This is a genomic window from Janthinobacterium paucivorans (assembly GCF_051380805.1).
GTDB classification, from domain to species: Bacteria; Pseudomonadota; Gammaproteobacteria; order Burkholderiales; family Burkholderiaceae_D; genus Janthinobacterium; species Janthinobacterium lividum_D.
Genome location: NZ_JBNYXR010000022.1, coordinates 1 through 56,598, shown reverse-complemented (window position 1 = coordinate 56,598; position 56,598 = coordinate 1). Strand labels below are relative to the sequence as shown.

Annotated in this window: 47 protein-coding genes, 2 tRNA genes and 1 rRNA gene (1 of these 50 only partly in view); 26 read left to right on the top strand and 24 right to left on the bottom strand. The window is 61.2% G+C overall.

Annotation, left to right across the window (positions count from 1 at the left end; translation table 11 throughout):
* Positions 1-898 carry the 5' portion of a GlxA family transcriptional regulator gene (locus ACQ4V8_RS20790; protein ID WP_436572114.1) on the bottom strand. Its footprint begins 107 nt before the window's first position, so 898 of the gene's 1,005 nt are visible here — the first part of the coding sequence; it begins with the start codon at positions 896-898; its stop codon lies beyond the left edge, outside the window.
* 345 nt (positions 899-1,243) lie between these two features.
* Here ACQ4V8_RS20790 and ACQ4V8_RS20785 point away from each other — a divergent pair, with 345 nt between their 5' ends.
* From ACQ4V8_RS20785 to ACQ4V8_RS20775, 3 genes are all read left to right on the top strand, one after another.
* On the top strand, positions 1,244-4,042 hold the full coding sequence (locus ACQ4V8_RS20785) for a DUF6701 domain-containing protein (protein WP_010393362.1): 2,799 nt from the start codon (positions 1,244-1,246) through the stop codon (positions 4,040-4,042).
* A 94-nt stretch (positions 4,043-4,136) separates the two neighbouring features.
* Entirely contained in the window at positions 4,137-4,835 is a 699-nt protein-coding gene (locus ACQ4V8_RS20780) for a dienelactone hydrolase family protein (protein ID WP_010393363.1), read from the top strand.
* A gap of 152 nt (positions 4,836-4,987) precedes the next feature.
* Positions 4,988-5,404, top strand: coding sequence for an SRPBCC family protein (locus ACQ4V8_RS20775; protein WP_029496051.1), 417 nt, complete (start codon positions 4,988-4,990; stop codon positions 5,402-5,404).
* Positions 5,405-5,652: 248 nt separating this feature from the next.
* Here the strand turns inward: ACQ4V8_RS20775 and ACQ4V8_RS20770 are convergent, their stop codons facing one another.
* Positions 5,653-7,269, bottom strand: a complete 1,617-nt coding sequence (locus ACQ4V8_RS20770) for a M28 family peptidase (protein WP_436572113.1) — start codon at positions 7,267-7,269, stop codon at positions 5,653-5,655.
* A gap of 416 nt (positions 7,270-7,685) precedes the next feature.
* Between ACQ4V8_RS20770 and ACQ4V8_RS20765 the strand changes: the two genes are divergently transcribed.
* Together ACQ4V8_RS20765 and ACQ4V8_RS20760 are read left to right on the top strand one after the other, a co-directional pair.
* Positions 7,686-9,836: a DEAD/DEAH box helicase gene (locus tag ACQ4V8_RS20765; protein WP_010393366.1), complete on the top strand. Its 2,151-nt coding sequence runs from the start codon at positions 7,686-7,688 to the stop codon at positions 9,834-9,836.
* 587 nt (positions 9,837-10,423) lie between these two features.
* Entirely contained in the window at positions 10,424-12,085 is a 1,662-nt protein-coding gene (locus tag ACQ4V8_RS20760; protein WP_436572112.1) for a methyl-accepting chemotaxis protein, read from the top strand.
* 116 nt (positions 12,086-12,201) lie between these two features.
* Here the strand turns inward: ACQ4V8_RS20760 and ACQ4V8_RS20755 are convergent, their stop codons facing one another.
* Genes ACQ4V8_RS20755 through ACQ4V8_RS20735 form a run of 5 tightly spaced genes read right to left on the bottom strand, consistent with a single transcriptional unit; the run spans position 12,202 to position 15,359 of the window.
* Complete coding sequence (locus ACQ4V8_RS20755) at positions 12,202-12,510, bottom strand: outer membrane protein assembly factor BamE domain-containing protein (protein WP_436572111.1); 309 nt, start codon at positions 12,508-12,510, stop codon at positions 12,202-12,204.
* Complete coding sequence (locus tag ACQ4V8_RS20750; protein WP_436572110.1) at positions 12,507-13,331, bottom strand: hypothetical protein; 825 nt, start codon at positions 13,329-13,331, stop codon at positions 12,507-12,509. Before ACQ4V8_RS20750 ends, ACQ4V8_RS20755 begins: the two co-directional genes overlap by 4 nt.
* Positions 13,332-13,380: 49 nt before the next feature.
* Complete coding sequence (locus tag ACQ4V8_RS20745; protein WP_010393372.1) at positions 13,381-13,740, bottom strand: nucleotide pyrophosphohydrolase; 360 nt, start codon at positions 13,738-13,740, stop codon at positions 13,381-13,383.
* Entirely contained in the window at positions 13,737-13,886 is a 150-nt protein-coding gene (locus ACQ4V8_RS20740; protein WP_208760701.1) for a hypothetical protein, read from the bottom strand. Before ACQ4V8_RS20740 ends, ACQ4V8_RS20745 begins: the two co-directional genes overlap by 4 nt.
* 36 nt (positions 13,887-13,922) lie before the next feature.
* Positions 13,923-15,359 (bottom strand): cytochrome P450, encoded by a 1,437-nt coding sequence (locus tag ACQ4V8_RS20735; protein ID WP_043460354.1) that lies wholly within the window; start codon positions 15,357-15,359, stop codon positions 13,923-13,925.
* 171 nt (positions 15,360-15,530) lie between these two features.
* Here ACQ4V8_RS20735 and ACQ4V8_RS20730 point away from each other — a divergent pair, with 171 nt between their 5' ends.
* On the top strand, positions 15,531-16,367 hold the full coding sequence (locus ACQ4V8_RS20730) for a helix-turn-helix domain-containing protein (RefSeq protein ID WP_010393378.1): 837 nt from the start codon (positions 15,531-15,533) through the stop codon (positions 16,365-16,367).
* A 149-nt stretch (positions 16,368-16,516) separates the two neighbouring features.
* Here ACQ4V8_RS20730 and ilvB read toward each other — a convergent pair whose 3' ends face one another.
* Positions 16,517-18,292, bottom strand: coding sequence for a biosynthetic-type acetolactate synthase large subunit (gene ilvB, locus ACQ4V8_RS20725; RefSeq protein ID WP_436572109.1), 1,776 nt, complete (start codon positions 18,290-18,292; stop codon positions 16,517-16,519).
* 99 nt (positions 18,293-18,391) lie between these two features.
* On the opposite strand from ilvB, the gene ACQ4V8_RS20720 reads away from it, so the two are divergent.
* Entirely contained in the window at positions 18,392-18,853 is a 462-nt protein-coding gene (locus ACQ4V8_RS20720; protein ID WP_010393383.1) for an Lrp/AsnC family transcriptional regulator, read from the top strand.
* A 215-nt stretch (positions 18,854-19,068) separates the two neighbouring features.
* Here ACQ4V8_RS20720 and ACQ4V8_RS20715 read toward each other — a convergent pair whose 3' ends face one another.
* From ACQ4V8_RS20715 to ACQ4V8_RS20700, 4 genes are all read right to left on the bottom strand, one after another.
* Complete coding sequence (locus ACQ4V8_RS20715) at positions 19,069-19,863, bottom strand: enoyl-CoA hydratase (RefSeq protein ID WP_070345844.1); 795 nt, start codon at positions 19,861-19,863, stop codon at positions 19,069-19,071.
* Positions 19,864-19,905: 42 nt separating this feature from the next.
* The gene (locus tag ACQ4V8_RS20710; RefSeq protein WP_010393391.1) at positions 19,906-20,535 is read right to left on the bottom strand and encodes a head GIN domain-containing protein; all 630 of its coding nucleotides are present in this window, start codon (positions 20,533-20,535) and stop codon (positions 19,906-19,908) included.
* 247 nt (positions 20,536-20,782) lie between these two features.
* Positions 20,783-22,144, bottom strand: coding sequence for a prephenate-dependent tRNA uridine(34) hydroxylase TrhP (gene trhP, locus ACQ4V8_RS20705; RefSeq protein ID WP_010393394.1), 1,362 nt, complete (start codon positions 22,142-22,144; stop codon positions 20,783-20,785).
* Between the two features lie 269 nt (positions 22,145-22,413).
* A tRNA-Phe gene (locus tag ACQ4V8_RS20700) sits at positions 22,414-22,489 on the bottom strand.
* Between the two features lie 118 nt (positions 22,490-22,607).
* On the opposite strand from ACQ4V8_RS20700, the gene ACQ4V8_RS20695 reads away from it, so the two are divergent.
* Positions 22,608-23,378, top strand: coding sequence for a hypothetical protein (locus tag ACQ4V8_RS20695; protein ID WP_436572108.1), 771 nt, complete (start codon positions 22,608-22,610; stop codon positions 23,376-23,378).
* A gap of 309 nt (positions 23,379-23,687) precedes the next feature.
* Here the strand turns inward: ACQ4V8_RS20695 and ACQ4V8_RS20690 are convergent, their stop codons facing one another.
* The 3 genes from ACQ4V8_RS20690 to ACQ4V8_RS20680 all read right to left on the bottom strand — a co-directional run bounded on the left by ACQ4V8_RS20690 (position 23,688) and on the right by ACQ4V8_RS20680 (position 29,062).
* Positions 23,688-26,069 (bottom strand): S9 family peptidase, encoded by a 2,382-nt coding sequence (locus ACQ4V8_RS20690; RefSeq protein ID WP_436572107.1) that lies wholly within the window; start codon positions 26,067-26,069, stop codon positions 23,688-23,690.
* A gap of 130 nt (positions 26,070-26,199) precedes the next feature.
* Positions 26,200-28,461 carry a putative bifunctional diguanylate cyclase/phosphodiesterase gene (locus ACQ4V8_RS20685; protein WP_010393402.1) on the bottom strand — a complete coding sequence of 754 codons (2,262 nt, stop codon included), beginning with the start codon at positions 28,459-28,461 and terminating at the stop codon, positions 26,200-26,202.
* Positions 28,462-28,756: 295 nt separating this feature from the next.
* The gene (locus tag ACQ4V8_RS20680) at positions 28,757-29,062 is read right to left on the bottom strand and encodes a PsiF family protein (protein WP_010393403.1); all 306 of its coding nucleotides are present in this window, start codon (positions 29,060-29,062) and stop codon (positions 28,757-28,759) included.
* Positions 29,063-29,328: 266 nt separating this feature from the next.
* Between ACQ4V8_RS20680 and ACQ4V8_RS20675 the strand changes: the two genes are divergently transcribed.
* The 6 genes from ACQ4V8_RS20675 (at position 29,329) to ACQ4V8_RS20650 (ending at position 33,941) form a co-directional block, all read left to right on the top strand.
* Positions 29,329-29,868 carry a DUF2058 domain-containing protein gene (locus ACQ4V8_RS20675; protein WP_010393404.1) on the top strand — a complete coding sequence of 180 codons (540 nt, stop codon included), beginning with the start codon at positions 29,329-29,331 and terminating at the stop codon, positions 29,866-29,868.
* A gap of 270 nt (positions 29,869-30,138) precedes the next feature.
* Entirely contained in the window at positions 30,139-30,288 is a 150-nt protein-coding gene (locus tag ACQ4V8_RS20670) for a DUF2256 domain-containing protein (RefSeq protein WP_010393406.1), read from the top strand.
* Positions 30,285-31,619, top strand: a complete 1,335-nt coding sequence (locus tag ACQ4V8_RS20665) for a DASH family cryptochrome (RefSeq protein WP_436572106.1) — start codon at positions 30,285-30,287, stop codon at positions 31,617-31,619. The genes ACQ4V8_RS20670 and ACQ4V8_RS20665 overlap by 4 nt, the downstream gene beginning before the upstream one ends.
* A 662-nt stretch (positions 31,620-32,281) precedes the next feature.
* Positions 32,282-32,779 carry a PAAR domain-containing protein gene (locus ACQ4V8_RS20660; protein WP_436572105.1) on the top strand — a complete coding sequence of 166 codons (498 nt, stop codon included), beginning with the start codon at positions 32,282-32,284 and terminating at the stop codon, positions 32,777-32,779.
* Between the two features lie 20 nt (positions 32,780-32,799).
* Complete coding sequence (locus tag ACQ4V8_RS20655) at positions 32,800-33,390, top strand: lysozyme family protein (protein ID WP_436572104.1); 591 nt, start codon at positions 32,800-32,802, stop codon at positions 33,388-33,390.
* Complete coding sequence (locus tag ACQ4V8_RS20650) at positions 33,387-33,941, top strand: hypothetical protein (protein WP_010393417.1); 555 nt, start codon at positions 33,387-33,389, stop codon at positions 33,939-33,941. The genes ACQ4V8_RS20655 and ACQ4V8_RS20650 overlap by 4 nt, the downstream gene beginning before the upstream one ends.
* 926 nt (positions 33,942-34,867) lie before the next feature.
* Here ACQ4V8_RS20650 and ACQ4V8_RS20645 read toward each other — a convergent pair.
* Positions 34,868-34,943 (bottom strand) — tRNA-Phe (locus ACQ4V8_RS20645).
* Between the two features lie 465 nt (positions 34,944-35,408).
* Between ACQ4V8_RS20645 and ACQ4V8_RS20640 the strand changes: the two genes are divergently transcribed.
* The 8 genes from ACQ4V8_RS20640 to ACQ4V8_RS20605 all read left to right on the top strand — a co-directional run bounded on the left by ACQ4V8_RS20640 (position 35,409) and on the right by ACQ4V8_RS20605 (position 46,654).
* On the top strand, positions 35,409-37,688 hold the full coding sequence (locus tag ACQ4V8_RS20640) for a S41 family peptidase (protein WP_436572103.1): 2,280 nt from the start codon (positions 35,409-35,411) through the stop codon (positions 37,686-37,688).
* 79 nt (positions 37,689-37,767) lie between these two features.
* Positions 37,768-39,000, top strand: a complete 1,233-nt coding sequence (locus tag ACQ4V8_RS20635) for an FAD-dependent monooxygenase (RefSeq protein WP_029496056.1) — start codon at positions 37,768-37,770, stop codon at positions 38,998-39,000.
* A gap of 159 nt (positions 39,001-39,159) precedes the next feature.
* On the top strand, positions 39,160-39,876 hold the full coding sequence (locus ACQ4V8_RS20630) for a DsbC family protein (protein ID WP_043460312.1): 717 nt from the start codon (positions 39,160-39,162) through the stop codon (positions 39,874-39,876).
* A 131-nt stretch (positions 39,877-40,007) separates the two neighbouring features.
* Positions 40,008-40,466: a (2Fe-2S)-binding protein gene (locus tag ACQ4V8_RS20625; RefSeq protein ID WP_010393421.1), complete on the top strand. Its 459-nt coding sequence runs from the start codon at positions 40,008-40,010 to the stop codon at positions 40,464-40,466.
* A 10-nt stretch (positions 40,467-40,476) separates the two neighbouring features.
* Positions 40,477-42,741 (top strand): xanthine dehydrogenase family protein molybdopterin-binding subunit, encoded by a 2,265-nt coding sequence (locus tag ACQ4V8_RS20620; protein ID WP_436572102.1) that lies wholly within the window; start codon positions 40,477-40,479, stop codon positions 42,739-42,741.
* Positions 42,742-42,754: 13 nt separating this feature from the next.
* On the top strand, positions 42,755-43,363 hold the full coding sequence (locus ACQ4V8_RS20615) for a nucleotidyltransferase family protein (RefSeq protein WP_436572101.1): 609 nt from the start codon (positions 42,755-42,757) through the stop codon (positions 43,361-43,363).
* Positions 43,364-43,390: 27 nt separating this feature from the next.
* Entirely contained in the window at positions 43,391-45,226 is a 1,836-nt protein-coding gene (locus ACQ4V8_RS20610) for a M61 family metallopeptidase (RefSeq protein ID WP_436572100.1), read from the top strand.
* A gap of 252 nt (positions 45,227-45,478) precedes the next feature.
* A complete protein-coding gene (locus ACQ4V8_RS20605) occupies positions 45,479-46,654 on the top strand; it encodes a GGDEF domain-containing protein (RefSeq protein WP_070345837.1) in 1,176 nt (391 codons plus the stop codon).
* A gap of 167 nt (positions 46,655-46,821) precedes the next feature.
* On the opposite strand, the gene trpC is transcribed toward ACQ4V8_RS20605, so the two are convergent.
* From trpC to rpe, 6 genes are all read right to left on the bottom strand, one after another.
* Positions 46,822-47,622 (bottom strand): indole-3-glycerol phosphate synthase TrpC, encoded by an 801-nt coding sequence (gene trpC, locus ACQ4V8_RS20600; protein ID WP_436572099.1) that lies wholly within the window; start codon positions 47,620-47,622, stop codon positions 46,822-46,824.
* Between the two features lie 33 nt (positions 47,623-47,655).
* Entirely contained in the window at positions 47,656-48,699 is a 1,044-nt protein-coding gene (gene trpD, locus ACQ4V8_RS20595) for an anthranilate phosphoribosyltransferase (protein WP_010393433.1), read from the bottom strand.
* 65 nt (positions 48,700-48,764) lie between these two features.
* The gene (locus ACQ4V8_RS20590) at positions 48,765-49,328 is read right to left on the bottom strand and encodes an aminodeoxychorismate/anthranilate synthase component II (RefSeq protein ID WP_043460313.1); all 564 of its coding nucleotides are present in this window, start codon (positions 49,326-49,328) and stop codon (positions 48,765-48,767) included.
* Between the two features lies 1 nt (position 49,329).
* Entirely contained in the window at positions 49,330-50,826 is a 1,497-nt protein-coding gene (gene trpE / locus ACQ4V8_RS20585) for an anthranilate synthase component I (RefSeq protein WP_436572098.1), read from the bottom strand.
* Positions 50,827-51,075: 249 nt separating this feature from the next.
* Entirely contained in the window at positions 51,076-51,792 is a 717-nt protein-coding gene (locus ACQ4V8_RS20580) for a phosphoglycolate phosphatase (RefSeq protein ID WP_010393434.1), read from the bottom strand.
* Positions 51,792-52,472 (bottom strand): ribulose-phosphate 3-epimerase, encoded by a 681-nt coding sequence (gene rpe / locus ACQ4V8_RS20575; protein WP_010393435.1) that lies wholly within the window; start codon positions 52,470-52,472, stop codon positions 51,792-51,794. The genes ACQ4V8_RS20580 and rpe overlap by 1 nt, the downstream gene beginning before the upstream one ends.
* A 166-nt stretch (positions 52,473-52,638) precedes the next feature.
* Here rpe and apaG point away from each other — a divergent pair, with 166 nt between their 5' ends.
* A complete protein-coding gene (gene apaG, locus ACQ4V8_RS20570; RefSeq protein ID WP_010393436.1) occupies positions 52,639-53,013 on the top strand; it encodes a Co2+/Mg2+ efflux facilitator ApaG/CorD in 375 nt (124 codons plus the stop codon).
* Positions 53,014-53,037: 24 nt separating this feature from the next.
* On the opposite strand, the gene ACQ4V8_RS20565 is transcribed toward apaG, so the two are convergent.
* Positions 53,038-53,184, bottom strand: a complete 147-nt coding sequence (locus tag ACQ4V8_RS20565; RefSeq protein WP_193365511.1) for a hypothetical protein — start codon at positions 53,182-53,184, stop codon at positions 53,038-53,040.
* A gap of 277 nt (positions 53,185-53,461) precedes the next feature.
* Here ACQ4V8_RS20565 and mltA point away from each other — a divergent pair, with 277 nt between their 5' ends.
* Positions 53,462-54,502 carry a murein transglycosylase A gene (gene mltA / locus ACQ4V8_RS20560; protein WP_070346566.1) on the top strand — a complete coding sequence of 347 codons (1,041 nt, stop codon included), beginning with the start codon at positions 53,462-53,464 and terminating at the stop codon, positions 54,500-54,502.
* A gap of 39 nt (positions 54,503-54,541) precedes the next feature.
* Here the strand turns inward: mltA and ACQ4V8_RS20555 are convergent, their stop codons facing one another.
* Positions 54,542-54,979, bottom strand: a complete 438-nt coding sequence (locus tag ACQ4V8_RS20555; protein ID WP_436572097.1) for a universal stress protein — start codon at positions 54,977-54,979, stop codon at positions 54,542-54,544.
* Positions 54,980-55,290: 311 nt separating this feature from the next.
* On the opposite strand from ACQ4V8_RS20555, the gene ACQ4V8_RS20550 reads away from it, so the two are divergent.
* On the top strand, positions 55,291-56,067 hold the full coding sequence (locus tag ACQ4V8_RS20550; RefSeq protein ID WP_070345835.1) for an enoyl-CoA hydratase: 777 nt from the start codon (positions 55,291-55,293) through the stop codon (positions 56,065-56,067).
* A gap of 432 nt (positions 56,068-56,499) precedes the next feature.
* Positions 56,500-56,598: ribosomal RNA gene (locus ACQ4V8_RS20545) — 16S ribosomal RNA — on the top strand; the annotation flags it as partial.

The following is a 56,598-nucleotide window of genomic DNA, read 5'->3' as shown; positions in this document are numbered from 1 at the left end:
CGGCGACTTGTTTCAATGACGACACATTGTCTTCCAGCAAGCGGCGGGCCACTTCAAAGCGCGCCGTTTCGATGAATTCCGTGGGGCTGCTGCCCGTTTCGCGCTGGAACACGCGCGTAAAATTGCGCTCGCTCATGGACAGCCTGGCCGCCAGTAGCGGTATGCCAAGCTCTTCGCCCAGGTGTTCCATGATCCAGCCCTGTAGCTGGCGGATGCTCGGATGCGTCGTCATCTGACTCGACAGATGCACGGAAAACTGCGACTGGCCGCCGGGCCGCTTCAGGTACACCACCAGATCGCGCGCCACCTCCAGCGCGATATCGCGGCTGAAATCGTCTTCCACCAGGGCCAGGGCCAGATCAATGCCGGCCGTCACCCCGGCCGATGTCCAGAATTTCCCTTCGCGTACGAAAATAGCATCGGCGTTGACCTGTATTAATGGATAGCGTTGGCGCAAGCTGTCCACGGCGCTCCAGTGCGTGGCCGCACTCTTGCCGTCGAGCACGCCCGCCTCGGCCAGGAAGAAGCAGCCCGTACACAGGGCCGCCAGGGTATCGATGCGCGGTGCCGCCTCTGCCACCCAGGCGGCGAGGGCGGGGATGTCTTGCAAGACTTGCTCGACATGGTGGCAGCCGACGATGACGGCCAGGTCGGGCAAGCGGTTCACATCGAGCGCCTTGCTGGCGTGCAGCGACATCAGGGTGTCCGACTCGACAGGACCGATGGCGGTCGACACAATGCGCACGTCATAACCGCCGGGCAGATTGCGCAGGCGCAAATGGGTGTTGGCGTAATCAAATACTTTCATGGCACCGATGGCTTCCAGCGCCTTGAAGCCTTGATAGACGATGATGTCGACGCTGCGCAGGGGGAATTTGGGGGAGCTTTGCTTGAGCATGCAATGAATGAGATAAATGAAACAGTGCCATAATGCAACAATGGCGATGGCCTAGGTTAGCATGAAATTGGCTACCAACCGATTGCCCTCTCATTCATCAGATTGCTTCAAGCCGTGCGCATATACATTTTCATTGCCGCTTTACTATGTTCGCTGGGGACTGGCCTAGCCCGCGCCGGAACGCTCAGTTTTAACGGCGCTGCTGTCACGGACTGCAGCAATAGCGGCGTCGAATATACCTGCCCCTCTTTGGCGATGCAATGGAATGACGATGTTGTCATTGATAGCGGCTACCGTGTGACTGTCAACAGCCCTGTAACAATTACATTTAATCAGGGCTTGACGATGACAGGCACGGCTAGCCTGACGGCCAAGGGAGATATCAATGTCAGCGACAACCCGCCATCGAAGTTAAAAATAAGTGGCGCGACCATTGTTGCCAATGGCGGCACTTTTATCGCAGGCGGGCAAAATGGACAAAACATCGTTGCCAATATCAAAGCCGCGTCGATCAAGCTGGGTGGCAGTCCGATCAGCGTGACAGGCAATCTCATGGCAACGGGTGCGGTGACTATCGCTGCCAGTTCGACCGTGAATGGCGCTATCGAGGGCGGCTCCGTGACCGTCGAGGCTGATGCCAAGGTCACAAACGGTATTAGCTCGACAGGGCCAATAAATCTCGCATCGAGAGTGCGTGTCACGGGGGCTATTACCGGTACCACCATCGTTACCGCTTCCGCCGTCGTTATTGATGGCAGCATCACGGCCAGCACCTCGCTCTTGATTGAGTCTGCAAGCAAGGTTACGGGCAACCTGACTGCCCCTGCCATCGAACTGAAGTCGACGGACCTGCTGGTGACGGGCGATGTCAAGGCATCCCGGACGCTGGTCATTGAGAACAAAGCGACCGTCAAGGGCGATGTGGAAGGTGGAAGCGTGACCCTTGGGGATTCCGACGCGACCATCACCGGCAAGGCCTTGGTCGATCACATTACCCTGGGATATCGCGGCCGGGTGCAGCAGACCATTACCTGCAAGGCATACACGCCATCGTACCCCTGCAGCTGCGTGACGAACAACAGTGGCTGGCCCTACACCGATCCCATGGGGCCAAAATGCGGCCCGGGTACCGCGGCCGGTCCGCACCATTTCCAGATCGACCACCCGGGCACGGCCCTGACATGCGCGCCGCAGACCGTGACGCTGACGGCGTGCGCGGATGCCGCCTGCAGCGCCCGGTACACGGGCGGCGCGAGTGTTACCGTCAGCCCTGGCGGCACGGCGACGCAGATAGGCAGCAGCGGCGTGGCAACGGCCAGCGCGCGCCAGTACACCGCCGGCACGACTACCTTGAGCCTGAGCAGCGTACCGGGCAGCACGGGCGCGCTGGTGTGCAAGCGCAGCTCGGACAATAGCAATAGCTGCAACATGACGTTCGCGGCGACGGGCTTGACGGTCACTCCCGTGCATCATGTTTCTGGCAGGCAGCAGGCGTTCGGCATCAGCGCCGTGCAGGCTGCCCCCAACGCGCAAGCTTGCGTGCCACTGTTTCAAAATACCAGCAAGGACTTGAACCTTGTTTGCAGCTACGGCAATCCTGCCAGCGGCACCTTGCCCGTCTTCGTGCAGGGTAGCGGGGCTTTCGTGCCACTGGCCCAGAACGCTGGTAGCGCCTGCAGCACGACGGGCGCGAACGTCAAGCTGGCGTTCAACGACAAGGGTGTCGCCACGGCCATCATGGTGTATGCGGACGTGGGCAAGCTGGATTTGAAGGCCACTTATACGGGGTCGGCCACTACCGGCGATGCCGGCTTGAACATGACGGGCCTGGGCAGTGTCATCGTCGTGCCAGCCGCGTTTAGCGCCGTTGCCATCGCCAGCCCCCAGCGCGCGGGCGCACCGGTGACGGTCAGCATGAGCGCACTCAGTAGTACAGGCGCCGTGACGCCGAACTTCGGCAATGAAACGCCGGCACAGACGGTGCTGCCTGCGCTGGCCAGCCTGCTCAAGCCGACGACGAGCGAGATTGCCGCGCCAGCCAAGCCGGCCGTGCAGGGCGCCGTGGTCTTCAAGAATGGTCGCGTTGCCAGCAGCGACATGTATTGGCCGGAAGTGGGAACGATCACCATTGCTTTTAACTTGGCCAATCCCAATGGCTATCTGGATGCCAACCTTGTCGTGCAGGACTTGCCCAAGCCCTCAAACGTGAGCGAGGCGGTGCAATTCATCGCGCACCATTTCATCACGCAGCTGATCAAGAGCAAGGATGCTGACCAGCCCAAGGCGAGCAACGGCATTGCCACGCCATGTGCCGCGCCGCTCATCTGCGCCGACGATGGGGAAAAAGGCCGCTACGCGTATTCGGGGCAAGCCATAGGCGTGCGCGTGACGGCGCGTGCCCTGGGGGGAGAAACGACGCTCAATTATGATGAGCGCAATCCGAGCGTCCTGGCACCCGTGTTGCTCGAAGGCCTGGACGCGGCCACGGGCAAGATTTCCTTTCCGCCGATGACGTCCGATGGCCGCAGCCGGCTCACCGATGGCAGCAAGGCGCAAACGACCATCACCGGCGTGGCACCCGTGCAATTTACCTTTGGCGTTGCCTCGCCCATGCTCGCCTATCATTTTCCGGGCAAGGCCGGCGCGCCGGTGGCGCCCACCGACGTGCTGCTGCGCGCCAGCAGCACGTATCCGGGCGGCGCCGTCGTCAGTTCAAGTTCGGCATCGATACAGAACGAAGCACGGATGACTGTGCTGTCGGGGCAATGGCGGGTAGCCCACGGCTATGGCTCCGAGTTGCTGCCCATCAAACTGTCCGTGCAAGTGCAGTACTGGAATGGGACGAAATGGACGACGAATCTGCTCGACAGCATCAGTGCATTCAACAAGTCGGACGTGCTGCTGGCTAATTGCAAGAAAACACTGGACTGCAGCGAGTTGGCCGCTGATGACCAGACCTATACCGTCGTGCAAGGCGCATTGCCACAAGCGAGCCGCCTTACCTTGCTGGCGCCCGGCGCAGGCAAGGCCGGTAGGGTCGACGTTGCCGTGGGCAAGCATGCCTACCTGGGCAGCACGGTCGGCAGCGTCGTCTTTGGTATCCTCAAGTCGGGTCCCGTGATTTACTTGCGCGAGCTGTATTGAGCCTGAATAAAGGGGGCCGACGCAGGCAGCGCGAAAAACCAGTACCATGCTTGGCGGTGGCATTTCCCCACCCCAACCTCAGACTGGAGTTTTTATGAGCACAACATCGCAGTGGATCGATATCGCCGGCCCGGACGGCAGCTTCCAGGCCTATCTGGCCGTGCCGCATGTGGGCAAGGGCCCCGGCATCATCCTGTTGCAGGAAATTTTCGGCGTCAATGCGCATATCCGCGCCGTGGCCGACCAGTACGCGGCCGATGGCTACGTGGTGCTGGTGCCGGACTTGTTCTGGCGCGCCGGCGCGCACATCGAGTTGGGTTATGACGGGGACGGCTGGACGCGCGCCGTGGAACTGCTGCAGGCTACCGACAATGCCCACGCCGATGCCGATATCGCCGCCAGCGTCGCCGCCCTGCGCGCGCGCCCGGAATTGAGTGGCAAACTCGCTTCGGTCGGCTACTGCTTCGGTGGCCGCTTGTCGTTTCAAGCCGCTGCTGCAGGCCTGGTCGACGCCGCCATCGCCTATTACGGTGGCGGCATCCAGGATAAGCTGGATCTGGCCGACCAGATCAAGGTGCCGCTGCTCATGCATTTCGGCGGCCAGGACAGCCACATTCCGTCGCAAGCCGTGCAAAGCATCGCCGAGCGCTTCGACGACCGGCAAGACGTGGAAATCCATATTTATCCGGACGCCGAGCATGGTTTTAACTGCACCCACCGCGACAGTTACCAGCAGCGTGCCGCAGCCCTGGCACACGGTAATTCCTTGATTTTCTTGGCGGAAAATCTGTAAGGTATCCCCGCTAGCCAGGCCAGCCGCTATTGTCCAGGCCCTTACGCGACCAGCAGCAAAGCCGCATGGGCGCTAAAATAGAGGCTGTGCCGGGCAACTCCGGCCGGCCGGGCGCGATGCCCGGCAAACCTGGATGAGGAACCGAATTAAAGATGGCCCAAGTAATTGTTTCAGTAACATTGGCGGCTAGTGCCGAACGCGTGTGGGATTTTATCGGCGGCTTCCAGTCGCTGGCTGAATGGTCGAGTGCCATCAAGACTAGCCTGTCCGAACATGGCGGCCGCGTGCGCCGCCTGAAAACCACGGACGGCGCCATCATCGCCGAACGCCTGCAAAGCTACAGCGAAGCGGACAAGAGCTACAGCTACACCATCGTCTCCGGCCCGATCCCCGTCAAGAATTACCGTTCCACCCTGCGCGTCACGGGCGAACCAGGTGGCGCTTCCTGCTGCGCGGAATGGTCGAGCGAGTTCGACGCGGCCGAAGGCGTGGAAGAGGTCATGGTGGGCGCGTTCCAACATCTGTACGAAACAGCGTTCATCGACCTGAAACGCATCATGGCGATTTAAATGCAAACACCGGCCAAGGCCTAATGCCGTTCAGTTAAGGATTTTGGCGTGATTGATGAGCGCCAGTAAATTCGCTAACCCCAGAGGCAAAGAGCTGGGGTCGGTCACTTCGTGATCGGAATGTGCTCCATTGAAGCACATTCCCCCTCAGGGTCCGACCCCTGTCCTGGTTCTTGGGCTAAAAATAGCATCACTAACACACTAACTGAACGGCATTACCGGCCAAGGCCGGTGTTTTTCATGGGTGCTTAGCGTTTTACCTTGCCAAACGCCTCGCCCTTGTTCCAAGTAGGCAAATTCTTGTCGTTCGCCACCTCATAGCCGAGGTTCAGGGTGAACTGCGCCTGCTGCAGCATGCCCGACAAGTCCCACGACGGGTGGTATTCATCCGTGACCTGATGGTAATCGTTTTTGAAGGCCACCAGGCGCTCGCTTGAGGCTTTGGGGTGCTTGACGAAGTCGAACGAGCCGTCGCCGGAAAACACGGCCGAGCCGACGTTGAAGGCCGGCACGCCCGCCTTGGCAAAGGCAAAATGATCGGCCCGGTAAAACGCGCCGGACAGGTCGGGAATGGTGGGTGCCAGGCGCAGGCCCATGCGTTTGGCGACCTTGGCGGCGCTCGCGTAGAGGCTGCTGCGCTCGGCGCCGGCGACGCCGATGTCGTGTGTCTTGCCGACAAAGTTCATGCTGTCGAGGTTCAGGTCGGCAGCGGTTTTTGCCAGCGGCCACAGCGGTGCGCGCGTATAGGCCGTGCTGCCCAGCATGCCCGTTTCCTCGCCGGCCGGCCACAGGAAGATCTGCGTGCGGCGCGCCGGTTGTTTTACGGCCACCTGCGCCATGGCCAGCAGGGCCGCTGCGCCCGAGGCGTTGTCGATGGCGCCGTTGTAGATATGGTCGCTCTGGCCAGCGCGCTGCTTGCCTTCGTCATCCTTGCCCAGGTGGTCCCAATGGGCCGAGTAAATCACGGCTTCATCCTTCAGTTTCGGGTCCGTGCCCGGCACGATGCCGGCCACGTTAAATTGCTCGATGCTGCGGATCTGGCTATCGAGTTGCACCTTGACCGTGGCATCCAGGGCCACGGGGCGGAACTGGCGCGTTTCGGCCTGCGCGCGCAAGGCGTCCAGGTCTTGTCCTGCTTGCTGGAACAGCGTGCGCGCCATGTCTTCCTGCAGCCAGCCTTCCATGGCGTTACCCGCGCCAGCGAGGCTGAAGCGCTCGTGGCCGAAACCGTTGGCCGGCACCGACCACGGATACGAGGCCGATGCGGTCGTGTGTATCAGCAAGACGCCGGCGGCGCCCTGACGCAGCGCTTCCTCGTATTTGTAGACCCAGCGGCCGTAATACGTGAGGGACTTGCCGGCAAAGCGCTGCGGTTCGGCGACGGTCGGCTGCGGATCATTGACCAGCATGATCAGCAGCTTGCCCTTCAGGTCGACGCCCTTGAAATCGTCCCAGTTTTCTTCGGCGGCGCCGATGCCGTAGCCGACAAACACGATGGGCGCGTCGAACGCCACTTTCTGCTGGCCGTTGGAAGCGCCAAAGACGATGTCTTTGCCGAAGGCTGGAGCGAGCGTCTTGCCGCCCACGCTGAAGGTGACCGTGCTCGATGGCAAGGCCTTGCTGCCGACGATGGTCAGCGCCTGGCGGTATGTGCCATCCTTCAAGGGCTGCAAGCCAGCCACGGCCGCCTGGGTTTCCAGGTAGCGCACGGCCAGGTCGCCGCCGCGCTGGCCGGTGCCGCGTCCTTCGAGCAAATCGTCGGCCAGGAAGGACAGATGGGCGCGCAGGGGCGCTTCGGCAACGAGCGCTTGGGCGAGAGCAGCCGTGCTGAACAGGCTGGCGGCGAGGACAAAGGGAAATCGCATGACAACTCCAAAAGTGAATACGGGAAAGCAAAGCAGCGGCAATCTTACTCTATCGTCATGCTCCAGCGTAGTGCGCCGCACGACTGGGCGAGGCCGCACAAGGCGCGCCGGAATAGGGACTTGCTGGCGTTCTTGCGCTGCTGAAACGGGGCGGGCGGCGCCGTGCCTGCGCCTTAGCCGTTGCGCTTGCCGTGCAGAAGCGGTGCAGGTGGCATATTGTTGTGTATCGTTTAATGTTGGCTAAATCGCGCGCCAATTGCGTGCGGATCACCGATTTTTCTACCTTTGTTGAGTAGATATGGCGCAAAAAAACGGCGTTCTGCGGCATGCAGCCACCCGGTAAGGTCCAGTAAAGAGTAAACTAGCAGATACACTCTTTCGCATTGGGCGATTCGAGCGAACTTGTGAGTGATTTCATGTCTGATACACCAATTTCCTTATTTTCCGACCTTAACCTGAGCGAGCCGCTGATTCGCGCGCTCAAGGATGTCGGTTACGAAACACCGTCGCCTATCCAGGCGGCCACGATTCCACTATTGCTGGCTAACCGCGACGTGCTGGGTCAGGCGCAAACAGGCACGGGTAAGACCGCCGCCTTCGCCTTGCCCATCCTGTCGCGCATTGATCTGAAACAAAGCTCACCGCAAGCCCTGGTCCTGGCACCGACGCGCGAACTGGCGATCCAGGTCGCCGAAGCGTTCCAGGTCTACGCTGCCCATATCCCTGGCTTCCACGTGCTGCCGATCTACGGCGGCCAAAGCTATGGCCCGCAGCTGTCGGCCTTGCGCCGCGGCGTGCACGTCATCGTCGGCACGCCTGGCCGCGTCATCGATCACCTGGACAAGGGTTCGCTCGACCTGTCCAAGCTCAAAACGCTGGTACTCGACGAAGCCGATGAAATGCTGCGCATGGGCTTTATCGACGACGTTGAACGCATTTTGCAAGAAACACCGGAAGGCCATCAGACGGCCCTGTTCTCGGCCACCATGCCTTCCGTTATCAAGCGCATCGCCACTACCTACCTGATCAATCCAGCCGAAGTGACGGTCGCCGCCAAGACGGGCACGGCCGACAACATCCGCCAGCGCTACTGGCTGGTGTCGGGCATGCACAAGCTCGACGCGCTGACACGCATCCTGGAAGCGGAAGCGTTTGACGGCATGATCATCTTTGCCCGCACCAAGCTGGGTACGGAAGAGCTGGCCGGCAAGTTGCAAGCGCGCGGCTTCTCGGCTGCCGCCATCAATGGCGACATCCAGCAAGCGCAGCGCGAGCGCACGATCCAGCAGTTGAAAGACGGCAAGATCGACATCCTCGTGGCAACCGACGTGGCCGCCCGCGGCCTGGACGTCGAGCGCATCAGCCACGTCGTCAACTACGACGTGCCGCACGATCCGGAAAGCTATACCCACCGTATTGGCCGCACGGGCCGCGCCGGTCGCAGCGGCGAAGCGATTCTGTTCATCACCCCGCGTGAAAAGAACTTGCTGAAAGCCATCGAACGTTCGACCCGCCAGCCGATCAGCATGCTGGAACTGCCAACCATCCAGGCTGTCAACGACGTGCGTATCGCCAAGTTCAAGGAACAGATCAGCGAAACCCTGGCCCTGGGCGAACTGGAACAGTTCCAGTCGCTGATCGAAGATTTCGAACGCGAACAGAATATTCCCGCCATCGAAATCGCTGCTGCCCTGGCGAAGATGGCGCGTGGCAACGTGCCTTTGTTGCTGGACAAGAACAAGGCGCGCGAGCAAGCCACGTGGCAAGACGACCGTCCTGCGCGCCAAGACCGCTTCGAACGCAATGACCGTCCAGAACGCGGCGAGCGCTTCGAGCGCAGCGAGCGTGGCGAACGTCCGGCCTTCGCGAAAAAGGAACGCATCTCGCGTCCAGCCGACGCCGGCATGCAAACCTTCCGCATTGAGGTAGGTCATCAGCATGGCGTGAAACCGGGCAATATCGTGGGCGCTATCGCCAACGAAGCGGGTATCGATTCGAAAAACATCGGCCGCATCGAAATCTATGACGATTACAGCGTCTTGGACTTGCCAGACAGCATGCCGAAAGAATTGCTGGACCAGCTGAAAACCGTGTGGGTGGCGGGCCAGCAGTTGCGCATCAGCCGCGACGGCGACGCGCCGGACCTGGCGCCAGCAGCCGCGCCGCGCAAGCCGTTCGCATCCAAGACCGCAGCCGCGTTCAAGGATGCGCCAGCGGACGCGGGCGATGCAGCAGCACCGCGCGCGCCGAAGAAGGAACGTCCACGCCCAGGCGTGACGGCCTACCGCATCGAAGTGGGCCGTGAGCACGCCGTGACGCCAAGCAATATCGTCGGCGCCATCGCCAACGAAGCGAACCTGGAAGCCAAGCATATCGGCCGTATCGATATCTTTGACAACTACAGCGTGCTGGACCTGCCGGAAGGCATGCCACCGGAAATTCTCGACCATCTGAAATCGGTCGTGGTCTCGGGCCAGAAACTGCGCATCAGCCTCGACGACGGTACGACCGAGCGCAAGCCTGCGCCACCGCGCCCGAAGTCGCCACCGCGCAAAACGTATAAGTAATACCTGAGCAAGCCTGCTGCGCGTCGCACTTTGCGGCCGGCGATGCTCATGGGCACTGCACCTCCGTACAGAGTACGGCGGTGCTTCCCGGCTAAAAATCACTGCCGCTCGCTACGGTTTTGCCTGGCGTAGTGACTGGCAGGGTAGCGATTGACTTCACCGGCGCTACGGCGCCCGTGTTGCGAATTAGAGACATATTGCTCACTGGCGCGTTCGCGCCAGTTTTTTATTTCCCCCCATATATATTCATTATTGCAGCGTCATGCTTGCCGGCAAGGCTTCGGCACGTGCCGCGAATTATCGCAATGCCGCAGCGCCTTTTTTATCTGAGCAAACACCATGTTTATTGCCTACCGCACAGATACATAATTTTTTATTAATCATTTTGCGTGCGTACAATTTAAATTTTGAATTTAAATAAAATCAATTAAGTTGATTAAAAGTAAATTTTAAAACACAAATAAATTGATTTTTATTAAATTGTTTGACCTGTGTGAGAGTCGCCGTGGCGATATCTCGCCGCTGCTTGATGTGATATATTGTTTTTATGTTTTTGTTATGCTAGCCGAAAAAATAAAGGAGCGACGATGCGGGTTAATATGCCTATCACGCAAAATGAATACGTATTAAATGAAGGCATGACGATTGTTTCCACCACGGATTTACAGGGAAATATCAATTACGCCAATCAGTATTTTATTGAAGTCAGCGGTTTTTCAGAAATGGAACTGCTGGGTGCTCCACAGAACATACTGCGCCATCCCGATATGCCGGCCGAAGCGTTTGCCGACCTGTGGGATACCGTCAAGACGGGCACGCCATGGACCGGCATGGTCAAGAACCGCTGCAGGAATGGCGATTTCTATTGGGTCTTCGCCAACGTTACGCCCGTCATTGAAAACGGCCGTCCGATCGGCTACATGTCGGTGCGGACCAAGCCCACGCGTGAGCAAGTCAATGAGGCGGCAGCCCTGTACAAGAGTTTTAAAGATGGCAATGCCGCCAGGCTGGCGATGCGCAATGGCCGCGTCGTGCGCCAGGGCTGGGTCGCCAAGCTGGCCGAGTGGCGCAAGCTGAGCCTGTCGCAAGACCTGGCCGTGCATTTCCTCATCTTTGGCGTGGTGCTGGCCATCCTCGGCGGCGCCGTGTGGAATATCGATGGCGACACGAGCACGGCCACGCGCAGCTGGCTCAGCGTCGCGGCCGTCGCGGCCGTCGCGTTGCTGCTGTATTTCTGGGCGCATTTGCACAATTCGCTGGTCGCGCCCATGGGCGACGCCATCATGGTAGCGCGCAAGATGGCCGGTGGCGACTTGACGGGCGTGATCGACAAGGTGCGTGATGATGATATGGGGCAATTGATGGCGGCCTTGCGCCAGACCAACATCAACTTGCATAGCATCATCGGTGACGTGCGCGCCAACTTCGAGGATATCCGTGTCACCACGGCGGAAATTGCCACGGGAAACATGGACTTGTCGAGCCGCACGGAATCGCAGGCGTCCAGCCTGGAGCAGACGGCGGCCAGTATGGAAGAATTGACTTCCACCGTGCAAAACAGTGCCGACCACGTTGCCACGGCCCACGACCTGGCGCTGAAGGCATCCACCGTCGCGGCCAAGGGCGGCACCATCGTCAGCGACGTGGTCACCACGATGAATGAAATCAGTACTTCGTCGCGCAAGATTCTCGATATCATCGGCCTCATCGACGGCATCGCTTTCCAGACGAATATTCTTGCCTTGAACGCGGCCGTGGAAGCGGCCCGCGCGGGCGAGCATGGCCGCGGCTTTGCCGTCGTCGCTGGTGAAGTACGCAACCTGGCGCAGCGTTCGGCTACTGCGGCAAAAGAAGTGAAAGACCTGATCGACCATTCGATCGCCACCGTGAATGCGGGCAGCGTGCTGACCAGCAATGCGGGCGCCACTATGACGGAAGTGATTGCCTCGGTGGCCCGCGTGACGGAAGTGATGGACGAGATTTCCTCCACCACGCGCGAGCAGAACCAAGGCATCGGGCAAGTCAACCAGGCCGTCATCCACATGGATGGCATCACGCAGCAGAATGCGGCGCTGGTGGAGCAAGCGGCTGCGGCAGCTACCAGCCTGGCGCAGCGCACGGACAGCGTGGCCCAGTCGATCAGCATTTTTAAACTGAAGGCGTCGCCCAGGCGCAAGCCTGCCGGCGTGGGCCGCAGCCCTGGCGCGGGCAAGGGCATGGCACCACGTGCCTTGCTCAAGGCACGCTAGTCAAGCTGCAAAACGTCGGGGTCAGTCACTGCGTGATCAGAATGCTCCCCATTGGGGCGCACTCCTCCGTCGGGTCTGCCCCCCATTTACCTGCCGTCAGCTAGGCGCTACAGCCACTACTTTTTCAGCCGGTACACTTCCCCGCTGCGCACCTTCCGTACCACCCCATCTGCACCAAACAAAATCACAAACTCGCCGTGCGCGCCTGCGGCGGTCGGATAGTTGTAGCTCCACACTTCATTGCCGCTGTCGAAACGGATGGCCGTGCTGTCTCCCAGCGCCGCGCGCACTTGCTCGCGCGTGCTGCTGCCCGGCTGCACCGTTTGCTCCAGCGTAGCGTAAGGCACGGTCTTGCTTGCCTGCAAGGCGCGTGTGCCGGAACAGGCGGCCAGCAGCGCCAGCGCGAAGACAGCAAGCCACTTCATGGTGCTACCTCGTCCATGTAAGTAAATTCCAGCACGGTATCGTCGGGCCAGCTGTTATCCCACAGGGGGGCGTAATACGTGTGCTCAAGCAAGACTTGGCAATCGCAATAGGGCAGCGATGCGGGAGTTTGCTCGCCACCCGCGTATAGCATGGTGAACGGTAGCGACACCCTGCGTTCGCCATGCACGAGGGTCACGCCAAACAGGGGGCGCTGCGTGAAAAACAAATAATTGCCATCGGCCTCGGAACACACTTTGTCCGTGCTGTAGAGCATGCTGGAGAGCCAGGCGATGATTTGCGGGTCGTTCGAGATCAGGCCCGAATCCATGCCGACGCGGCATTCCAGGCGCAAGTCGCCCAGACGCCGTGTGCCGGGCGGCAAGCCGGGCGTGATGACTTGCGCGCGCCAGCTCATGCTCGTGGCCTTGCGGTTGGCGATCAGCACGGCGTCCTCGCGCGCAGCTTGCGCATTGCGCACGGGGGCAAAGCTGTTGTCCTCTGCCAAGGGTAAAGCGATACTGATGCTGTCGCCGGCGATGCGCAGCTGCACACCTGTCATGTCCACGCCAGGCTGGCGCGGCAGCAAGCGAAAGCGCAGCAGCGCCTGTGGCGCCAGCGCATGGTCACGCTCGAAGCGGTCTAGGCCCTGCAGCAGCTTGCGGTAGGATTTGTCGACGGGGTCGCGCGTGGCACCCACTGTGACTTGCTGCACCTGCACCTGCACCGGCATCGGCACCGGCGTGGTGTGCGCCAGCGCAACAAGGCTGTACAGTGGACCGGCGAGCAAGCCGGCGAGCCGCAGTGAGAGATGGATACGCATGGCGTGATGCTACGCTTTTTTGCGCGGCAGCCACGCACGGGTGGGGCTATCAGTAGTCGCTATATTTGCGCGCATCGCCGCGCACTTGCTGCGCCGGGTATTTCTGCGCATTGAGCGCCATCTTTTCCAGCACGGCCGCATGCAGGTCGACGCCGCTCTTGTCGGCCAGGCGCACCAGATACATCAGCACGTCGGCCAGTTCGTGACGGATGCCCAAGCGCTTCGCTTCGTCCAGCTCGGCGTGCGCGCCCGTGGGTAGCCACTGGTAGTGTTCCATCAGTTCTGCCACTTCCACGGACAGGGCCATGGCCAGATTCTTGGGCGTGTGGAACTGGTCCCAGTCGCGCTCCTCGGCAAAGGCGCGCAGGCGCGCGCGGATGTCCGTCAAGCTGTCGGCGGGCGCATTCATGGCGCCACCTGCAGCGGTTTTTCCATGCGGACACTGAAGCGAGCGTCGCGATGGTCGCCGCAGGGGCCGCGCTGTTGATCGGCATCGAGCTCGGCGAGCAGGGTTTGTACATCGGCTTGCTGCGGCGATTCCAGGCAGATTGTCATGGTTAAATTCAAGGTGATGAGCGGTCTTGCATGGTATCACTGCGGCCGCGCCAGGCGCAGCGTCAGGCCGATGGGCGACATCACAAAACCCATCAGTTCCTGCGCCTCGCCGCCATCGGGCGTGTCGACGCTGGCGATGTCGAAGCTGCCCAGCAGCATGGCCATGGCGATCTTAATTTCCAGCAAGGCCAGGTAGCGCCCCGGACACGTGCGCACGCCGGCGCCGAAAGGCATGGCGGCGCGCTTGTCGATGGCTTTGCCGGCCAGCCAGCGTTCGGGCTGGAACGCTTGCGCGTCGGGAAAGTGCGTATCGGAAACGCTGTCATGGCGCATTACGCACCACAGCATGCTGCCGGCGGGCACGGCCACGTCGCCCACTACCGTGTCGCGCAGCGCTTCGAGCGGAATGTAGGGCGCCACCGGTTTCAAGCGCATGGCTTCGCTGGCGCAGGCGCCCAGATAGTCGAGGCTATCCATCTGCTCGATGCTGAAACCGCTCACGTCGGGCGCCAGGCGGCGCACCTCTTCGCGCGCCTTCGCCAGGCAGTGCGGATGGCGTTGCAGCAAGTAAATCATCCAGGAGATCGTGTTGGCTGTCGTATCTTCGCCGGCCAGCAGCATGGTCAGCACATTGCCGGCCACGGCGCGGTCGTCCACGCCGCTGTCGGCTTCGTCGGCGGCGGCGATCATCGCTTCGAGCAGGTTGGGTGGGCGCACGCGCCGCGCCGGGTCTTGCTCCAGGCGGGCGCGCGCTTGCCGTACCAGGTCGGCCACGGCCACGTCCAGCGCCGCCACGTCGCGGTCCAGGCGGCGGTCGACGGGCAGTTTGAAATAGCGCCAGTAGGGCAGTATCGACAGGCTGCGCCGCGCTACGGCGGGCAGGATCGCGTCCAGATGGCGCTGGATCACGTCCTCGCCCGATTCGAGCGTGTTGACTGCCGTGCCGAAGGCCAGGCCGGCGATGATATCGACCGTATAGCGTTTCAGGTCGCCGTCGAGGTTGATCGCCTGGTTTTGCGTGGCGGCCAGATGCCAGCGCCGCTGCAAGCGCTGCGCCACCGTCACCAGCGCGGGGAAATAGGCCTTGATGGCGCCCGGAGCCATGCCGGCCATGACCATGCGGCGCTGGTTGCGCCACTGCGTGCCCTCGGCCAGGAACAGACCGGGATTGCCGCCCATTTCCTCAGAGACGATATAGGTCGACAGCGGACGCCGGAAGCCGTCGGGCCGGTCGCGCAGCACGGCTGCCACCGCCTCGCTGTCGGCCACCACCAGCACCAGCGTGCGGCCGAACCAGGCGCGCAGGTAGGGGCCATAGCGCTGCACCCAGCCTTCCACGTCGCGGTGGATGCGCGGCAGTCGCACTTGCAGCGCGTTGCCGATGATGGGCAGGGCGAAAGGCCCCGGCAGGCGGCGGATCTGGCGCAAGCGCGTGGTCACGGCGGGCGCGGCGATGTGGTCGAGTGGCGGCATGACTGGCTCCTGTTTCAGTGGCAACGATGGCATGACTGTAGCGCGCTTGCGCGCCCGCGTCTTGAACGAATACGACATCGCGCGCAGCCAGAATTTCCCGGTACAATCGTCGCCATGCCTGCCGCTCCTACGCCCCCTACGCCCGCTAAGCCCCCTAGGCCCGCTAAGCCTATGACCCGTTTGATCGCGCCGCGCACTGCGCTCGCTTCCTGCGTGCGCGCCTTCCTCGTGCGCGACACCACGCGCTGCGCGCCGTTGCCGCCGGCGCAGCGCCTGAACCGCTTTCCGGCCACGCCCATGTGCTGCCTGCTGTGGACCGTCGAGGGCGAGGTCGAGGCGGCCGCGCCCGGCCCCGACCTGCAGCATGTGCGCATGCCGCCCGCCCTGTTCAGCGGCCCGCGCGGCTATCCGCTGGTCAGCTACAATCCCGGCCCCGTGCACTCATTCATGGTGATGCTGTATCCGGCCGCCCTGCACGCGCTGACCGGTATCGACATGGCAGTCCTGTTCGACCAGGTACGCCCGCTCGCCCCCCTGTTCGATGCCGACTGGCTGGCACTGTCCGATGCCGTGCTGGCTGCACCCGACGACGCTGCGCGCATCGCGCTGGTGGAGCAGTTCCTGGCGCCGCGCTGGGAGGTGGCGCGCAAAAGCGGCGACCATCCGGCTGGCGCCATACAGGACTGGGTGCGCCGCCTGGGCGTGCAGGCGGCATCGACGGGTCTTGCCAGCAGCGTGCGCCATATCGAGCGCCGCATCAAGTCCTGGGCCGGCCAGCCCATGCGCACCCTGCGCCGCATGCGCCGCGCGGAACAGTCGTTTCTCGATGCGCGCGAGGCCATGTTGCAAGGCAATGCCTCATGGAGCGATATTGCCGCCGCCGGTGGTTACGCCGACCAGGCCCACCTGTGCCGCGAGGTGCGCGCCATTACGGGCTTGAGCCCCACCGAACTGGCGCGCGCCAGCCGTGATGACGAGAGTTACTGGGTCTACCGGGTGTGGACGTAGTCAATACCTGAGCAAACCTCGCGCGTCGGTATAGACGGAGGCGGCCTGCGATACTCACCGTACTGAAGTACGCTTGCGCTCCTTCGCCACCGCTCCTTTGCACTCGCCACGGTTTTGTCAGGCATCGGGACGCCACGGGATGACAGGTTTTACGCAGCGGGTTCCTGGAATACCACGCCTTTCGCCAATGTGACTTCATTGTGCCCCGCGCCGGGGGCCATCATGGGGAAGCAGTTTTCTGCGCCGTGCACGCGCACGTCGAGGAAGTAGGGCCCGTCCGCTGCCAGGCAGGCGGCCAGCGCCGTGTCGAGCTCGTCGCGCCGGCTCACCGTATGCGCCTGCCAGCCGAAGGCCCGCGCCAGGGCGACGAAATCGGGCAGCGCCTGTGTATAGCTGTGGCTGTAGCGCTCGCCGTGGTGCAGTTCTTGCCACTGGCGCACCATGCCCATGGCGCCATTGTTCGACAACACCACTTTCACGGGCAGGCGGTGCTGCGTGGCGGTGGCCAGTTCCTGGATATTCATCAAAATCGAGGCGTCGCCGCTGACGCACACCACGCGCTTGCCCGGATGGGCGATCTGCGCGCCGATGGCGGCCGGCAGGCCGTAACCCATGGTGCCGGCGCCACCCGAGGTCAGCCAGCGGCGCGGCTGCTCGAAGCGCAAATGCTGTGCGGCCCACATCTGGTGCTGGCCCACGTCGGTCGACACGATGGCGTCCTGTCCGGCCAGCGCCGCCTGCAGCCGCTGCATCAGCGCCTGCGGCGCGATGACCTGCGGCGTATCGTTGAAGCCCAGGCTATCGTGCGCGCGCCAGCCATCGATGCGCTGCCACCACGGCTGGCGGTCCGCCAGCGAGCGCCTGCGCAGTTGCGCCTGCAGCGTCGTCAGCAATGCGGCCAGCACGGGCGCGCAGTCGCCGCGCAAGCTGACGTCGGCGCGCACCACCTTGCCGATCGACGTTGGGTCGATATCGACGTGGATGATTTTTGCGCCGGGACAGAAGGCGTCCAGGCGGCCCGTGACCCGGTCATCGAAGCGGGCGCCGACGCAGACGATCAGGTCCGCATGGTGCATGGCCAGGTTCGCTTCCAGCGTGCCGTGCATGCCCAGCATGCCCAGGAAGGCTGGGTGCGAGGCGGGAAACGCACCCAGGCCCAGCAAGGTCAAGGTACAGGGCGCCGCTGCCAGCGTGACCAGTTGGCCGAACGCGGCGCAGGCATCGGGGCCGGAATTGATGAGGCCGCCGCCGCCATAGAACACGGGCTGGCGCGCGCTGGCGATCAGGCTGGCGGCCTGTTCGAGGGCGGCGCTGGCGGGCAGGGGCGCGGCCGCTGCGGTGGCGGTGAGGGGCGGCAGCGGTGTGTGCGCCGTGACTTGCGCCAGTTGCATATCCTTGGGGAAATCGATCAGCACGGGACCGGGCCGCCCTTGCGTGGCTTGTGCGTAGGCCTCGTGCACGACGGCTGCCGTTTCATCGGCCGTGCGGATTTGCCGGTTCCATTTGGTGACGGGGCGCGAGATGCCCAGCGCATCGCATTCCTGGAAAGCGTTGCTGCCGATGCTGGTGGTGGCCACCTGGCCGCTGATGCAGATGACGGGAATCGAATCGCACAGGGCGTCGAGCAAACCCGTGGTGGTGTTGCTCATGCCGGGACCGGAGGTGACGAAGACGACGCCAGGCCTGCCCGTGCTGCGCGCATACCCTTCGGCCGCGTGCACGGCGGCCTGTTCGTGGCGCACCAGCACATGGCGCAAGCGGGGCTGCGCGTGCAGCGCGTCGTACAGGGGTAGCACGGCGCCGCCCGGGTAGCCGAAGACGGTGTCGATGCCCAGCGCCAGCAAGGTGTCGATGAGGGTGCTGGCGCCGTTGCGCGGTGCAAGATCGTGGGTGGCGGCAAGGAGGGGCGCGGTATCAGTTTTCATGGCCTTATTTTCTGCCTGATACGGCAGAAAAGGCTGCTGGTTTTCTCGTGTAGAATAAAAAATTGAGCAAAATTTGCTGTGAAATTAAGGTATGACAGAATGAAACTGGACAAATTCGACCTCGCCATCCTGACGGCCCTGCAACAGGATGCCCGCATCAGCCTGCACGAGTTGAGCACCAAGGTGGGCCTGACCTCGTCGCCGTGCTGGGCGCGCATCAAGCGCATGGAAGACGATGGCGTCATCGAGGGTTATACGGTGAACGTCAACGCGGCCAAGGTGGGGCTGGCCGATACCGTCATCGTGCAAGTGACCCTGGACGACCATTCCGACCAGGCCCTGTTTGAATTCGGCCACGCGCTGGCCATGATCCCGGAAGTGCTGGAAGCGTTTCTTGTCTCGGGCGACTACGATTACTATCTGCGCATCGCAGTCAGCGACACGCGCGACTACGAACGCCTGCTGCGCGAGCGCCTGTACAAAATTCCCGGCATCCGCCATAGCAAATCGAGCTTTGTGTTGCGCCAGCTTAAACAGAGCTATCTGCCGCTGCAGCGCTAAACGCGCGCACGGCGGGAATTTTGCCCTGGCTCAGCGCGGGTGGCTGTCCGATACCGGGCGTAATAAAAACCGCAATAAAAACCACAAATCGGGCTGCGCATGACACTGACTGTAGCGCCCGCCCCAGCCATGGCTTGTTTCCCTCTACCTTGCCAGGAAGGCCTGGGCGTTTTGAGGCGTGCAGCAGCAGAGAAAGCAAGCGCGTGCGCTTACATTCAGGCTGTCCAGCGGGGCGGCCGTTTTTCAAGGAAGGCGCTGATGCCTTCGTCGGCATCGTCTTCCATCATGTTGCGCGCCATCACGTCGCCCGCATACGCATACGCGTCGTCCAGCGGCAGCTGGCGCTGCCGGTAGAACATGGCTTTGCCATAGCGGATGGCGGTCGGGCTTTTTGCCATGATGTGCTGCGCCAGGCGCGCCACAGCCGCGTCGAGCGCCGTGTCGGCCACCGTTTCATTGACCAAGCCCCAGTCGGCGGCCGTGTCGGCATCGATGAAGCGGCCCGTCACCAGCATGTCGAAGGCCCGCTTGGGCGAGACATTGCGCGACAGGGCGACCGATGGCGTGGCGCAGAACAGGCCCACATTGATGCCGGACACGGCAAAGCGGGCCGAGGCGCCCGCCACGGCCAGGTCGCAGCTGGCCACCAACTGGCAGCCGGCCGCCGTGGCGATGCCGTGCACGCGGGCAATCACGGGCACGGGCAAGGCTTGGATCGCTTGCATCACGCGCGAGCATTGCGCGAACAGGGTTTGATAATAGTCAAGCTGGCGCGTGGCCTGCATCTGGCGCAAATCGTGGCCCGCGCAAAAAGCCTTGCCTTCGGCCGCCAGCACCACGCAGCGTACGTGCGCTTGCTGCGCGATGCGATCGAACGCCTCTTGCAGCGCCGTCAGCATGGCTGCCGACAGGGCGTTCAATTGCAGCGGGCGGTTCAAGCGCAAGGTGACCAGGCCACCTTCATCCTCGCGCAGCACCAGCGCTGCGTCGGTATCGTGTAAAACGCTCATGCGCTCTCCAGTGGCTTGATGGCCTTGTTATTTGAGGAAGTCTTATTTGGCGGCGTTGACGCTGCCGATGCCGGAGATCGACTTGTGCACGATCTTCGGCTTGCCATAATAGGTCAGCTCGCCCATGCCGCGCACCACGGCGTTCAGTTCCCCCGAGGAATATACCCTGACGTAGCCGATGCCTTCAAAATTCACATCGACGTTTTTCGCCAGCAAGGCTTTCGTATCGACTTCGCCCACGCCTTGCGCCTTCAGGCGCAGCCAGTCGACCTGGCCATCGGCGGCCAGGCGGCCTGCCCCTTTGTAGCTGATGTCGACTCGTGGACCATTGAGCCGGGTCAAGATTTTTTCGCCCGCGCCCTCCGCGATCAGCTTGCGCAAGGTGGGCATGCTGATGATGACCCGCGAGTCGCCCTCCGTCTTCTTGATATCTTTATCCTTCATGGAAATTTTCAGCTCGCCATCGACCACTTCCGTGATCACGCCGCTGAGAAATTTCTGGTCGCCGCGCAGCAGCAGGCTTTGCTCCTTGCCCGCTTCGACTTCGATGCTGATGGGGCCGCGGATGTCGATGGCATTGAAGGCATCAACCGTGCGCGTTTGCTCGTCGGCATGCGCGAGAGGGGCGAGGCAAGCGAGGGACAGGACGGACAACAGGAACAGAGGGCGCATGGCGGTTTCCTTGAGTAGTTGATCCGTGTATTCTAGGGCGCAAGTGCTGCGGGAGGTAAAACTTTGCGATGAACGGCACTCATTGCGGTGCGAATGACACGCTCAGACACGCACAAATCCGCGGCCTTCGACCTGACGCCACCGCCGGCAGAGCAGGTGCGAGCGCCCCTGCCCATCGACATAGCCGAGCGCAGCGTCGGCGCACAGCATCGATAGGCAATGCGTTCAATTGCGCAAGCGCGCGAGCTTACAAATAGCGCGCCAGCAAGGCTTTGTCCAGAGCACCGTCGAGTTCGATGCGCACGAAGTGGCCGCTGCCGGGCGCAACTTGGATCTCGTGGCCGTCGTCGCTGAGCATGCGTGTTATGGTGAAATCGCGGTTGCCGCCCGGATGCAGGGCTTCGATGCGATCGCCCACGGCGAAGCGGTTTTTCACCTCCACCCTGGCCCAGCCGTCCGTCACGCCCAGCACGTCGCCCACGTACTGGCTGCGGTCTGCTTCCGATGCGCCACGCATATAGTTCTGATGCGTTTGCGTGTGGTGGCGCTGGTAAAAACCGTCCGTGTAGCCACGATTGGCCAGGCCTTGCAGCTGGCCCAGCAGGCTGATATCGAAAGGCCGGCCAGCCACGGCGTCATCGATGGCCTGGCGGTAGACTTGCGCCGTGCGCGCCGCGTAGTACAGCGACTTGGTGCGGCCCTCGACCTTCAGCGAGTTGACGCCGATCTTGACCAGGCGTTCGATATGTTCGACGGCGCGCAAGTCCTTCGAATTCATGATGTAGGTGCCGTGCTCGTCTTCGAGTATCGGCATCAGCTGGCCCGGACGCTGGGCTTCTTCAATGAAATAGGGCTGGTCGGCCAGCGGGTGGCGCGGCTGCTGGTGCAGGGCAGAAAAGGCATTATTGTCGGCCTCGGCCAGCGCCTGGTGAAATTCCAGCGGCACCACTTGCATGCCGCCCAAGTCGCCGCTGGCGTCTTCCGCCGCATTTTTCACCTTGTAATCCCAGCGGCAGGAATTCGTGCACGTGCCCTGGTTAGGGTCGCGGTGGTTGAAGTAGCCGGACAGCAAACAGCGGCCCGAATAGGCGATGCACAGGGCGCCATGGACGAACACTTCCAGTTCCATTTCCGGGCAGCGCTGGCGGATTTCTTCGATCTCGTCGAGCGACAGTTCGCGCGACAAAATCACGCGCGTCAGGCCCATGCGGTGCCAGAATTTCACGTCGGCCCAGTTGACGGCATTCGCCTGCACCGACAAGTGGACCGGGACGTCCGGCCATTTGTCGCGCACCATCATGATCAAGCCCGGGTCGGCCATGATCAGGGCGTCGGGGCGCATGGCGATCACCGGCTCCATGTCGCGCAAATAGGTTTTCAGCTTGGCATTGTGGGCGAAGATATTGCTGGCGACAAAGAATTGCTTGCCGCGTGCATGCGCGCCATCGATTCCCTCCTGCAAGGCTTGCAAGGTCGAAAAATCGTTATTGCGCACGCGCAAACTGTAGCGTGGCTGACCCGCGTAGACGGCGTCGGCGCCATAGTCGAAGGCGGCATGCATCTTGGCCAGCGAGCCGGCAGGCAGGAGTAATTCGGGAGCGTGGCGCATGGAGGATGGGCAAAACCGGCAATTTTATGCCGACAGGCGCGGCAGCGCCTTGCCCTGTATCAAGGAATCCCGGATTCCTGGCCAGTGCCAGGCAACGCCAGAACTGGCGCGCGTGGCTTGGGCCTGGGCCGAACGATTTTGTCGCCTCACTTGGGGTGCCTTCCCGGCCTCGGCCCCGGTCCCGTAGATAGGCCGGGCGCGAGGATTTCTTGCGCTGAAAACAAAAACGCCAAGCTGCATGGCTTGGCGTTTTGTTTTGACACTGTTCTTGGTGGCCCGGGGCGGAATCGAACCACCGACACAAGGATTTTCAATCCTCTGCTCTACCGACTGAGCTACCAGGCCAAGGCGGAAATTATAGCAGAAAGACTTTCCACCTGACCAGAGGAAGCTGTGTTTAAATGCAACAGATGGCCAAAACATAGTGTTTTGGCATCCTTGTGTGACCTGAAGGGATGTGGCGATGCAACGACGTAGCGGAGTGCAAGGCTTGGCGGTGGCGGGGCTGTTCGGTTTGTTGTGCGGTACGGCACAGGCCGATGGGCTGGCCGATTTGCATGCGGCGCTGGCGCGCTTGCAGGGGCAGGTGCCGATCAAGGCGCAGATCGAATCGAAAACCTGGCGCCGCGAGGGCGAGGGCAAGGCGGCGGAAGAAGATAGCGGCCAGGTGACGGTGGCGATCGAGGGCGGGTCGGCGGGCTTGCAGGTGCTCTACGGCAAGGATTTACTGGCGAAAGTGGAAGCGGAGCAGCGCGCCAAGGTGAAGGACCCAAAAACCAAGACGCCGCTCGGCTTTGCGCTGGGGGAACTGAAGGCGACGGAATTGCGCTCCATGGTGTCGGCGGCGGGCGCCCTCTCGCGCGAGATCGACGAGGCCGTGTTCAGCGGCGAAAAGGTCGATAGTTACAAGGGCAAGCCGGCGCGCTTGCTGAGTTTCACCCTGTCGCTGGACAAAGTGCCAGAGAAAGACCGCAAGTATGTGAAGAAGTTTGACGGCGGCATCGACGTATGGATCGCGGCCGATGGCACGCCACTGGCCAGCGAGTTCCACGTCGACCTGAGCGGGCGCGCCTTTGTCGTCGTCAGCTTTACGCAAAAATCGGACGAAACGCGCCAGTATGGCGTTAATGGCGACCGCTTATTGTTGCTGCGCAAGGAAAGCAAGAATGCCACCTCAGGCGCGGGCGAGAAGGTGGAAAGCAAAATCATCAAGACCTTGCAGCTGCAATCCTGACGCCTTGCCAAGCCCCCCCCAAAAAAGCCGCTGATCCAGCGGTAATGCCGTTCAGTTAAGGGTTTTGGCGTGATTGATGAGCGCCAGTAAATTCGCTAACCCCAGAGGCAAAGAGCTGGGGTCGGTCACTTCGTGATCGGAATGTGCTCCATTGAAGCATATTCCCCCGCCGGGTCCGACCCCTGTCCTTGTTCTTGGGCTAAAAATAGCATCACCAACACTAACTGAACGGCATTAGCTGATCCAGCGGCTTTTTTTATATCGCCATGCCGCTTGCAAGGCGCGACGCGCAGCAGCTTTGCCCGGGCGCTATTTCAGCGTGCGCTGGAACAGCTGGTAGATGCGGCGGTACTCGTCATACCACGCTTCCGGCTGCACGAAGCCGTGGCGCTCCATCGGGTAGCTGGCCATTTCCCAGTTATCCTTTTTGAGCTCGATCAAGCGCTGCGACAGGCGCACGGAATCCTGGTAAAACACGTTGTCGTCGATCATGCCATGGGCGATCAAGAGGTGGCCCGTCAGCTTGTCGGCGTATTCGATCGGTGACGATATTTTGTACGCTTGCGGATCGACGTCCGGCGTGTTCAGGATGTTGGCCGTGTACTCGTGGTTGTAGGTGGTCCAGTCCGTCACGGGGCGCAGGGCGGCGCCAGACTTGAATACCTTCGGCGCGCGCATCAAGGCCATCAAGCTCATGAAGCCGCCATAGCTGCCGCCATAGATGCCCACATTCTTGATGTCGCCCTGGTGCTGCTGCGCCAGCCAGTTAGCGCCATCGATGAAATCTTCCAGTTCCGGGTGACCCATCTGGCGGTAAATGGCCGTGCGCCAGGCGCTACCGTAGCCGAGCGAGGCGCGGTAATCGACGTCGAGCACGATGTAGCCTTGCTCTACCAGCAGGTTGTGGAACATCTGTTCGCGGAAATATACGGGGTAGCGCTCGGTGACGTTTTGCAGGTAGCCGGCGCCGTGCGCGAACATGACGATGGGATACTGTTTGCCCGCTTGCAGCTGCTTTGGCCTGTACAGCTTGGCCCAGATGGGCGCCGCGCCATGCGTGGACGGCACTTGTACCAGTTCCGGCATGATCCATGTGCGCGCCTTGAAGGCTGCGCTGCGCGTATCGGTCAGGATATTGGCCTTGCCGCCCGCTACGGAAATGCTCGCCAACTGGGCCGGCATATAGCTGCTCGAATAGCGCAGCAACAACTTGTCGCCATCGGGCGACAGGCCGAAGTTTTCCACGCCTTTTAAATTTGTCACTTCGCGCGCGCCGCCTTCCTTGGCCGTGCTGGCGCACACTTCATAGGTGCCTGGCGCCTGCTGGTTGCACATAAAGTAGGCAGTCTTGCCGTCGCGGCTCCATTCGACGGCGCTTACTTCCCATTTGCCTTGCGTCAGTGCGCGCGCGGGGGCCGCCCCCGTTTTCGTGTACAGGTGGGCGTAGCCGCTTTCCTCTGACAAATACCACAGGGTGGCGTTGTCGGGCAGCCAGCCGAATTCTTCGGCGCGGCGGTTGACCCAGGCCGTGTCGCTGATGCGGTGTACGGGCAGCAGGGTGCCATTGGCCAGGTCGACGTTGGCCAGCCAGCCGTCCTTGTTGTCGATGGCGCGGATGCGCACGGCCACCTTGGAGCCGTCATCGGTCCAGGCGATGCCGTCGCGCTGGGCGTCGATGCGCACGCCGCGATTGCCCTTCAATGGCGGCAACTGCTGTTCGGCGCGCAGCGCGGCCAGCGGGTCGGTGGCGATGCCGGGCAGACTGTCGAAGCCGATGTCGCGCACCTTGCCCGTGCGCAGGTCGGCCAGTTTCAGGCTTTGCGCGATGGGCATGTTGCGGCCCACGCGCGTGCGCTCGTCGTCCGCTTCCGGGTAGCCCGTTTCCGTGACGTAACGGGCCAGTTTGCCCAGCTTGCCCTTTTCGGCGGCCTTGTCTTGCGTGACGAACAGCAGCCAGCGGCCGTCCGGCGACAGGGCGCTGCCTGAAATGCTGACTTTATCGCCCAGATAGATCGGCTCCGGCGCGCGCGTGGCGTCCAGGCGGCGTTCTTCTTGGCGACGTTCGCGGCTGGCGTCGCGGTCTTCCTTCTGGCGCGCCAGGTTGACGATCAGGCGCAGCTGCAGTTCGCGCAGGGAATCCGCTTCCGGCTTGGCGTCCGGGTCCTTGGCCGCGCGCAACAGGGCCACGGGCGCACTCAGGCGCTCCAGGCGGTTCCAGCTGAACCAGTCGTTGCCGCTACGGTATTGCACCGCGCTGCCGTCGTTTGCATATTGCGGGTCGCTGATGGCCGAAACGCCTCGCGTGATCTGGATCAGGGCGCCGTTTTTCAGGTCGCGCTCGAACAAGTCGCCGTTGCGCAGCAGGATGGCGCGCGTGCCGGCCCGGTTGACGATCATCTGCTGGCCATCAAGGTTGGCCAGTTGCGCGTCATCGACCTGCTTGCCGCTATTGAGCCTGGCGTTGGCGCCTGCTAATTGATAGGTGTCGCGCAGGGGCGAGCCGAGGCGCTTTTGCTGGTAATAGAGCTGGCCATTCCAGCCCCACCACGCCGCTTCGACGGGCGTGCCTATCCAGTCGGGGTCGGCCATGGCCTGGTCCAGCGTGATGGGCGTGGGGGTGGTGGTGGAAGGGGCCGCATGGGCGGTGGCCAGCAGAGTCAGTAGCAAAGGCAGCAGGGGACGGGCCAACATGGGAAGAACCAGACGCATCGGGGATCACTTTATTTGACAAGATTGCAAGAGGGGGATGCTGAAGGTACAGGCTGCGAGGCCGGTATTCTAGCGGAGGAGTTTGGCGGGGGAAAGGCCAGCTAACGTACAGCTAACGCCGTTCGGCCAGCCAGGTCAGGAAATCGGGCAATGGCATGGGCCGCGCATACAGATAGCCCTGCAAGCTATCGCAATCGTGGGCGACCAGGAAGTCGGCCTGTTCCTGCGTTTCCACGCCTTCGGCCACCACGCGCAAGCCAAGGTGGCGCGCCATGGCCAATATCGCTTGCACGATGGCCGTGTCACGCGCATCGCGCGGCGTGTCGTCGATGAAGCGCTTGTCGATTTTGAGTTCGTACAGCGGCATTGAGGTCAGGTAGGCGAGGCTGGAATAGCCGGTGCCGAAATCGTCGATGGAAAAGCGGATGCCCAGGGCCGCCAGTTCGCGCATGCGCGCCAGGGAGGCTTCGCGCTGGTCGATCAGCAAGCCTTCCGTCAATTCCAGGATCAGGGCGTCGGCCGGCGTGTCGTGTTCGGCCAGCGCAGCCTGCACGCGGGTGGCGAAATCGGGCTGGCGGAATTGGGCCGGACTGACGTTCACCGACAAGGGGACGAACTGGCCAGCTTGTGCCAGCAGCTTCGAGGCGCGGCACGCTTCGCGCATTGCCCAATGGCCCAGCCTGACGATCAGCCCCGATTCTTCGGCGATGGGGATGAAGACGCTCGGTGCGATGTGCGTGCCATCGGGCTGCGGCCAGCGCATCAGCATTTCTGCGCCCGTGATCCGGCCATTGCGGTCGACCTGGGGCTGCACGTGCATGCACAGTGCGCCCATTTCGAGTGCGCGCGCGAGCGCCCGCTCCAAGGTCAGGCGGCGCTCCACGCCCGCTTGCATGGCCGCTTCAAAAAAGGCGATGCCGTTGCGCCCTTGCGCCTTGGCGCGATACATGGCGATATCGGCTTCGCGCAGCAGGTCGTGCGCCTGGCATCGCGCTTTCGGCAGCAAGGTCACGCCGATGCTGGCGCTGCAATGATAGGACTGCGCGTCAATCTCGAAGTCGCGTGCGATGGCGACGCGGATTTTCTCGGCCACCTGGCTCGCCGCATGGGCGGCGCCGTGCAGGTCGTCGGCCAGGTGCGCCAGCAGCACGACGAATTCGTCACCGCCCAGGCGCGCCACGGTGTCAGCCTTGCGCATCAGTTGCGCCAGCCGTTCGCCCGCCAGGCGCAGCAGCGCGTCGCCCGTGGCATGGCCGCGTGCGTCGTTGATATGCTTGAAATGGTCGAGGTCGATGAACATCAGCGCGCTGATGTTATTCTCGCGTGGCGCGGCGGCCAGCAAGTGGGCGATGCGATCCATCAGCAGGCGCCGGTTGGGCAAGCCGGTCAGCACGTCGTAGAAGGCCAGGCGGTGGATGTCCGCTTCCGATTTCTTGCGCTCGTCGATTTCGCGCTCGACGGCTACCCAGTGCGTCTGCCGGCCGTCCGCATCCGTAAACGGCACCAGTTCGGCCTCGACCCAGTACGCCTTGCCGGCCTTGTTGTAGTTCAGCAACTCCGCCCTGGCTGGCAGGGCCTGGGCCATGGCGGCGGCGACGCGCTCCAGTTCGCCTGCATCGGTGGCGGGGCCCTGCTGGAACAGCAGGCTGCGGCCCAGCACCTCGGCGTGCGCATAGCCGCTGCTGCGCTCGAAGGCATCGTTGACGAAGATGATGCGCGTGGCCGGCACCGTGCCGTGGCCGGGCGTGCCGTCCAGCACTTCGGCGATCATCACCATGTCGTTCAGGCGGGCCAGCGCCGTGGCCGTCAAGCGTAGCTCGGCGTTACGTTGCGACAGGGACTGGCTGCTGCGTTCAATATGACGCAGCAGGAAGGCGCAGGACAGGGTCAGCACGGCGGCGATAAACAGGAAGTTCAGGGCCACGATCAGCGCGCGCAGCACGGGAGCATCGTGTGTGCCCGGCAGGTGCAGGGCGACGTCGGGATGCAGGCCCAGGAAAAAGATGGTCAGCGAGGTCAGGGCCAGCGTCGACAAGGCTGGCCGCATGCCCAGCAGCAGCGCTGCCAGCACGGGCATGAGCATCATATAGATTTGGCTGACGGGGCCGATTTTCAGCAGCAGGCCCACGCCCAGCAGATAGGCGATGACCAGGAATTGCCACACGCGCCAGCGGTAGGGCAGGGTGCGCACATGCCAGATAACGCCGACCCAGCCGATGGCCAGCAAGTCGAGCACGACAATGGACCAGATGGCTTCGCTCGCGGCCAGCAGCACGCTGGGAATGGCCGTCACGAAGCCCAGCAGCAGTACCACCTGCAGCAAGCGGTGAAAGACTTGGCCGCGCCAGTGCTCGAGATCGTTCGACGCCCTCACGCTGCCGTCCTTTCTCCAAAATGCCGTGTCAACGCAGAGTGCAGTACCTTGATTAAATACTACGCGCTATCATTCTCCATGTCATCTTAATCATTGAGCAAGGTTGCTCGCGTTGAGCGGCATGGCTGTGTGGCAGCACGCCACGAGGATGGCGCAGCCGGTTGGCCCACTGGCTGCTGGCACAGCTGGGCGCAGGCGATAGGGCAGGAGCTGACTTCCTGCGGGGAACAAAAAAAAGCCAGCCTTTCGGCTGGCGTTGTGGCGTGAAGCGCACACTGTCGCCTCGAAGCGGCACTTATTTTTTGGGTGCGCTCAGGCACTCTTTCATGAACGCCTTGCGCGCATCGCCCTTCATGTCCTTGGCGTCGGCATTGCACGTCTTCATCTTGTTTTGCTGCGTCGCGGCCGGGACCGGCTTGGCACTCAGGCATTCTTTCATAAAATCCTTGCGTTCATCACCTTTCTTGCCGGCAGCATCGGCATTGCAGGTGGTCATTTTTGACTGTTGTGCCGTCTTGGCGGCGGGGGCCGCTTCCGGTGCGGCGGCAAAGGCGGTGCTGGCAAGCGCGGTAGCGATGCAGAGGGCGATTAATTGTTTCATGGCAAATCCTTGTAGACGCAGGCGATGGAAGGAGGGATGCAATCAGCAGCGCACTGCCGATATGCAGAACCTAACTAACTATATGACAATTATCAACAAAATTTCTCATCGAAGGTGTCTTTTTGTGACTGCCGGCTGCCCGGCGTCCATCGGCTGGCCCGCGCCCGCATTCTGCGGCAGCGAAGGCGCTGTTTTTTGCTATGCTAGCGTCTTTCCACCGGCCGATCCCGCTGTCTTGGCCGGCGCACCCTCAATACGGAGTAGTTATGGTCTCGTTGCAAGAGCAGTTTTTAAAGGCCGGTCTGGTCGACAAGAAAAAGGTCAAGCTGGCCAACCAGGACAAGAGCAAGCAAAAAAAGGACGAGCGCAAGAGCGGCACGCAAAGTGTCGATGAAGTGCGCCTGGCCGCGCTCGAGACGCAGCGCAAGAACGCCGAGCGCGCGCGCGAACTGAATGCGCAGCGCGACGCGGCCGCCAACCAGAAGGCCATCGTGGCGCAGATCGCGCAAATGGTGCAAAAGAACCGCCAAAGCAAGGGTAATCACGGCGAGCTGCCGTATAACTTCACGTTCAATAACAAGATCGAGCGCATCTACGTGACGGCCGCCGTGCAAGCCCACCTGGTGGCGGGCCGTTTGGTGATCGTTTGCCTCGGTGGCGCCGTGGAACTGGTGCCGCGCATCATCGCCGACAAGATCGCCGAACGCGATCCGGCCATCGTCGTACGCGTGAAACAGGCCAGCACCGAAGTGGACGAGGACGATCCGTATGCGGCGTTCCAGATTCCCGATGATTTGATGTGGTAAGAGCGACTTGCCCGGCGCTCAGTGTGTCGGATGAGGATAGCGAGCGGGCCGGGAGCGGCCCGTTCAGGATGGCGCGTATGCAGTGCCAGCTGTCAGCAGCGCCAGATCTGTTTTTGCCGTAAGATTGGCGCACTGCCCGAATATGGCATAGCTGATCGAGCGCCTCATCAGGCCGCCCAGTTGCGACAGGCTTCTGCTGCCCACTGACCCCCCTCTGTCCTATGCCCTACGTCTTAGGCCCTACGCCCTACGTTAGCCAGAGTGATCAATATGCGCATGCGAAAAAAATCTGACCTTCCCACCAAACTCTGTCAGCAATGCCAGTTGCCGTTTGCATGGCGAAAAAAATGGGAAAAAGTCTGGACCGAGGTTAAATACTGTTCAGATCGCTGTCGTCAGGACAGCAAGCGTCAGGCATGAATACCGATCCCGCCGCAAGGTCGGCACAAACGCATATTTACTGGTTCCGCAATGATTTGCGGCTCGACGATAATCCGGCCTTGCGCCAGGCTTGCCAACGCGCCGGCCACCTCTTGTTCGTGTATTGCCATCGCAGCGCCTCGGTCGCGACGCGCTGGGATGTGCCGCGCACCAGCTCGCATCGCCAGCATTTTCTCCGCTCGGGACTGGCGGACTTGGCGACGCAGCTGGCGTCGTACGGCAGTCAATTGCTGGAGATCGAGGGCGACCCCGCCCAAATGTTGCTGGCACTCGCGCATTCCCTCGGCGCGACGACTATCCATTGCGAGGACATTGCCGCGCCAGAAGAGCAGGGCGACCTTGCCGCACTGCGTGCTGCTGGCCTGACGGTCGAAGCGCTGTGGCAATCGAGCTTGCTCGATCCGGCCGCGCTGCCGTTTCCTTGCGCTGCCTTGCCCGAGGTATTCACCAACTTCCGCACCCTCGTGGAGCGACAGCAGGTGGTGCCGCCGGCCCCGCTCGCGCGGCCGACGACGATTCCGCCCTTGCCGCCGGCCTTCGCAGCCCTGGCTGAAACTTGGGCAGCGGCGCCGGACGCACTCCAGGATGCGCATCTTGCCACCGCACGGTCGTCGTTCCCGTACGCGCTGCCGGCTTTTTACGGTGGCCCGACTGCCGCCGCTGAACATCTGCGCCAGTATTTCGCTGGTGAGCTGGCGCACACCTACAAGCTCTCACGCAATGGCTTGACCGGCGTCGACTATTCCACCAAGTTTTCGCCATGGCTCGCCTGCGGCGCGCTATCTGCGCGCATGGTATGCGCCGCGCTCAGGCAGTTTGAAGCAGCGCACGGCGCCAACGCCAGCACTTATTGGATCTGGTTTGAATTGATGTGGCGCGACTATTTCCGCTTTCTGCACCTGCAGCACGGGGTCGCGCTGTACCGGGCGCAAGGCTTGAGCAGCCTGGGCCAGCCCAGTCACGATGCGCATCGATTCGAAGCCTGGTGCCAAGCCCGCACCAGGGAACCGCTAGTCAATGCGGGCATGACCGAGCTCAGTGCCACCGGTTATCTCTCCAACCGGCTGCGTCAAATTGTTGCCAGTTATCTGGTGCACGATCTGGGCTGCGATTGGCGCGCCGGCGCTGCCTGGTTTGAAGCGCAACTGATTGACTATGACGTCTACAGCAATCAGGGTAACTGGCTGTATCTTGCCGGCCGAGGGACCGACCCGCGCAATGGGCGACGCTTCAACCTGCAAAAGCAAACGCGCGAGCATGATCCAGACGGGGCCTATCGGCGGCTCTGGGCGACGCAAGGCACGGCGTAGGATGAGCTGAAATGAGGGATGTGAACGCGGTGCAGCCCTTGCGCCGGAAATGAAGGGGAGCCGAACCGCAGTCAATGATGGCGCACCCCGGAAACGACAACGCCCACTGCATGAGTGGGCGTTGCGTTAAAAAAATCTTGGTGGCCCGGGGCGGACTCGAACCACGCTACCGGTCGCGCTGAAGCGGTTCTCGTTGCACCCGCTAAGTAAGGAGCCTGACGCCGTTCGGCGAATGCGTCAAGAAAATCCTTGGCGCATGGGTTTTGGGCTTTTCTTCCGATAGGAACTCGATGTGGCGGATTGGCGCGGCTCCGCGTGGCGCGGCCAGCGTGGTTTTTTTGGCCTGCCGAGCCGGGGATGGACAGGCGAATTCAGTCAGGTCAATTCTGGCGCGTAGCGGACATCGTTCAACGCACGGTCTGGACAGGACGTGCGGACAATGGATAAGTTGTCACAAGGACTGCGCTACGACAGGCGAAGCGTTATAGTCGGCTTTTTCACGATGCATTTGGCTCGTCATAGGGAGCTGAGTTTTGCTCTCAGCGGATCCTACTGAAGCAAGCAATTATCTGCGATTTATCAAGCAAATTCTTTCCAAATCGCCACATCATGGCAAGTCGGAACATGTTGCGCATCTGATATTTCTCGAAAAGGAGAAACTCATGAAACATGAAGGGCGAAGAGTAATACGCATAAATGATCAGACCGATCATGGCGGGAAGGTCACCAGTGCGTCGTCGGGTACGATCGTTATGGGCCTAGCGGCAGCGCTCGAAGATGATATGACGATCTGCCCTCAGTGCAAGGGGGCTTTCGCTATCAAGACCGACCGTGTAGGCGCAAAGCATGAAGGTAGGCACTACGCTTATCACGGAGATGTTGCCGAATGCGGTGCTCGTCTGATTTCGTCGCTGTCCCCGCCAATTGGCGAGGCTCCATCTGGCATATTGCAAGCAGCTGGAATGTCGGGTGTTGCGGACAGGGTATTCGACGATAAATATGCTCTTATCGATGAGGATACCGGCGACCCGCTGGTTAACACCGAGTATGCGATAAAGCGAGCAAACGGACGGGTCGAGTTCGGAACTACTGATGAAAAAGGGCACACGCACCTAATGGCAGCAGTAGTGCATGCTGAATCCATTGAAATCTACTCGTGAGGGCGCGCATGGCCACGACAATGACATCGCCATCCGGGCGCGTTCTTCATCATCGCGCAACTAGAACGACAACGCCGCGTGAGGATGCAGAGGCGAAGGTCGTGCGGATCAAGTTGAGCAAAGAGCAGCGACTGGCGGAAAACAGGGAATACCTGAAGAACGTCAATGTTCGGGCATTCCTTCAGGCTATCGCCGATGCAGAAGGTGGCGGATATGATTTCAAGTACGGCGCGGTCAAGGGAAAACGAACGGACCCTTGGCGATTCACTGACTATTCAACGCATCCCGGCCCTGGGTACGGCGGCATCACCACCGCCGCTGGCATGTACCAGATTAACAAAGCAACGTGGCAAGATCACGGCGAGCGCCGCATGGGAATAACAGACTTCACGCCGGAGACGCAAGACCTCATAGCTGTCTCAATGTTGCGTGGGCTCGGAGTCATTGACAAGATCATGGGCGGTGACATCGAGGCGGGCGTATCCCAGGCGTCCAGACAATGGGCGGCGCTCCCAATGGGGCGTCACCAAGCTAGCCGCCATAACCAACCGTACGTCAAGTTCGAGCGCTTTGAGGCAACTTATATAGCTGCCGGAGGGACTACCAAGTGAACAAAGGCACAATTGCAATTGCAGTCCTCGTCGGATTCACCTCACCCGCCCAAGCTGAACCGGTCGCGCTGAACGTTGGCGAGCTATTTACCCAAGCCCGAGCGACGCTCTACGCTGATGGTTGGCGCGCAGATCCGCTCGCACACCTTGCAACTGGTGAATACATGGGCTTGGACCGACAACTTGTGCAGAGCGGATATGCCGAAGTCGATTACTGTAGCGTTGGAGAGTCGTTCTGTGTCCTCCAATACACGAAAGGCAAGGCATGCCTACGCCTTCATACGCAAGGCGAACAGATCCACTCAATGAAAGTCGAACGTTGGTCTAGCGACTGCCGCGAGCCAAGGGCTGGCGAAGGGGAGAATTTGCTTCCAGGTGATGTCAGGTATATTGCCCAATGGCGCAACGACTGCGAAAACTTCGGACAATGTAAGGGCTTAGATGGCTTTCTGCTAACGCTCAAGAAAAAGTACGCGCGAGATCCAGCTGTCATGAAGGTGCTCAGGTCGTATAAAAAACCGGTCGAAGTTAACCGACGCTCCAGGAACTAGTCCATGTGCGTCGAGTTCGAGACTACTGACCAAAAAAGGGGGGGCACGCACCTGCTGGCAGCAGCAATGCATGCTGAATCGATTGAAATTTACTCGTGAGGGCGCACGAGGCTGCAACAATCTTATCGCCATTCGGAGCGTTCAGACGCTATTTTTCCGATGGTAAAGATGTTAATGGTGCCCGACATTCATCTGACCACTGGATAACTTTCATGTATTTTATTTTTTCACCGATGGTGTGCACAGTCAGGCATTCATCACCTCGCCTGTAGCGCATGATGCAGTTTGATTGGATTGATCGCCATGATTGCCCCCGACTGGTTAACCCTCTAAGCGCCCTAAGTGTTTAGACTAACAACTTGGCATTGAGTTCGGAACCATGAACATAATCAGGAAAATTATCACCCAACCGCAAAGGACTGATTTGCGAAAACGCAAGCAGTAGCCGGCCTTCGTACACCCGGTCGTCGATGATAGCGTCAAAAGTCCAGTTGGTGTTCGATGCGCTGCGGGGCTCCATCGCCAGTCTGGCCAGCTTTACCGAAGCCGTACTGAGACCTGACGTGCGGATTGTGAAATTCGAATAAAACGCCAACCTGTCTGGGTTTGCGTTGCATGAACGATGTTCTTGGTGGCCCGGGCCGGAATGGAAGCATCGACGACAATTCTTGCGGAAAATATAGAGGTTTCAGCAACAACTGTTGCTAGAAGCGTTTGAGCAAAGTAGGGGGGCGGGTGCAAGTGGGCCGCGTGGCGCGGACGTAAGTTTGATCCGCAACGAAGCAGTTGGCGTAATGGGACGATCGAAGGAGATTTACTTAGGAAGGGGGTGAAGGATGGACAGGAGATGTACCGGACACGAGGACTGCAAGTCCTAGAAACGACAAAGCCCACTAGCATGAGTGGGCTTTGAGTAAAACAATTCTTGGTGGCCCGGGGCGGAATCGAACCACCGACACAAGGATTTTCAATCCTCTGCTCTACCGACTGAGCTACCAGGCCAAGGTGGCGAATTATAGCAGACCAAAACGGGAATGCAAGAGCCGGCCGTAACTTTTCCCAGATTTCCTGGTCATGCACGTCTTTATTTGATGCTGGGTCAAATATTATTCGCAATGGTAAGTATTTTATCAACAAAGCGGGAGGCGGCCGGCGTGCTGCGCGGCGGTGCCGTGTGCGTCCCGCCTCGCCTTCATGGAGAGGGAACGCATGCTTGACTATGCTCGCCGGACGGCCAGGCGCCGCCAGGCGATTGATGCACGGCGACGGCGATTGATCCGCATGCGCGCTTGTAGTCACGCAGGGGTAGTGTTGCCAGTGAACGCTGTGGTGCGCGCAGTATTATTGCTATATAATTAACTTCTTATTAATCTAGTCAAACCTCAGCGTAATGTAGACACCGGCGTCAGCCGGTTTTTTTATGCGCGGCGCAGGCGTTGACTTTAGTGGCGGAACAGGGAAGCGGTAATGGCTATGCAATGGATGGCGCTATGGATGGCGCTAAAAAATGGGTGCGCGCGGCGCGTCTTGGCGGGTGTGCTGGGGGCGTTGGCGGTGCTCGTGTGCATTGCAGCGCCGGCACAGGCGCACGATGGGAATAGCGTAGCGCTGGCGCGCTTATGGCGCGCTGCCCGCGCCACCCATCCGGCGCTGGCCGACGACCGCGTCGACTGGGACCGCGCGCTGGTCGCGGCCTTGCCCAAGTTGCGCGATGAGGACGATGAAGCGAGTTTGCGGCTGGCCATCGCGACGCTGATGGCGCCGCTGCGCGATCAGGCCTTGCGCATCGGGGCCGATACGCCGAGGTATGTGCGCTGGCCGGCCGATGGCGAGGTGCTGGAGTGGCTGCCCGGCGACACGGCGCTGCTGCACCTGCATCCGGGCATGGTCGATGGCAGTCCGCTGCTGCTGCCGGCCAGGGCCAGGCAAGTCATACTTGATTTGCGTGCGCGCAGGGAGCTTGCGCGTCCACCGTTGCCCACCATGCTGCATGCCGTGCTGGCGCAGTTGATCACCGAACCCTTGCTGCTGCCGGCCGAGCGCTATCGTTTTTCTACCGGCCCGCGCCCAAGTACTCCAGGGCAGTGGGAAGGCATGACGGCGGGTTTCATGCAATTGGAGGCGCAACGGCTGCAGCCAGCGCCCGGTGCGCGGGCGCTGCCCATGGTCTTCATCGTCAATGACACGCAATCGGTGCCGTATGCCGTGCTGGCGCTGCAGCGCACTGGCCGCGCGCGCATCGTGGCCGAGGAGGGCGCCTGGCGCAGCCGCGCCGGCCCGCTGCAAGCCTTGTCGATAGGCGACGACTTGCGCGTCGAATTCGCGTCCGGCCAATTGGCCTGGCCGGACGGCAGCGCCGCCGTGCTGGCTGCCGATCGCACCTTGCGCATGGATCGCGCCACCGGGCCGGCCAGTGCGCCAGTCCAGGCGGCGCTGGCGTTGCTGGCGCAGCCCTCACAGCCATCACAGCCAGCGCAGCCATCGACGCCAAAGCTATTGACGCCGGCATCGGCTGCGCTGTTTCCCGTGCGTCACGATGACGAAGCTTATCGCGACATGCGCTTGCCCGAGCGCGAGTGGCGCATGCTCGCTGCCATCAAGCTGTGGGCCACGCTGGACAATTACTTTCCGGCCAAGCGCTTGATGAGCAGTTCCTGGGATGACGCCTTGCAGCGCTGCCTGCATCAGATGGCTCAGGTGCACGATGCGCGCGCGTATGGCCTGATCCTGCAGCAGATGGCAGCTAGCCTGGATGACAGCCATGTCGGCGTGGGCAGTCGGGCGCTGGGAGGGAATAGCCGCACGCACGGCATAGGCGTGGTGCTGGCCGCCATCGATGAGGGTATCGTGGTGGCCAACGTGACGGAGCCGGCCTTGCTACGTTCGGGCCTGCTGAAAGTGGGTGACGCTATCGTGCAAATCGATGGCGAGTACGTGGGCACGCGCCTGGCGCGCTTGCGCGCCACGACGGCCGCCTCGAACGAAGCGGGACGCTGGCGCAAGGCCATGGCCGAGATGCTGACTTTTCTGCCCGGCGTCAGCGTGACCTTGCAGGTCGATGGCAGCGATGGCAAGCGGCGCGAGGTGGTGCTGCAGCCGACGCCGCTGGACGATGCGCTGGCGCCACGCCACGCGCGCCCGATGATCGCGCTGGACAAGGGCATCGCCTACGTCGACCTGGACCGCTTGCAAACGGGCGAAGTGGACGCCATGTTTGACCAGATACAAGGCAGCCGCGCCCTCATACTCGATATGCGCGGCTATCCGCATGGCACCGGCCGCGCCATTGCGGCGCGCCTCAACGTCAATGACGCCAGCGTCTTCGCCATGTTTTACCAGCAACTGGTGACGGCGCACGAGACCAGCGACGGCGTGCAACTGGCGTATCCCGATCGCCTGTACCCAGCCCTGGCGCCTGTGTACCGGGGCCAGGTCGTCATGCTGATCAATGAACACACGCAAAGTCAGGCCGAGCATCTGGCGCTGGCGGTCGAGGCGGCCACGCCCGTCACCTTCATCGGCACGCCCAGCGCGGGTGCCAATGGCGACTTGCGCGAGGTGGTACTGCCCGGTAACGTCCATGTCTGGTATTCAGGGCTGGAAGTGCGGCATGCCGACGGGCGCCAGCTGCAAAGAGTGGGCGTGCAGCCGCACATCACGGTCGCCCCCAGCGTGGCCGGTTTGCGCGCGGGGCGCGATGAAGTGCTGGAGCGGGCGCAGGCATTTCTGCGCAAAGATCAAGAATAGTTGAAGTCTTTGGCTTTACCCGATTTCCGCCGCAGGAAGCGCATACTGAAATGGGCGCGGCAAACGCTATAATGGGTGCATGAACAGTCCATCCTCCCCCACCATGCGGCGCTTCATGCATAGCCACAGCGACGTTTGCATCGTCGGCAATGGCGCCATCGCGAAAACCACGGCGCTGGCGCTTGCCCAGGCAGGACAAAGCGTCACTCTGCTCTCTCCGGTGATTGCTCCGGCGTCCGCCGCCAAGCCGGTCGAGCCGAGTTGGGATGTGCGCGTGTATGCGCTCAATCACACGGCGCACCAGTTGCTGTCGTCGCTGAAAGTGTGGGGGGCGCTGCAGGCCGACAGGGTGGCGCCGATCGACGCCATGCTGATCAACGGCGACGGCGCGCATGCTGGCGGACTCGGTTTCGACGCCTACGGCGCGCATGTCGGCACGCTGGCGTGGATCATTGAAGACCGCAACTTGGGCCAGGCACTGGACGCCGCCCTGAAATTTGCCCCGAACGTCAACGTGGTGCAGGGACGCGCCAGCCGCCTGGAATGGACGAATGACTCGGTCATCGTGCACCTCGATGGCGGCGACAGCATTACTTGCGCGCTGGTGGTGGGCGCGGACGGCGCCCAGTCGTGGGTGCGCGGCCATTGCGATATCGGCCTCGATTACCGTTCCTACGGCCAGCGCGGGGTAGTTAGTAACTTTGCCTGCGAAAAGCCGCACCATGGCGCGGCCCACCAGTGGTTCACGGGCAGCGAAGGCATTGTCGCGCTGCTGCCGCTGCCGGGCGAGCGCGTGTCGCTGGTCTGGTCGGCGCCCGATGCGCTGGCCGACACCTTGATGGCCGAATCGGCCGACGCCCTGGCCGCGCGCCTGGCCGCGTATTGCCAAGACAAACTGGGCAAGCTGACACCTTTGCAACCGGAACTGGTACGCGCATTTCCGCTCACCCTGATACGCCCGCACGCCATGGTGGCGCCGCGCGTGGCCCTGGTGGGCGACGCCGCCCACGTGGTGCACCCGATGGCCGGCCACGGCATGAACCTGGGCTTCTCCGACGTGGCGCAGTTGGTCAAGACGATCACCGAGCGCGAGCCGCACCGCGGCATAGGCGACGAGCGCGTACTGGCCCGCTACGCGCGCGCAAGGAAGGAAGACGTGCTGCTGATGCAACTGGCGACCGATGGCCTGGCGCGTCTGTTCGGCGCCGACCTGGAGCCGTTGCGCATGGCGCGCAATTTGGGATTAAACTTGCTCGATAAATTACCCGCACTGAAGCGAAAAATGATTTCGCACGCATTGGGGCATCAGTGAAAATCAGTAAGTCTTAAGATATCGCTGGATAATAAGCAGCAGTAAAAATTCAAGGTCGCCGCAGCTGGTCTGCGGCGCTCTTTTTGTTCGGAAGATAATTTTGCCGGGCCAGAGGCCAGTTCGCCAGGCGTTTCAAGTGGAGAAGTGATAGTGATCAAAATGAGCAGAATCGCATTAGTGCTGGCCTCGGGCCTGATGATGTCGTGCGCCGGCGCGGAAACGCCAACGGAAGCGAGCATCAAAAAGCTGATCGAGCCGCGCCTCGGTGACGGCGCCAAGGTCGATACGGTCAAGGAAACCCCATACGGCGGCCTGTACGAAGTGCGCACGGGTGGCGACATCCTGTACACGGACAAAGCCGCGCAATACCTGTTCGTCGGCCACGTCTTCGACGCCAAGACGTCGCAAGACTTGACCAAGGTGCGCCTGGACGAAGTCAATCGCATTAAGTTTTCCGACCTGCCACTCGATTCGGCCATGAAAACTGTCAAGGGCAATGGCAAGCGCGTGATCGCCGTGTTCGAAGATCCGAACTGCGGTTATTGCAAGCGTTTCCGCCAAAACGCACTGAAGGAAATCGACAACGTCACCGTCTACACTTTCATGTACAACATCCTGTCGCCCGACTCCATCGCCAAGTCGCGCAATGTCTGGTGCGCACCGGACCGCAACAAGGCCTGGGATGACTGGATGTTGAACGGCAAGGCGCCCGCGACGGCGGCTGCCAATTGCGCCAACCCGCATGAAAAAATCCTGGCCCTGGGCCAGCAGTTGCGCGTTTCCGGTACGCCGGCCATCTTCTTTGCCGACGGCAGCCGCATTCCGGGCGCAGTCGATGCGAAAACGCTGGAACAGAAATTCTCGACCATTAAGTAATCCGGGCTGTCGCCAGGAAGGCTGGACGGCGCGCCCTCGCAAGGCGCGCTTTTTTTTGCACTTTTTCCGCTGTCGTATCATCAGGTGTTGTTTGTCGACGCCATCACCATCTTAAAAAGGGGAAGCAGCAGATGATTACCTTGAATATCAACGGACGCGATACGCAGGTCGACGCCGATCCTTCCACGCCCATCCTGTGGGCGCTGCGCGATAACCTGAACCTGACGGGCACCAAATTTGGTTGTGGCGCTGCCCTGTGCGGCGCTTGCACGGTGCATCTCGACGGCCAGCCCATACGCTCGTGCATCACGCCGATTTCCTCGGTTGGCGCGCAAAAGATCACCACCATCGAAGCGATGGAAAACGACAAGGTGGGCAAGGCGGTGCAGGCGGCATGGGTGCGCCACGACGTGCCGCAATGCGGCTACTGTCAAAGCGGCCAGGTGATGAGCGCCACGGCGCTGCTGCGCAGCAACAAGGCGCCCAGCGATGCCGACATCGACGGCGCCATGAGCGGCAATATCTGCCGCTGCGGCACCTATCAACGGATCCGCGCAGCCATCAAGGACGCGGCCAAGACCCTGGCCTGAGGAGAGCGACATGCGTATCGAATGGTTGAATCAGGAAGCATTGCAGCATGGCGCGGTGACCCTGGGCACGGCGCTGGCATCGACATCGGCGGCGCCTGCCGATGGCGTTTCGCGGCGCGGCTTCATGAAGGCCGGCGCGTTTGCCGGCGGCGGCTTGATGCTGGGCTTTTTTATGCCCGGTACGGGCAAGCCGGTACTCGCTGCCGATGGCGCGCCCGCCAAGCCCGTGTATGCACCGAACGCCTTTTTGCACATCGCCCCTGATAACACGGTGACGGTGCAGGTGAACCGGCTGGAATTCGGCCAGGGTGTGCAAACGAGCTTGCCCATGCTGATCGCCGAGGAACTCGACGCCGACTGGAGCCTGGTGCATGGCGCGCTGGCGCCGGCAGGGGAGCAGTACAAGGATGCCGCCTACGGCATGCAGATGACGGGTGGCTCGGGCAGCATCGCCCATTCATTCACGCAGTACCGCGAAATTGGCGCCAAGGCACGCGCCATGCTGGTGGGTGCCGCCGCCGCGCAATGGAAAGTCGGCCCCGACCAGGTGCGCGCCGCCAAGGGCGTGCTATACGGTCCCGCTGGGCAAAAGGCGACGTATGGCGAGTTTGCCGATGCGGCCATGCGCCAAGCTGTACCGGCCAGCGTCAAGCTGAAGGATCCGCGCGACTTTATCCTTATCGGCAAAGCTGTGAAACGACTCGATGCAGCCGACAAGTCCACGGGAAAACAGCAATTCGGCATCGACTTCAAACCGCCTGGCGCGAAAGTGGCCATGGTGGCGCGCCCCCCCGTGTTTGGCGCCAGAGTGGCGAAATTCGACGCCAGCAAGGCCCTGGCGATCAAAGGCGTGCTGGAAGTGTTGCAAGTAAAGACCGACCGTGGCGGCAGCGGCGTGGCCGTCATCGCCGACGGCTACTGGCCGGCCAAGCAGGGGCGCGACGCGCTGGTGATCGAGTGGGACAGCAGCGCCGTGGAAAAGGTCAGCAGCGAGCAGCAACTGGCGGCCTTCAAGGCGTTGGCCAAGATGCCGGGCACGATCGCGAAACCTGCCGACATGGGCAAGTTGGCCTCGGCGCCGAAAAAGATCGAAGCCGTCTATGAATTCCCCTATCTGGCGCACGCGCCGATGGAGCCGCTCAACTGCGTGGTCGACCTGCAAGCCGACAAATGCACGATGTGGGTAGGCTCGCAGTTCCAGACGGGCGACCAGGCCGCTATCGCCGCCACGTCCGGCTTGAAACCCGAGCAGGTGACCTTGCACACCATGATGGCCGGCGGTGGTTTCGGCCGTCGTGCCGTGCCGTCGTCCGACTATGTGGTTGAAGCGGTCAATGTCGCCAAGGCGTACCGTGCGGCGGGCAAGAGCGGACCGTTAAAGCTGATGTGGAGCCGCGAGGACGACATCAAGGGTGGCTACTACCGGCCGTCGCATGTCCATCGCGCGCAGATCGGCCTCGATGCCAAAGGAAAAATTCTCGCCTGGGACCACACCATCGTGGGGCAGTCCATCATGGCTGGCACGCCGTTCGAAGCCTTCATGGTGAAAAATGGCGTCGACGGCACCATGGTCGAGGGCATGGGCGAGCCGTATACCCTGCCGATGCAGCTGTCGGTGCACACGGCCAAGGCCAACGTGCCCGTGCTGTGGTGGCGTTCCGTCGGCTCGACGCATACGGCCTTTGTCATGGAAACCCTGATCGACGAAGCAGCGCACGTGGCGAAGATGGACCCCGTCGCCTACCGCAAGCAGCTGATCGACGCCAAGCACACGCGCCACATCGCCGCGCTCGATCTGGCCGTGGTCAAGTCCGGCTATGGCAAGAAAAAGCTGCCGAAAGGGCAGGCCTGGGGCGTGGCCATGCATGAATCGTTCAATTCCGTGGTTGCCTACGTGGTGACGGCGTCGGTGCTGCAAGGCGCGCCCAAGCTGCACCGGGTGTGGGCGGGCGTGCATTGCAACCTGGCCGTCAACCCCTTGACGATCGAGGCGCAAGTGCAGGGCGCCGCGCTGATGGCGCTGGGTATGACGATTCCCGGCGCCGCCATTACGCTCAAGGATGGCGTGGTGGAGCAGCAGAACTTCGGCGACTACCCCGTACCGCGCATGTCCGACATGCCGTTGGTCGAGGTGCATCTGGTGCCATCGGGCGACGCGCCCACGGGCATGGGCGAACCGGGCGTGCCGCCGCTGGCGCCGGCCTTCGCCAACGCGCTGTTCGCCCTGACGGGCAAGCGCCTGCGCAAGCTGCCGTTTGATTTGGCGGCCGCATGACGGCAGCGCTCTTTTGAGCACGGTCGGCATCTTGCTGGCAGCCGGAAGGGGACGCAGGTTCGATCCTTCCGGCGTGCAGAATAAATTATTGCAGCCGTTGAAGGAAGGCCCGCATGCGGGCTTGCCGGTGGTGGTGGCGGCTGCCAGGAACATGCTGGCGGCCTTGCCGCGCGTGCTGGCCGTGGTGCGCGCCGACGACGCGCAGGTGGCGCGCGCACTCGGCGCGCTGGGCTGCGAGGTGCGCGTCTGCCATGATGCCGACACCGGCATGGCCGCTTCGCTCACCTGCGCCATCGAGCATGTGCGCGGCGCGCCCGGCTGGCTGATTGCCCTGGGCGACATGCCGGTTGTGGAACCGGCTACAATCGTCGCCTTGTCGCAAGCCATCGCTGATGGCGCGCGTATCGCGGTGCCCGTGTTCCATGGCCGGCGCGGCAATCCTGTCGCGTTCAGCGCCGTTTACTTGTCATTGCTGCTGGCGCTCGATGGCGACCAGGGCGCGCGCAGCATCGTCAACAGCCATGCGGTATGCGAGGTGAGAGTGGACGACAGCGGCATCTTGCGCGATATTGATACACCTGACGATTTGTCGACGGTGCATGGCGCGCCCGGGCGACTTTAGAACATCCATGCCAGACACGAGAAAAACATGAAAAAAGCTCCAATTAAAAAAAGCATCGCCAAGGCGCCTGCCGCTGGCATCATCTACAGCATCGCCGCCTCCGACCTGGCTGGCCATATGTTCAAGGTCAGCTTGACGGTCAAGTCGCCGGCCGCCATCGGCCAGGTCTTGTCCTTGCCCGCCTGGATTCCGGGCAGCTACATGATCCGTGAATTTTCGCGCAATATCGTCAGCATCCGTGCCGAATCCGAGGGCAGGGCCGTGGCGCTGACCAAGTTGGACAAGCATTCGTGGCAAGCGGCCCCGTGCCAGGGCGCCTTGACGCTCGAATACGACGTCTATGCCTGGGATTTGTCCGTGCGCGCCGCCCACCTGGACCAGAACCACGGTTTCTTCAACGGCACCAGCGTATTTCTGCGCGTACTGGGCCAGGAGGCCGAGCCGCATGAAGTGCATATCGTGCAGCCGCAGGATGCCGCTTGCAAGGCCTGGCGCGTGGCCACCACCTTGCCGGAACTGAAGGCCAAGCGCTATGGCTTCGGCAGCTACCAAGCCGCCAATTACGATGAGTTGATCGATCACCCGGTGGAGATGGGCGACTTCGCGCTGGCTACCTTCAAGGCGCATGGCGTGCCGCACGATATCGTCGTCACGGGCAAGGTGCCCAACCTGGATCTGGATCGCTTGTGCCGCGACCTGAAAGCCATTTGCGAAACGCAGATCGCTTTTTTCGAGCCGAAGACAAAAAAAGCGCCGATGGAGCGCTATGTGTTCATGACCATGGCCGTCGGCGACGGTTACGGCGGCCTCGAACATCGTGCATCGACGGCGTTGATCTGCGCCCGCGCGGACCTGCCGACGACCGCCTCAAGCAGCACGGAGATCGGCGACGGCTATCTGAAATTCCTTGGCCTGTGCAGCCATGAGTACTTCCATACCTGGAACGTCAAGCGCATCAAGCCGGCTGCCTTTGCGCCGTATAACTTGCAGGCGGAAAGTTATTCGCCACTGCTGTGGCTATTCGAGGGCTTCACCAGCTATTACGACGACCTGATGCTGGTGCGCGCGGGCCTGATCGATGAGGCAGCCTATTTCAAGCTGCTGGGCAAGACCGTCAACAGCGTGCTGCGCGGCAGCGGCCGCACAAAGCAAAGCGTGGCCGATTCCAGCTTCGACGCCTGGGGCAAGTACTACCGCCAGGATGAAAACGCGCCGAATGCCATCGTCAGCTACTACACCAAGGGTTCGCTGATCGCGCTGGCCTTCGACCTGACGCTGCGCGCGAAGACGAATGGCGCGCAATCGCTGGACGACGTGATGCAGGCGCTGTGGCAGCGCTATGGCCGTGATTTTTACAAGGGCAAAGGCCGCGGCGTGACGCCGGCCGAAGTCGAAGCGCTGTTCGATGAGATTTCCGGTACGCGCATGAAGTCTTTCTTTGAACGTTACATCCGTGGCACGGACGACGTGCCGCTGGCGCGCCTGCTGGCGCCATTCGGCGTTAAATACAGCGACCAGCGCAAGGTTGAAAAGCCTAGCCTGGACGTCAACCTGGGGCGCGACGGCAACGACGCCAGGCTGGCGCAGGTGCATCAGGGCGGCTGCGCCCATGTGGCAGGCCTGTCGGCGGGCGACGTGCTGGTGGCTGTCGATGGCCTGCGCGTGACGGGCAACCCCTCCAACCTCGACACCTTGCTGTGCCGTTATGCCGTCGGCGCCAGCGTGGCCATCCACGCCTTCCGTCGCGACGAGCTGATGACGTTTACCGCTGTCTTGCAGGGTGACCGCGTACCAGGTGTCAGCTTGAGCTTGCTGCCGGCGCCAAAAAAAGCCACCGGGCCGAAGCGTCCTAGCGCCGCATGATGCGCATTATTATGCGCTAATATAGAGAGCCGGCCGTCACTGGCCGGTTTTTTATTGCACGTTGCCTCGTCTTAAATGTTACTGTGCTGAGGCGGACGCTCACCCTGGCTGCGACTATTTTCTTGTTGACAATAATGTAAATACCATCATATTTACTATAAATGAACTAATTTTTCTCCAACTACACTAAAATTGCCGAACTGTTTCTTTTAGATTGCGCCCAACGTGCAAACCCTGGACCCACGAACGATCATGTTGATGACGACCCTGATGTGCGGGGCGATGAGCATCGTCATGTTCTCGGTGTATCGTAGTTTTCGGCGCGAGGTGCACGGTCTGGGACATTGGGCGGCCGGTTTGCTGTTGCTGGTGTGCGCGTCCATGTTGTTCGGTACGCGCGACGTGCTGCCGCCGGCATGGTCTATTATCGCGGCCAATGCGGCGCTGGTAGCCGGTATCGGCCTGTCGATGCTGGGCACGGAAAAATTCTATGGCTTGGCGCCGAGTCGCCGCGCCTATTTTCTGATACTTGCCCTGGCCATCGGCGGCAATAGCTGGTGGCTGCTGGTGCTCCCCGATTTTTCGGCCCGCGTGGCGGTATTCTCCCTGCTGGTCTGCCTGTTTTATGCGCGCCAGGTGCAGCTGGTATGGCGCTATGGCGAGCGCCATTTTTCGAGTTTTTTCTTTGGCACGCTGATGCTGCTGCAAACTGTCGCGGTGCTGGCGCGCGGCGTGTCGGCGCTGCTGCACGGCGGCACCAGTGTAAATCTGACGGTAGCGGGCACGCCGACCGGTATCTATCTGGCGGTCGCCAATTTCATGGCGCTGCTGCTGACGGTAGGCTTCATGACGGTGGCGACGCGCCACCTGCAGCAGATACTGGAGCGCCGCTCGACCCACGATCCCTTGACGCAGGTGCTGAACCGGCGCGGCTTTGGCGATGCCTATGCGCGCGAGATAGGCAATCCGCGGCGCCCCCGTTTGCCGCTGACGTTGCTCAGTATCGACCTCGATTACTTCAAATCGATTAATGACCGCTACGGTCACGCGGTGGGTGACCAGGTACTGGCACACGTGGCCACCATCATCGGCGGCGCCCTGCGCGAATCGGATTGCGTGGCGCGTTTCGGCGGCGAGGAGTTCGTCGTACTGATGCCGGACATGCCTGTGCACAATGCCGTGGGCGTGGCGGAACGCATTCGTGCCTTGCTGTGCGAGTCCAGTCATACGGGACTGCCTTCATGTACGGTCAGCATTGGCATCGCTTGCCAGGCATCGGTGCTGGAGGGGCTGGAAGAATTGCTGTCGCGCGCCGATGCGGCCCTGTATCTGGCCAAGGAGCGCGGCCGCGACCGCATCGAACTCGACGCTGCCGCGTTTACTGCGGGCCGGATAATGTCCGCAGCGGGAAGCTGTAATACTCGTTGAACAGCAAGATTTCGGAAAAACTGACGGTTTAGGCGCCGCGGTGCATCAGGTTTGCCGCTGGCGGAAAGCGTTCTCGTCTGCGGCGTATGGCGGCGCTGCAGTCTGGCAGGCTGACAGCAGGACAGTGGCAATGATCGCCTACCTCATGGCTGCCAGCCTGCCATGGTTTAACTGAACAGGCGTTCCAGTTCCACGCCAGGGTCTGGCGCGCGCATGAACGCTTCGCCCACCAGGAAGCTGTGGATGTGTGCATCGCGCATGCGTTGCACGTCGGCCGTGCTGTGAATGCCCGATTCCGTGATGATCAATTTGTCTTGCGGGATGCGCGGCAATAGATTGATGGTGGTGTCGAGCGAGGTCTCGAAGGTGCGCAGGTTGCGGTTGTTGATGCCGATCAGCGCGCTCTTGAGTTTGAGTGCCGCGTCGAGTTCTGCGCCATCGTGGCTTTCGATCAGCACGCCCATGCCCAGTTCGTGGGCGCAGGCTTCCATTTCGGCCATCAGGCCATGGTCGAGCGCGGCGACGATCAGCAGGATGCAGTCGGCGCCCATGGCGCGCGCTTCATAGATTTGATACATGTCGACCATGAAATCCTTGCGCAGCACCGGGATACTGCAGGCGGCACGCGCATGCAGCAGATAATCCACGCAGCCCTGGAAGAACTGTTCGTCCGTTAGCACGGACAGGCAGGCCGCCCCATGCGCTGCATAGCTGGCGGCGATATCAGACGGGCGGAAGTCGGCGCGTATCACGCCTTTCGATGGCGACGCCTTTTTTATTTCGGCGATGATGCCGGGCTTGCCAGCGGCGATATGCTGGCGCAGGCTCGCTTCAAAGCCGCGCAGGCCGGCGCGCAGGGCGTGATCGCTTTCCACGTCGCCGCGCAGGCTGGCCAGGCTGCGATGGGCCTTGGCCTTGGCCACTTCATCGGCTTTCACGGCCAGGATTTTATCGAGTATGTCGGACATGATGGTCGCTATTCTATAAAGGAGGGCGGGGGCTTACGCTTGCGGCGGAGTGCCCAGTTGCTGCGTCACCTGCACGAATTGGTCGAGTTTTGCCAAGGCGGCGCCCGAGCTGACGGCTTTGCGCGCACGCGCCAGGCCGTCTTCGATCGAACTGGCCACACCGGCCGCATACAGCGCCGTGCCCGCGTTCAGGGCGACGATGTCTGCGGCTGCACCGGGCTCGCCGCGCAGCGCTTCCATCATCTTGGCTTTCGACTCGATGGCGTTGGCCACTTTCAGGTTGCGGCTGGCGATCATCGACATGCCGAAATCTTCAGGGTGGATTTCATATTCGCGAATCTCGCCGTTGACCAATTCACCGACCATGGTGGCCGCGCCCAGCGAGACTTCATCCATATTGTCGCGACCATACACGACGATGGCATGTTGCGCGCCCAGACGCTGCAGCACGCGTACCTGGATGCCGACCAGGTCGGCGTGGAACACGCCCATCAGGATGTTGGGCGCGCCGGCGGGATTGGTCAGGGGACCCAGAATATTGAAAATCGTGCGTACGCCAAGCTCCTTGCGCACGGGCGCCGCATGCTTCATGGCCGCATGGTGGTTGGGCGCGTACATGAAGCCGATACCTGTCTGCGCGATGGACTGGGCGATCTGCTCGGGTTGCAAATTGATGTTGACGCCCAGGGAGTCCAGCACGTCGGCGCTGCCGGACGATGACGAGACACTACGTCCGCCATGCTTGGCCACGCGCGCGCCAGCTGCTGCCGCCACGAACATCGAGGCAGTGGAGATATTAAAGGTGTGTGCGCCGTCGCCGCCCGTGCCAACGATATCAAGCAGGTTGGTGGTGTCGGCCATGGGCACTTTGGTGGAAAACTCGCGCATCACTTGCGCGGCGGCAGCGATTTCGCCGATGGTTTCCTTTTTTACGCGCAAGCCCATGGTCAGCGCCGCGATCATGCTGGGAGACATTTCGCCGGACATGATTTGGCGGAACAGGTACAGCATTTCGTCGTGAAAGATTTCGCGGTGTTCGATGCAGCGCAGCAGGGCTTCTTGTGGGGTGATCGGCATGATGCTTCCTTCTTCAATGATGGCGCAGGAGGACACTGATGGCACGCCGTAGCGTGCGCATGGGATCAGCGCTCGAGGAAATTCTTCAGCAGGGCGTGGCCGTGCTCCGAGAGTATCGATTCGGGGTGGAACTGCACTCCCTCGATATCGAATTCCCGATGGCGCACGCCCATGATTTCGCCGTCGTCCGTCCACGCCGTCACTTCCAGGCAGGAAGGCAGCGAGGAGCGTTCGATCGCCAAAGAGTGGTAGCGGATCACTGTGAAGGGGCTGGGCAAGCCTTTGAAAACGCCCACGCCCGTATGCGCGATGACGGAAGTCTTGCCATGCATGACCTGCTTGGCGCGGATGACATTGCCGCCAAACGCCTCGCCGATGGCCTGATGGCCCAGACAGACCCCCAGTATTGGCTTCCTGCCGGCGAAGTGCTTCAGCACTTCCACCGAAATGCCTGCTTGCGCTGGCGCTTTCGGGCCGGGCGAGATGCAGATGCGGTCCGGGTTCAGTGCTTCAATCTCTTGTATCGTGATTTCATCGTTGCGGTAGACCCGCACGTCTTCGCCCAGTTCGCCGAAATACTGCACGATGTTGTAGGTGAAGGAGTCGTAGTTGTCGATCATTAGCAGCATCTTAAAACTCCCCATCCAGGCCATCTTGCACTTGTTCGGCGGCGCGCAGTACGGCGCGCGCCTTGTTTTCGGTTTCCTGCCATTCCATTTCGGGGATCGAGTCGGCAACGATGCCGGCCGCAGCCTGCACGTACAGCATGCCGTCCTTGATGACGCCCGTGCGGATGGCGATCGCCACATCCATTTCACCGCCAAATGACAGGTAGCCGCACGCGCCGCCATAGATGCCGCGCTTGCTGATTTCCAGTTCGTCGATCACTTCCATGGCGCGCACTTTCGGCGCGCCCGTCAGGGTGCCTGCGGGGAAGGTGGCCCGCAACACGTCCAGGTTCGACAGGCCGTCTTTCAGCGTGCCTTCCACGTTCGAGACAATGTGCTGCACGTGCGAGTATTTTTCGATGACCATGCGGTCGGTGACGTGCACGCTGCCGGTTTCGGCGATGCGGCCGATATCGTTGCGGGCCAGGTCGATCAGCATCACGTGCTCGGCGATCTCTTTCGGATCGGCCAGCAGTTCGGCCGACAGTTCGGCGTCGCGCTCCGGCGTGGCGCCGCGTGGACGGGTACCGGCGATGGGACGCAGGGTGACTTTCTTGCCGCCGTCCGTCGTCGTCTCGTTGCGCACCAAAATTTCGGGTGAGGCGCCGATGATCTGCATGTCGCCAAAGTTATAGAAGTACATATAGGGCGACGGATTGAGCGACCGCAGCGCGCGGTACAGGGTCAGCGGCGAATCGACGTAAGGCTTGCGGATGCGCTGGCCGATCTGCACCTGCATCAAGTCACCGGCCATCACGTATTCATGCGCCTTGGCGACCGCTTTCAGGTAGTCTTCCTTGGAGAAATCGCGGATGGTTTCGGTGCGCACGGAGGCGCTGGTGACGGGTGCGTCGACGCCACGGCGCAGCATCATGCGCAAGTCTTTCAGGCGCTGGCGCGCTTTCGAGAACGACTCGGGCTGCGTGGTGTCCGCATACACGATCAAGTAGAGTTTGCCGGACAGGTTGTCGATGACGGCTAGTTCCTCTGTCACCATCAACTGGATGTCGGGCAGGTTCAAATCGTCTTTGGGCGCACCGCCAGCCAGTTTTTTCTCGATGTGGCGCACCGTGTCGTAGCCGAAGTAGCCTGCCAGGCCGCCGCAGAAACGCGGCATGCCAGGGCGCAGGGCGACCTTGAAGCGCGACTGGTACTGTTCGATGAAGTCGAGCGGATTGCCTTCGTGCTCTTCGATCACGACACCGTTCTTGACGATCTCCGTGCGGTTGCCATAGCTACGCAAGACGCTGGTGGCGGGCAAGCCGATGAAGGAATAGCGGCCGAAGCGTTCGCCACCGACGACCGATTCGAGCAGGAAGGTGTTCTTGCCGCCTTGCTGGGTCTGCGCCAGTTTCAGGTATAGCGTGAGCGGTGTTTCCAGGTCGGCAAAAGCCTCCGCGATCAGGGGGATGCGGTTGTAGCCTTGTTGGGCCAGCGATTTGAATTCGAGTTCGGTCATGTGTCTCTCCATGCCGCCAGGGTACGCGTGTGCGTCGTGCAGTCTAAGCACAAACCCTGCGGTGGGTTATCAAAAAACCTGTCGGGGCATGCAATATGCGCATGCGCAGCCGACAGCAATCTTACACGGCTCGGCCCTTAGGCCTGCCAGGATTGCCAGCGTCGCCAAAGCCAGGCCTCAATCGAGCCGGTTTGGGTGACATTGTGTTTTTTGATGAGAAACGTGTTCACGATATAGTGTTGGGGTTGGTCAGTATGCCGGTTTGTTGTGCATGCTTATGAGATGCGCTGCTTCAAGCAGCGTATTTACTATACCATCGGAATCGGTATCGTGTATAGAGTGTCCGTGGTTGTAACCATACGGCACCGTCAAGACGGGGCAAGCCGCAGCCCGCGCCGCTTGCACGTCATTCGAAGAGTCGCCGATGGTCACTACTTTGGCGGGCGCGAGGTCGAAGTGCGCACACGCTTGCAGCAGCGGCATGGGGTGCGGTTTTTTTTGCGGCAGCGAATCGCCACCGTAGACGATCTCGAAATAAGTGCGCAGATTTTTCTGTTGCAGCAGGGGCAGGGCGAAGGCAATCGGCTTGTTGGTGACGCAGGCCAGGCGCAAGCCCGCCGCCTTCATTGCCGCCAGCCCTGCTTCCACATCCGGGTAGAGCGTGCTGAACTGGCCATTGATGGCCAGGTAGTGGCGCTGGTAAGCCTCCATCGCCGTGTCAAAACGCTGTTCCACGCCGACGGCATCGAAGTCGAGCGCCAGCACGCTGCGGATCAGGTTTTCCGAGCCCTTGCCCACCATCAGTTTGATGGCCTCGGCACTGATGGAGGGGAGGTCGAATTCGGTGCGCATGCCATTGATGGCGACATGAAAATCGGGCACGGTGTCGAGCATCGTGCCATCAAGGTCGATGATGGCGGCGCGCACGCCGGCCAGTACCTGGTCTTTTACCGTGCCCGCGCGCATCAGGCGCCCGCCACTTTTGCCTTGGCCAATTCGGCACGCATGGCATCGATGACGGCCTTGTAATCGGGCTTGCCGAAGATGGCCGAGCCGGCGACGAAGGTGTCGGCACCGGCAGCTGCGGCAGCGGCGATGTTGTCGATCTTGATGCCGCCATCGACTTCCAGCATGATGTCACGTCCCGATTCGTCGATCATGCGGCGCGCTTCGGCGATTTTCTTCAATGCCTGCGCAATGAAGGACTGGCCGCCGAAGCCCGGGTTGACCGACATGATCAGGATCATGTCAATCTTGTCCATCACGTGTTCCAGATAGTGCAGCGGCGTGCCCGGATTGAAAACTAGGCCCGATTTGCAGCCATTGTCGCGGATTAGTTGCAATGAGCGGTCAAGGTGATCCGACGCTTCCGGGTGGAAGGTGATGATGTTCGCGCCAGCCTTGGCGAAATCCGGGATAATGCGATCGACAGGCTTGACCATCAGATGCACATCGATGGGGACTTGCACGTGCGGGCGGATCGCTTCGCACACCAGCGGGCCGATGGTCAGGTTCGGCACATAATGGTTATCCATCACGTCGAAGTGGATGATGTCGGCGCCGGCGGTAACGACGTTGCGCACTTCCTCGCCCAGGCGGGCAAAGTCGGCGGACAGAATGCTGGGAGCGATACGGAATGTTGTCATGGTGGCTAAGGGCTAGAGTAGAAAATGCGAAGATGCGCTATTTTACGCTTGACGCCGTTACCATGCCTCATTGAAGCACAGTGAATCGCACAATACACGGCGCGCGGCGGCCCATGCAGCACGCGTGACACAATATACGACTGGCAATGTCTGAATAGGAATGATGATGGCGACTTATGAATTTACGGTAACGGTCAAGACGCAATATCTGCCTGAGCAATCGGCACCGGACCAAGGGCGGCACGTGTTCGGCTATACGATTCGTGTCGTCAACACGGGCACGGCTGGCGCGCAACTGATTTCGCGCCACTGGGTCATCACGGATGCGAATAACAAGGTGGAAGAGGTGCGCGGCTTGGGCGCCGTCGGCCATCAGCCCTTGCTGCAGCCGGGCGAGCAGTTCGAATACACGAGCGGTACCATGCTCGGTACGCCGCAAGGTTCGATGCACGGCGAATACTTTTGCGTGGCTGAAGATGGTCATCAGTTCGAAGCGCCGATACCCGAATTCGTGTTGTCGGTGCCGCGTACCCTGCATTAACGACAGGCCGGGGGCGTGCGCCCCTTATTTCAGTTTTTCGGTGCTGTCCTGTTCTTCGCCGAGCTGCGTGCGCGCGGGTGGCGTGGGTTTTTTACCCGCATACATGGTCCACCAAACTATAAATGCCAGCAAGAAGAACGCTACCAGCGCCTCTATCATCAAGATCCACATACGCACCCCTATGTTATTTAGCCGCAGTTTATTTACCCGTAGTTCCCGCAGCCCAGTATTTACCCGCCGTCTATTTACACGAAGTAGTCTACTCGTTTCAGTCGGTGCCGTCGCGCTTGCACTTTCAGCCTGTACCACGCCACCGCTAGCGCCCGGTGCTGCTGGCGAGAAGGCGCCAGCGATTGCGCCTATTGTTGTCAATCCCGTGCCAGCCAAGCCTATGCCAGCCAAGCCGGCTGACGCCAGGGATGGCACAGATGCGGCGGTTCCCACGTTTATGCCCGCCAAATTTTCCGCCTTGCCTGGCTGGGGCCGCGATGATATGCGCGCTGCCTGGCCAGCCTTCATGGCTTCATGCGGCGTGCTGGTCAAGCGTCCGGACTGGAAGGAGTCATGCACGATCGCGCGCCAGGTGAATGCCAACAGCGACAAGGCCATCCGCCTGTTCTTCGAGACCTTCTTTGTGCCCAATCAAGTCATCACCGCCGATGGCGCTAGCACAGGCCTCGTCACCGGCTACTATGAGCCGCTGCTGCACGGCGCGCGCAAGCGAGGCGGTCCGTACCAGACGCCGCTGTACAAGGTGCCCGATGACCTGGTCTCGGTCGACCTGGGCGCGGTGTATCCGGAACTGAAAAACATGCGTTTGCGTGGCAAGCTGGTCGGCAAGAAGGTGATCCCGTACGCGACCCGCGCCGAGATCGAGCGCGCCACTGCGGTCACGGGCAAGGAATTGCTGTGGGTGGATGATGAAGTCGAAGCATTCTTCCTGCAAGTGCAGGGTTCCGGGCGCGTGCAGCTGACTGATACGCAGGAAACCGTGCGCGTGGCTTACGCAGAGCAGAATGGCCATCCGTATAAATCGATCGGCCGCTACCTGGTCGACAAGGGTGAGTTGACGCTGAGCCAGGCGTCCGCGCAGGGCATCAAGGCGTGGATTGCCGGCCATCCCACGCGCAAGGATGAATTGTTCAACGCCAACCCGAGCTATGTCTTCTTCAAGGAAGAGCGCCTGCCCGATCCCAAAGTGGGGCCTAAGGGTGCCTTGGGCGTGCCGTTGACGCCGCAGCGTTCGGTGGCCATCGATGCGCGCTTCCTGCCGCTGGGCGCGCCCGTGTTTCTGTCTACCACGCAAGCCAATAGCGAGATTCCCATGCAGCGCCTGGTGATGGCGCAGGACACGGGCGGCGCCATTCGCGGGCCCATCCGGGTCGATTACTTCTTTGGTTTCGGTACGGAAGCGGCGGAAAACGCGGGCCGCATGAAGCAGAGCGGCGCCGTGTGGGTGTTGCTGCCGAAGCAGGCGCCGGCGCGCTGAGTTGCTCGCGCCGCCGGGCGGGGATGCGCTAGCGCAAGGTTAGCGCAGGACCATGACTGGCAACTGGGTATGCGCCAGCACTTTTTGCGTTTCACTGCCCACGAACAGCTTGTTCAAGCCCTTGCGCCCATGCGAGGCCATGAGGATGATGTCGCAATGGTAGGTTTGCGCCGCATTGACGATTTCTTCGTGCGGGCTGGGCGAGACGACGACCGCGCCTTCGAAGGGAACGCCGACAGCGCTTGCTGCTTCGCCGATCTTGTCGACGGCGCGTTGCGATGCTTCCTGCATTTGTTGCTCGTACAAGCCGGCGTCGAGCACGACGCCGCCATCGGCCATTGGCGAGAACGGGAAGGGCTGCACCACGCTGATGCTAACCAGCTTGGCCTTGTTCAATTGCGCGAAGGCGATGGCTGTCTCGGCGGCTTTGTCTGACAGCGGCGAGCCATCGGTGGGAAACAAGATGGTGTTAAACATGACGTGCTCCTAGAGTGATATGAGATAGCTTATGTATGTGCGTCAATTAAAACTTTGATGTAAATCAAAACTCACAGGCTTGGGCATGAATAGTGTCGCCAAGGCAATCTTTTAGCAGTGTATGCCCGTTCATCGTTTCAGGCGCGCACGCCATGGCGACGGGTGCCGACAAAAGCTGTGCCAGTAAAAGGCAGAGAAAATACGCTGTTCGATAAAAAGTGCGTCGATTCACAATAATGGCGGCGCAACTGCCGTACTGCTCCCGTTAGCCGCTACAATCGTCGTTACCGTGTTCATCCAGAGGAGACTATATGCAATACGAAGACCTGATCATCGACATCCAGGACAAAGTGGCGCTCATCCGCCTGAACCGCCCCAAGGCGCTCAACGCACTGAACGACAATATGATGAACGAGCTCGGCGACGCCCTGCTGAAGTTCGATGCGGATGAGAATATCGGTTGTATCGTGCTCACGGGTAGCGAAAAAGCATTCGCCGCTGGCGCCGACATCGCCGCCATGGCTGATTACACCTATCCCGATACTTTTACCCAGGGCTACATCAGCCGCAACTGGGAGCACATCTTGCGCGTGCGCAAACCCGTAGTGGGAGCCGTAGCCGGTTACGCACTCGGTGGCGGCTGCGAACTGGCCATGATGTGCGATTTTCTGATCGCCGCCGACAGCGCCAAATTTGGCCAGCCGGAAATCAAGGTGGGTGTCACGCCGGGTGCGGGCGGCACGCAGCGCTTGCCGCGCGCCATCGGCAAGGCCAAGGCCATGGACTTGCTGCTGACGGCACGTACCATAGACGCGCTGGAAGCGGAACGCATCGGCCTGGTATCGCGCGTGGTGCCGGCAGATAAGTTGCTGGAAGAAGCCCTGGCTGCAGCGAAGGCCATCGCAGCCATGCCGACCTCGGTGGCCATGATGATCAAGGATTGCGTCAACCGCGCCTTTGAAACTACCTTGACCGATGGCGTCGCCTACGAGCGCCGCCTGTTCCAAGCTGCCTTCGGTACGCCTGCACAAAAAGAAGGCATGCACGCTTTCCTTGAAAAGCGCTTGCCAAACTTCGACGGTCTTTGATATGATTCGCCTCCCCGATGAGACGCACTAGTTTGCGGCACAAAAGGGACGGCCTCCAGGGGCTGGGTAGTAAAAAGTTTTTTAGCGCAATGCGCTGAAAAACGGAGTTGACGGATTTAGTAAAATGCTTCATACTCTTTCTTCTTCGCAGCTGACAAACACAACGCTTTGTTGATAGCGCGAAAGCAGTAACGGATACAGTTCTTTAACAATTAACAGTCGATAAGTGTGGGCATTTGATGTAAGTGCAGCAGCGATCTTCGGATCGCTGTAAAACTTAAAATATCAAATGTTCACAAGAAATAATGAAATAGGCGCTACGAAAGTAGTGGCCTGTCAGTTTTTTGAGTGAGCAAACACCTCGCAATGCGAGGGGTTTGAACTAGTTAAATAGTTCGACCATGCCTGTAAAAAGGCAAAGTAACAGAGATTAAACTGAAGAGTTTGATCCTGGCTCAGATTGAACGCTGGCGGCATGCCTTACACATGCAAGTCGAACGGCAGCACGGAGCTTGCTCTGGTGGCGAGTGG

What these genes read in the sequence shown, in the direction of transcription:
- ACQ4V8_RS20785 (WP_010393362.1), top strand. Translation starts at nt 1,244, where the DNA reads ATGACAGGCACGGCTAGCCTGACGGCCAAGGGAGATATCAATGTCAGC.
- ACQ4V8_RS20780 (WP_010393363.1), top strand. Translation starts at nt 4,137, where the DNA reads ATGAGCACAACATCGCAGTGGATCGATATCGCCGGCCCGGACGGCAGC.
- ACQ4V8_RS20775 (WP_029496051.1), top strand. Translation starts at nt 4,988, where the DNA reads ATGGCCCAAGTAATTGTTTCAGTAACATTGGCGGCTAGTGCCGAACGC.
- ACQ4V8_RS20770 (WP_436572113.1), bottom strand. Translation starts at nt 7,269, where the DNA reads ATGCGATTTCCCTTTGTCCTCGCCGCCAGCCTGTTCAGCACGGCTGCT.
- ACQ4V8_RS20765 (WP_010393366.1), top strand. Translation starts at nt 7,686, where the DNA reads ATGTCTGATACACCAATTTCCTTATTTTCCGACCTTAACCTGAGCGAG.
- ACQ4V8_RS20760 (WP_436572112.1), top strand. Translation starts at nt 10,424, where the DNA reads ATGCGGGTTAATATGCCTATCACGCAAAATGAATACGTATTAAATGAA.
- ACQ4V8_RS20755 (WP_436572111.1), bottom strand. Translation starts at nt 12,510, where the DNA reads ATGAAGTGGCTTGCTGTCTTCGCGCTGGCGCTGCTGGCCGCCTGTTCC.
- ACQ4V8_RS20750 (WP_436572110.1), bottom strand. Translation starts at nt 13,331, where the DNA reads ATGCGTATCCATCTCTCACTGCGGCTCGCCGGCTTGCTCGCCGGTCCA.
- ACQ4V8_RS20745 (WP_010393372.1), bottom strand. Translation starts at nt 13,740, where the DNA reads ATGAATGCGCCCGCCGACAGCTTGACGGACATCCGCGCGCGCCTGCGC.
- ACQ4V8_RS20740 (WP_208760701.1), bottom strand. Translation starts at nt 13,886, where the DNA reads ATGACAATCTGCCTGGAATCGCCGCAGCAAGCCGATGTACAAACCCTG.
- ACQ4V8_RS20735 (WP_043460354.1), bottom strand. Translation starts at nt 15,359, where the DNA reads ATGCCGCCACTCGACCACATCGCCGCGCCCGCCGTGACCACGCGCTTG.
- ACQ4V8_RS20730 (WP_010393378.1), top strand. Translation starts at nt 15,531, where the DNA reads ATGACCCGTTTGATCGCGCCGCGCACTGCGCTCGCTTCCTGCGTGCGC.
- ilvB (WP_436572109.1), bottom strand. Translation starts at nt 18,292, where the DNA reads ATGAAAACTGATACCGCGCCCCTCCTTGCCGCCACCCACGATCTTGCA.
- ACQ4V8_RS20720 (WP_010393383.1), top strand. Translation starts at nt 18,392, where the DNA reads ATGAAACTGGACAAATTCGACCTCGCCATCCTGACGGCCCTGCAACAG.
- ACQ4V8_RS20715 (WP_070345844.1), bottom strand. Translation starts at nt 19,863, where the DNA reads ATGAGCGTTTTACACGATACCGACGCAGCGCTGGTGCTGCGCGAGGAT.
- ACQ4V8_RS20710 (WP_010393391.1), bottom strand. Translation starts at nt 20,535, where the DNA reads ATGCGCCCTCTGTTCCTGTTGTCCGTCCTGTCCCTCGCTTGCCTCGCC.
- trhP (WP_010393394.1), bottom strand. Translation starts at nt 22,144, where the DNA reads ATGCGCCACGCTCCCGAATTACTCCTGCCTGCCGGCTCGCTGGCCAAG.
- ACQ4V8_RS20695 (WP_436572108.1), top strand. Translation starts at nt 22,608, where the DNA reads ATGCAACGACGTAGCGGAGTGCAAGGCTTGGCGGTGGCGGGGCTGTTC.
- ACQ4V8_RS20690 (WP_436572107.1), bottom strand. Translation starts at nt 26,069, where the DNA reads ATGTTGGCCCGTCCCCTGCTGCCTTTGCTACTGACTCTGCTGGCCACC.
- ACQ4V8_RS20680 (WP_010393403.1), bottom strand. Translation starts at nt 29,062, where the DNA reads ATGAAACAATTAATCGCCCTCTGCATCGCTACCGCGCTTGCCAGCACC.
- ACQ4V8_RS20675 (WP_010393404.1), top strand. Translation starts at nt 29,329, where the DNA reads ATGGTCTCGTTGCAAGAGCAGTTTTTAAAGGCCGGTCTGGTCGACAAG.
- ACQ4V8_RS20670 (WP_010393406.1), top strand. Translation starts at nt 30,139, where the DNA reads ATGCGCATGCGAAAAAAATCTGACCTTCCCACCAAACTCTGTCAGCAA.
- ACQ4V8_RS20665 (WP_436572106.1), top strand. Translation starts at nt 30,285, where the DNA reads ATGAATACCGATCCCGCCGCAAGGTCGGCACAAACGCATATTTACTGG.
- ACQ4V8_RS20660 (WP_436572105.1), top strand. Translation starts at nt 32,282, where the DNA reads ATGAAACATGAAGGGCGAAGAGTAATACGCATAAATGATCAGACCGAT.
- ACQ4V8_RS20655 (WP_436572104.1), top strand. Translation starts at nt 32,800, where the DNA reads ATGACATCGCCATCCGGGCGCGTTCTTCATCATCGCGCAACTAGAACG.
- ACQ4V8_RS20640 (WP_436572103.1), top strand. Translation starts at nt 35,409, where the DNA reads ATGGCTATGCAATGGATGGCGCTATGGATGGCGCTAAAAAATGGGTGC.
- ACQ4V8_RS20635 (WP_029496056.1), top strand. Translation starts at nt 37,768, where the DNA reads ATGAACAGTCCATCCTCCCCCACCATGCGGCGCTTCATGCATAGCCAC.
- ACQ4V8_RS20630 (WP_043460312.1), top strand. Translation starts at nt 39,160, where the DNA reads ATGAGCAGAATCGCATTAGTGCTGGCCTCGGGCCTGATGATGTCGTGC.
- ACQ4V8_RS20625 (WP_010393421.1), top strand. Translation starts at nt 40,008, where the DNA reads ATGATTACCTTGAATATCAACGGACGCGATACGCAGGTCGACGCCGAT.
- ACQ4V8_RS20620 (WP_436572102.1), top strand. Translation starts at nt 40,477, where the DNA reads ATGCGTATCGAATGGTTGAATCAGGAAGCATTGCAGCATGGCGCGGTG.
- ACQ4V8_RS20610 (WP_436572100.1), top strand. Translation starts at nt 43,391, where the DNA reads ATGAAAAAAGCTCCAATTAAAAAAAGCATCGCCAAGGCGCCTGCCGCT.
- ACQ4V8_RS20605 (WP_070345837.1), top strand. Translation starts at nt 45,479, where the DNA reads ATGTTGATGACGACCCTGATGTGCGGGGCGATGAGCATCGTCATGTTC.
- trpC (WP_436572099.1), bottom strand. Translation starts at nt 47,622, where the DNA reads ATGTCCGACATACTCGATAAAATCCTGGCCGTGAAAGCCGATGAAGTG.
- trpD (WP_010393433.1), bottom strand. Translation starts at nt 48,699, where the DNA reads ATGCCGATCACCCCACAAGAAGCCCTGCTGCGCTGCATCGAACACCGC.
- ACQ4V8_RS20590 (WP_043460313.1), bottom strand. Translation starts at nt 49,328, where the DNA reads ATGCTGCTAATGATCGACAACTACGACTCCTTCACCTACAACATCGTG.
- trpE (WP_436572098.1), bottom strand. Translation starts at nt 50,826, where the DNA reads ATGACCGAACTCGAATTCAAATCGCTGGCCCAACAAGGCTACAACCGC.
- ACQ4V8_RS20580 (WP_010393434.1), bottom strand. Translation starts at nt 51,792, where the DNA reads ATGCGCGCGGGCACGGTAAAAGACCAGGTACTGGCCGGCGTGCGCGCC.
- rpe (WP_010393435.1), bottom strand. Translation starts at nt 52,472, where the DNA reads ATGACAACATTCCGTATCGCTCCCAGCATTCTGTCCGCCGACTTTGCC.
- apaG (WP_010393436.1), top strand. Translation starts at nt 52,639, where the DNA reads ATGGCGACTTATGAATTTACGGTAACGGTCAAGACGCAATATCTGCCT.
- ACQ4V8_RS20565 (WP_193365511.1), bottom strand. Translation starts at nt 53,184, where the DNA reads ATGTGGATCTTGATGATAGAGGCGCTGGTAGCGTTCTTCTTGCTGGCA.
- mltA (WP_070346566.1), top strand. Translation starts at nt 53,462, where the DNA reads ATGCCCGCCAAATTTTCCGCCTTGCCTGGCTGGGGCCGCGATGATATG.
- ACQ4V8_RS20555 (WP_436572097.1), bottom strand. Translation starts at nt 54,979, where the DNA reads ATGTTTAACACCATCTTGTTTCCCACCGATGGCTCGCCGCTGTCAGAC.
- ACQ4V8_RS20550 (WP_070345835.1), top strand. Translation starts at nt 55,291, where the DNA reads ATGCAATACGAAGACCTGATCATCGACATCCAGGACAAAGTGGCGCTC.